Genomic DNA, 57671 nt, shown 5'->3' with positions numbered 1-57671 from the left:
AGAGTCTAACTCAGGGCCTGTAACTTCACTGGTAAAATCTGTGTCTGACGTGGTTTCTTTTCTTGATAAACTGCCGTTTAAGTCAAGACGAGGGTAGTGGCCAGAACGCGCGATGTTGATATTTTCTTTCGCAATATCCACACCGATTTTCTGTGCAATTAGATCAAGGTTTCGTGCTTCAGCCGTTTGTTGCCATTCATTTGCACTGTCAGGCATTGGGCGAGATGCACTAAATCTCTCAGTATTTAAAGATTCTAAATCTCGAGGGTATACATTGGTAATTACCCGTAGTGCTTCTTCGGCATTATATACATTGTTTTGTGCACGAATCACTGCCGTTGCTGCGTTATCATATTGTGCTTGCGCTTCATGAACGTCGGTTACCGCCGTTAAACCTACTGAATAACGTTGTTTCGTTTGTTCTAATTGACGTGCGATCGCTGTTTTTTCAGCTTCTGAGAATTCTAAATCGTCTTTTGCTTTCAATACATTAAAGTAAGCTTCTGTTACTCGAACGATAAGGTCTTGCTGCGCAACTTGATAAGCGATATCGCTGCGATGTGCTTTTTTCTTCTCGTTGTCTAAACGTAACCATGTGTCGTGATGATATAGTTCCATTTGTAGTGAAAGAGAAAGTGTTGAAGTTTCTGATTCAGCAGTAAAAATGCTACCAGCTGGCGCATACGTACCATCAGATACTGTATCACTCTCAGCAAAGTTAATGTTGCCTTGAGCGGTTAAGCTTGGAAGTAATGCTGCACGAGCAATGTTAATGCCTTCCTTTGAAGCCATGAAGTCCGCTTTTGCCTTCAATACGGTTGGATCATTTGCTTTCGCTTGTTCATAGACAGAGCGAAGGTTTTCAGCAAATGCCATAGTACTGCTAGCGGCGCAAGCAATACCAATAATTAGCGAAGTAATTGTTTTTTTCATGAGTAAGCAGTTCCTTAGATGTGCGGTTTACTCTTATTCTTATCTGCGTGTATCCTACATTAGCAAACGATTAAGCTAAATAAAATAAGTGTTTACCAGTGCATTCTAGTGTAACAAAATGTTTAAATCTATGAAAAAATTTGATATGGCACGTACAACCGGAGATGTTTATGTTTGAGCAAAAAACTAAAGTTCCTTTATTAAGGTTTGATGATACTGACGCAGAGTTAGTATCAAAACGTGTTTGTTATCATGGTTTTTTTAGCCTTGATGAGTATAAGGTTCGTCATAAGTTATTTTCTGGTGAACAGTCGCCAATTATCAAACGTGAAATTTTTGAACGTGGCGACGCGGTAGTGTTGATTCCTTATGATCCCGATAAAGACACTGTGGTGATGATCGAGCAGTTTCGGCCGGGAGCTATGCGCTTTGGTGGTACTCCTTGGTTATTAGAATTTGTTGCTGGCATGTTTAGCAAAGACGAATCTCCACAAGACGTCGCTATTCGAGAAGCTAAAGAGGAAGCCAATTTGGATGTCAGCGTAAATGAACTGACATTTGTGATGAAATATCTTTCAAGCCCCGGTGGTATGACAGAAGCAATACATCTTTATGCTGCACCTGTAGATAGCACTAATGTTGGAGGAGTTTACGGGTTAGACTGTGAAAATGAAGATATTTTGGTGCACGCAATCCCTTTTAATGAGGCTGTTGCGCTATTAAACGAAGGAAAAATTACTAATGCTGCGAGCGTAATTGGGTTACAATGGCTCCAACTACATCGTCAATCTCTCGGTAAGTAAACTGTTATGTCTGCTCAAGCAAACGCCAATGTATATCGACCTAAGTTATCCACGCTGATGAACCTGTGTGAGATTAACTATATGATGTTATTGCGCTTACTTGCAGACAAAGAAGAAGTAGGGCAGCGCCGTGACTTTTTCATCTCTGATTTCTTGTCGTATACGATAGTAGTTGACGAAGTCACTCGATACACCTCGTTAGTCACTATGTACCAGTCAAGTTTAGTGCTAGAGGATAAACTTGCGGAAATGTTTAAGCCTAAGATGGTGATACGTTTATATCATGACGCCAGATTGGCAGAAGTGATTAGTAATCAAGACATCAACCGTGTTAAACCAAGGTACGATTATCCTAACCCTAAAATGCATTTACCCGACGAAAAACAGCAAATTAATCAGTTTTTGAAAGAATGGCTGCAACTGAGTTTACAGTTAGGCCAAGTGCATGTACCGCTGTCATCTCAATAGGTTATTGGCGTTATGAAAATCGCACAGTTGTCTGACTGTCATTTGTTTGCAGATGTTAGCGCAACCCATTTTGGCGCACCTGTTTATGAAAACCTCGTAGCTGTGCTACAGGCAATCCATGCAGATGACGACATAGACGTAATTATCTTCACTGGCGATCTTACACAAGATCATACGAAAGCATCTTATCTAAACTTTGTCGATGCGGTTAAAACATCAAAAATTGATAAACCTTTCTATTATCTTGCGGGCAACCACGATGATTGGCAACTGCTGACCGATTGTCTGCCCTGTGAAATTTTCACTGCGTCAAAGTTGATTGAATCGGGTACCTGGCAAGTCTTATTGTGTGATTCGAAAAGTGACACGCCTGCAGGCTTTGTTAATCACACTGAATATACGCAGTGGCGACAAGCGATAAAACCGACCAAGTTCCAATTAGTTTTTATGCATCATCACCCCATTGATGTAAATTATTTCATTGACCGACATGGACTCAATGACAAAGCTACATTTTGGCAACAGGTAAAAGGCTTTCCCACGATTCAAGCCATCGCATGCGGTCATATTCACAATGCGCTCGAAATTGTTGATGATTCCGGTGAAGTGACGCTTTACACTTGCCCTGCAACGTCCATGCAGTTTAATAAATCACATGATGATGTAAGCGCAGCTTCAACTATACCCGGTTATCGCACGTTTGATTTAATGGAAAATGGTCAAATTCATAGCCAAGTTTTTTACGTAAATAATAAACATGAGTAATATTTTATACATTCATGGGTTCAATTCCTCGCCGCTATCGTATAAAGCCGAGCGAATGCGCCAGTATTTGGCTGAGCATTTACCCCATGTAAATTTTATTTGTCCACAAGTGGCATCTTCTCCTTCACCAGCGATCGCGCAATTAGAAGCGATCGTTGAAAAATACCTTGGCGAACCGCTATTTTTGATTGGCTCGTCACTTGGTGGTTATTTATCAACCTTTTTGGCACAAAAGTACCAATTAAACGCGTGCTTGGTGAATCCTGCCATACGCCCTTATGAGTTACTTTCAGATTACATTGGCTGGCAAGAAAACCCTTACACCAATGAGAAATATCAAGTAGAAGAAGTTCACATGACACAGCTGAAAGCCATCGAACAGCAAAAAATTGACGAAAACCGCTATTTGGTGATGGTACAAACGGGTGATGAAGTGTTAGATTATCGTCAAGCGGTTGATAAATTTCAGAACAGCCAACTTATTGTACAACAAGGTGGTGACCACAGTTTTGTACAATTCGAAGAAATGTTACCTGTTATTACTCGCTTTTTTCAATTGCAATAATGTCTCATAAACTACAGTTATTAGAATAAGAATATGACCGAACAATATAATTCTGAATCGATTGAAGTACTTAGTGGCCTCGAGCCGGTTAGACGCCGTCCGGGCATGTACACTGACACCAATAGGCCAAACCACTTAGGCCAAGAGGTAATTGATAACTCAGTTGACGAAGCATTAGCTGGCTTTGCACAAAATATCACGGTTATTCTCGATAAAGATCAATCGCTCGAAGTGCTTGATGATGGTCGAGGCATGCCGACAGATATTCACCCAGAAGAAGGCGTGACAGGGGTTGAACTCATATTCAGCAAATTACATGCTGGTGGTAAGTTTTCAAATAAAAACTACCAGTTCTCTGGTGGTTTGCATGGTGTAGGTATTTCTGTTGTAAACGCTCTTTCAACGCGAGTTGAGGTAACGGTAAAGCGTGACAGTAAAGTTTACGAGATGGCATTTGAAAATGGTGAGAAGGTACAAGAACTCACTGAAACTGGCACGGTTGGCAGAAGAAATACCGGGACAAGAGTAAAGTTTTGGCCAGACGAGAGTTATTTCGATTCAGCTAAGTTCTCAACATTGCGCTTGACGCATTTATTGAAAGCCAAAGCGGTACTTTGTCCGGGCCTGAATATTAAGTTTCACGACAAGAATGAAGGTAAAAAGTATCAGTGGTGCTATGAAGACGGTTTACGAGACTACTTAAAAGAGTCGGTAAAAGACAATATCAGTTTACCGGAAGAACCTTTTATTGGTACGTTCACTTCGCAAAATGAAGCTGCTGACTGGGCGGTTACTTGGTTGCCTGAAGGTGGTGAAAGTATCAGTGAGAGCTATGTGAACCTGATCCCAACTATTCAGGGCGGAACGCACGTTAATGGCTTACGTCAGGGCTTGTTGGAGTCAATGCGCGAGTTTTGTGAATTTCGTAATCTAGTTCCACGGGGGGTTAAATTAACGCCTGACGATATTTGGGATAAGTGTTCTTTTATCTTATCTGTAAAATTAGAAGACCCACAATTTGCTGGGCAAACCAAAGAAAGACTCTCATCACGTCAATGTGCAGCATTTGTTACCGGTGTGGTCAAAGACTCCTTCAGCTTGTGGCTTAACGAGCATACTGAAATAGCAGAAGCATTAGCTGAGTTTTGTATTTCAAACGCACAACGCCGCTTAAGAGCAAGTAAAAAGGTTGTACGTAAAAAGGTTACTCAAGGGCCAGCACTGCCAGGTAAGCTAACGGATTGTGGTAGCCAGGAACCTGAACGCACAGAAATATTCCTCGTTGAGGGTGACTCAGCGGGCGGAAGTGCCAAACAGGCGCGCGATCGAGAATTTCAGGCGGTAATGCCATTAAGAGGTAAAATTCTTAATACATGGGAAGTAGAATCGGGACAAATTCTAGCGTCTCAAGAAGTACATGATATCTCTGTCGCACTAGGGATTGATCCTGACAGTGAAGATTTATCGGGATTACGTTATGGAAAAGTGTGTATTCTCGCCGATGCTGATTCGGATGGATTACATATTGCCACGCTATTATGTGCACTGTTTACGCAACATTTTCTACCATTAGTACAGTCTGGGCACGTGTACGTGGCCATGCCACCTTTGTATCGTATTGATGTAGGTAAAGAAGTGTTTTATGCATTAGACGAAAGCGAAAAAGATGGCGTGCTTGACCGTATTGAAGCGGAGAAAAAGCGTGGCAAGGTAAACGTTCAGCGCTTTAAAGGTCTGGGTGAAATGAACCCGATGCAACTTCGTGAAACCACCATGGATCCAAATACTCGTCGTTTGGTGCAGCTAACGGTAGATGAACACTCAGAAACCATGGAAATGATGGATATGCTGCTCTCTAAAAAGCGTAGTGGCGATCGCAAAGAATGGTTGCAAGCCAAAGGGGATATGGTTCAGTTATAAAGCCAATTCTAGAGCAAAAGCGTGATGATAAAAGGTGCATTATTTGCACCTTTTTTAATACCTATTTTCTACCACCACTCAATACCTCAATTAGTTAAATCGCATGAGCCTACCAGCCAAAATTTCCACCCTGTGTTGCATCAATTTATGTCTGAAGCGCACAAAAAATCCTTATTTTTCAGCGTAAAGCTATAGACCTAGCGCAAAAAATGCACAATAATCTGGATAAATAACTCTTTGATGAAACGGATCTTTTATGATTTACATCCTTGGTAAAATCGCCTTTGTCTTGTTACTTGCATATGCATTGTTACTGTTCTTAAAAGTTGCGTTGCAAAAAGAAGTAGCAAAACCTAATTCGGTAATCAAACTAGGTAATATGCCTATTCTACGACCTGTTCCAATTGCGACGGTCAACCAAAAAGGGTTTCTTAACAAACTATTGGTACTCATATTTAGTGTGAGAAAATGGCGTGTTGAAGAAGCTTTCATATTTGAATTCAATGGTAAGCGTTACGCGATAAGTGCAGGGTTTATTTTTGATGGCGCTTCAATACCTAAAATACTCTGGGCGATTATTTCACCTGTTGGGTTATTACTTGTGCCTGGCTTAATTCACGACTATGGCTACCGATATAATGGCATTTACGTATTAGATGAAGATGGCAACCCAGTGTGGGACGATTCACTTACAACACAAAAAGAATGGGACCAGCTATTTAGCCAAATAGGCAATGAAGTTAATCGAATGCCTATATTGAATGCACTAGCTGGCGCAGGGTTATGGCTAGGCGGGTTTAAAGCTTGGAATACTTGGCGAGATAAGAAAGAACCACAAGAGCCTTTTAAATGGAATTTAGATGATGACGCGGTTGTCATCAATGAAGATACAGAGGTTAATACCGCTGCTGAAGAAAGCGAAGTTGCGGATGGTGGTGCAGATGACATTGCTGCCAAACAACGCGAAGCAAGTGAAGACGCTGAACAAGATGATGCAAAAGCGACTATTCAGGAAGCCGGGGATGAGAGCGATTTTGAAAGTGGTACAACTAAGACTACTCAAATCGGGTATGTAAATGCGAATAATCAAAAAGTTCATGGCACGCGTAAAGTGGCTGGTACAGATAACAATCAAGTTGCTTATAAAGTTGAATGTTTAGCTTGTGGAGAAATATATGGTGCCAATGGTTCTGAGCTTTATCGAAGAAAATGTCCTAAATGCCAAGGTGGTAAAGAGGGCATAGCTTTCTAATAAATTATTGTTGTTAGAAACAAAAGTACATGGTTATGATGGCTCAGTAAGCAACGGTTACTATTTTTTTACTGAGTCATCAATGTTAACAACGTTACTCGACAAAATGTCGATCTTGTCCTTTAAATTCTGGTGTCTGGATAGAAAGCACCTTCAAGGGAGTTTTGGACGTTACGCTTACGTCATGAATGGTTTTTGGTGGAATGCGAATATAATCACCTGCAGTGACCATTAGCACTTCCTCACCTAGTCGCATTTTTGCGGTTCCTTCAAGAATGTATACCAACTCTGTGTGCTCCGCGTGATAGTGAGCCTTTACTTTTTCTTTGATGAATATCACATAGTCCGATGCGTCTTTATTGCTATTTAATGGAACGACACGGATATTGTCGTATTGCTCATTTGCTTGGGTATCGCCAAGTGGGTGCACCAACTGTTGAGATTGATGGTTTGTATCTTCATTGGCGAATAAGGGAAACGTTGCCAATCCTACTAGTAAAGCTGCCATTTTTGTCATTTTATCTTCCATCGGTAATGAACCACTCAACATCAGACCAATTTTACACCTGAAATAAAGTGGAAAAAAATTTTATATTGGTTACATTGACGGTCATTAGCGACATATTCAAGAGTTTATTATGGGTTCTGCAAGAAACGACAGAAGTATCTGTCATGCATCAGTAGGTACAAACCAACTGCCACAAGCGAAAACGTTCTACCAAGAGTTACTAGCAACATTAGAGATAGATATGGTTTGTGACTATGAGCATGCCGCTGCATTTGGTAAAGGGTACCCTGAATTTTGGGTACAGCATCCTTTCAATGGAGAAAAGGCAACGATAGGCAATGGTTGTCATTTTGGTTTTGTTGCCACAAGTACAGATCAAGTTGATGCCTTTTATCGTAAAGCGATTGAGCTGGGCGCTAAATGTAATGGTAAACCTGGCCCTCGTGCTGATTATGGCGAGCCATATTATGGGGCTTTTGTCTTGGATTTGGACGGAAATCGCATCGAAGCGAGTTTTTGGGATGAAGTAATGGCTAAATCTATTTATGGCTAATGTCACTGAATCAAACTGCATAATTATTTGCTGAACTCATCTAATATGTCATTTTGAAAGGTGATTTTTTGTCGTTGTTAGCAAGTTATTGTAATCAAATAAGAATGCCCCAATAGAGCCCGTGGGCAAAAACTGATTGGCGGTATGTCGCGTAGCAAATACTCACTTGGTTAATATTTGAACTATGATTGCGTGATTAAAAATTGCTCATGCAGCTATATTTTTCCCTGTCATCCGCGTATTATGAGCGAGAAACAACGAAGCCCAAATAGAATGATTTTCGATAAAAATTATGACTTATCATTGAATTGAATTCGTTTTATACTGTCCGCTCAAATATAAGAATAATTACTGGGAATTACATTTGTATCGAAGTTATATGAAAAACAAATATACATTGAATTCTCTTGTATTATGGTTTTTGTTGTTAATGCCCTGTTTTGTTTCGGTAGCTCAAGAGTTAACCAATGAGGGGTTTGAGGTATTTAGAAAACGTATTGAGTCGCTTCAGGGTACTGATGCGATTGAAGCGTATAATTATCTAAAAAGTTTAGAAGTTGATTCAGATAAACTATCTATAGAAAATCGCTTAGTCTTTTATCGCCTCAAATCAGAGTTGTTATTAGAACAGGGGCAATTTCAACTAAGTAAAAAAGCAGCTGATGCAGGCCTGACATTATCGCTTGATCTTAAAAATCCGACTATTCTTATTTCTGAACTTTCATATGCTAAAGGGTTTGCTGTTGAAAGCTTAGGTGATTATGAAGGAGCTAAGGAAGCATATGTAAGTGGTCTTGAAGTGGCAGAGTCGCTCAATGACGAAAAAAATATTGCCATGGGGCTCATCAACTTAGGTGCGCTGTATTATTTAACCGAACATTTCGAACGTGCGCTTATTGTGTTTAATGACGCACTCACTATTGCAAACAATCTTCAAGACAATGAATTACAAGGATATGTGAATACCGAGTTAGGCATATTGTATTCGTATCTTGGCAAAGAAGAAAAATCGATGCGTTTTTACCAGCGATCATATGAACACTATCAAGCTGCTGGAAAAATTTCTTATGCGTACAACAGTTTACGTAGTATTGCAGTAAATCATGCTCAGAATGAACGCTATGATGAAGCAATAAAGCTATACAACGAGATCATTGCTCATGCTGACAAATTGGGCAACATTGAGCTTATGGTGTTGGTTTACTCCGGAATGGCGTGGGCGCAGCTTAAAAAGGAAGATGCAGATCCTGAATCGGCATATCAGTATATCTCGATTGCCAGCGAATATGCGGAGGTGTCAGAACAGCATGAAACTCCCGTTTCACATGCAATTGATCGTGCTTATATCATGATGGAAATGGAGCGATATCAAGAAGCGCTCGAGAGCATCACCGAAGCTGAAAAGCACATTAACGATAAAAAGCGTTTTATCAATACATTATCTCGAATAAACACCCTGTATTTGAAAAAAGAGATCTACTTTACGCTGGGCGAGTATGAAAAGGCGTATCAAGTACAGTCTGAATACCTTGATTACCACTTGTCTATTGAAAAACGTTCAAATTTTGAAGCGGTTGAAGAACTGAGAATGCGCTATGAAAGTGAGCAAGCAGATTTAGAAAAAAAGATTTTGGAACAAAAAGAATCACTACAATCGCTGCGACTTGTAGATGCTAAGAGTCAAGTAAAAAGTCGTCAGCTGTTTATTGCGCTGGTCGCTGTTTTCTCCCTAATTCTCGCCTGGTTTTTGATAAAAATTCTTAGAGGGCAAAGCCAATTACTGAGCTTAAGTCGCACCGATAGCCTAACAGGGGTCGCTAATCGACGAAGACTCATGCAACTTGGAATGAAATATTTTATTCAAGCGAAGCAGCAACAAAAAAACTTTAGTTTACTCATGCTAGATGTGGATGATTTTAAAGTTATTAATGATGATCTTGGTCACAAGTATGGCGATCGTGTATTAAAAGGCATTGCTCAAATTGGTGCACAAGTATTAAGAAAAGATGATAAGTTTGGCCGGTTTGGAGGTGAAGAATTTATTGCGTTACTACCACAAACTAGTCAAACACAAGCGCAAGAAGTCGCGCAGCGTATCGTCGATGTTATTAAACAACATCCGTGGAAGCTAAAAAATGTAGATGTGAGCGTCAGTATTGGTGTGGCAACATTAGATGGTGATAATTTCGCAACACTTGAAGACATGATCAAACAGGCTGACGTTTTATTATATCGAGCTAAGCGATCGGGGAAGAATAAAGTATGCTGCGTTGCTTAGTTAAGTTTACCTTTCTTGTACTGATGTTGACATATCTTCAACCAGTACTTGCGTACGGGCAAAATGAAGAACAATCATCTGACAATGAGTCATCTTTGGCCAATGATAATGGTGAGGCGTCACCATTAGAGAGCGATGTATTAATACTTGATGCAAAAATTGTCGCTTTAGTCGAATTAAGTGAACAAGACCCTCAACGTGCTCAGTCTATTTATGACAATTTGATGCAACTTAGTGATAACTTTAATGCTGCTGAACAGTATTTAATGTTTCTTGTCAGGGCGAATTTAGATGATAAACCAGGCCAAGAAAACAAGGTGATTAACTGGTTGAATCAAGCGGTTGCACTAAAAGAACAGATCGCCGAGAACCAACTTAATACCCCTATTTTTAATAGCGCATATCTAAAATTGTCTGAAACGTATGCACGCGTGGGTAAGTTTAAAGAAGCCTTTGAAAATAAAGAAACATATATATGGAACTTTTTTGGTGATGTTCAGCGTACGCGCGACGAACACTTGTCGTCACTAAATGATAAATATGCGACCGATATAAAGCTGAAAGAAAATGAATTGCTGTTAAATCAAAGCGAAATGCGGGCGTTACGAATAAAAGAAATTGAAAATGAAAAACGTACACAGCAACGAAACCTTATTGTCTTGCTGGTAACCGCGGTAGTTTTCGTATTGTTATTGGTAAGACAGATCAATGTTCGTCGAAGATTAAAGCAACTAGCAAAAACTGATAGCCTAACAGGGTTGTTTAACCGACGAACGCTATTTGAAAAAGGGAATGAGCTTACTTCACAGTCTACAGAAAATGGTGGCCAAATTAGTGCGTTATTATTTGATATTGACCATTTTAAACAAATTAATGATGAGTATGGTCACGACGCAGGCGACAAAATTATCATAGCTGTCGGCCAATTAGGGATTGAAACCATGCGGTCTCGTGATGTTCTTGCACGCCTAGGGGGCGAAGAATTTGCAGCTGTGCTACCAGACAGTAGTTTAGAAGAGGCAAAAGCTATTGCTGAACGATTGCGTGAAAAAGTAGAGTCATTTCAATTGGAATACGATGAAGCCATATTGAAAGTTACTGTTAGTGTAGGCGTCGCCAATATACGTCAAGTTTCAGGTGGGTTCGACAATATGTTAAATGCATCGGACGAAGCCATGTATGAAGCGAAAGCACTCGGGAGAAACAAGGTATGTTGTTATCAATTAAGCACAGAAGCATAAGAATCTTAGAATAATTTAACTGTCTAGTTTCTTCCCAAGTCAATATCAGCTAAGCTAACCAAATAAGATTTCGCAGGTGCCTTTTTTCAAAAATGGCAGCAAGACGAATCATAAAGTGAGCAACTTGCGCAAAAAACAGCAACCTTTCTTTAAGCTGGTATTTTGCATCGTTGTTATAATCACTTTTGAAGCAATTTAACAATAATTATTAGATCGTCGAATTGAGCAATAAATTACCGCTCGCATTTTTTGGAAAATATTTTCATGTCTGAATCACTCGAATACAGCCTTGATGGCATTGAACAACGCCCATTGAGACAATTCACTGAAGAAGCATATTTAAACTACTCTATGTACGTCATCATGGACCGGGCATTGCCGCACATAGGTGATGGCTTAAAACCCGTTCAACGACGCATTGTATATGCTATGTCAGAACTTGGCTTGTCGGCACTTGCAAAATACAAAAAATCGGCGAGAACCGTGGGAGATGTGTTAGGTAAGTTTCATCCGCATGGTGACTCCGCATGTTATGAAGCAATGGTGCTTATGGCACAGCCATTTTCCTATCGTTACCCTTTGGTTGACGGTCAAGGTAACTGGGGTGCGCCTGACGACCCTAAATCATTTGCTGCAATGCGTTATACCGAAGCGCGCTTAAGCCGCTTTAGTGAAGTTTTATTAGCAGAACTGGGCCAAGGCACAGTAGATTGGGTTCCTAACTTTGATGGTACGATGAAGGAGCCAAAAACTCTGCCTGCTAGATTGCCGCACATCTTATTAAACGGTATTACTGGTATTGCGGTTGGTATGGCAACGGATATCCCACCACACAATGTGCGCGAAGTTGCCAATGCCTGTGTACACCTGATTGAATCACCAAAGGCTGAACTTGGTGAGTTGCTAGAGTATGTACAAGGACCTGATTACCCAACTGATGCTGAAATCATTACGCCAAAGAGCGAAATAACGAAAATCTACGAAACTGGCCGTGGCAGTATTAAAATGCGCGCTGTGTATGAGCTGGAGCAAGGTGAAATTGTGATCACTTCACTTCCTCATCAGGCGTCAGGAGCCAAGATTCTCGAGCAAATAGCGGCACAAATGACGGCGAAAAAGCTACCTATGGTAGTAGATTTGCGTGATGAGTCGGATCATGAAAACCCTATTCGATTAGTCGTTGTACCACGTTCTAACCGAGTTGATGTTGAACAGTTGATGCAACATCTTTTCGCGACGACAGACTTAGAAAAGAACTATCGTGTTAACTTAAACATGATTGGTTTGGATAACAAACCAGCCGTTAAGAATTTACGTGATGTATTGGTTGAATGGCTCGAATTCAGACGTGAAACCGTACGTAGGCGTTTGCAGTATCGCCTTGATAAAGTGTTGGCTCGACTGCATATTTTAGATGGTTTATTAGTTGCTTACCTCAATATTGATGAGGTCATCGAAATTATTCGCACCTATGACGACCCTAAAGCAGAGCTGATGAATCGCTTCAACTTGTCTGAAATTCAGGCAAATGCGATTTTAGAAATCAAACTACGCCAACTTGCCAAGCTTGAAGAAATTAAAATTAGAGCAGAGCAAGATGAGCTAAACAAAGAGCGCGAGACGCTCGAAAAAACTCTCGGTTCAAAAGCTCGCATGAATACCTTGATCAAGAAGGAAATCTTAGCAGCAGCGCAAGAGTATGGTGATGATCGTCGCTCTACTATTATTGAACGCGGTGAAGCAAAAGCATTGTCTGAAAAAGATCTGGTACCAAGCGAAGCCGTAACGGTTGTGGTTTCAGAAAAAGGTTGGGCACGTTGTGCAAAAGGGCACGATATAGATCCACAAGCATTGAGTTATAAGGCTGGAGATAGTTACCTTTCGTCTGCACGCGGGCGTAGTAACCGGCCTGTTGTGTTTATCGATTCTGCTGGGCGAGCCTATACGACAGATGCGCATTCACTGCCAACCGCACGAAGTCAAGGAGAGCCATTAACTGGACGATTTAATCTTGGTGCAGGTGAAGCTTTCGAGAAAACGCTAATGGCAGATGATGAGGCAAGATTCTTATTGGCCAGTGATGCAGGCTACGGGTTTGTTGGTAAGTTTGCCGATATGATTAGCCGCAATAAGAATGGTAAGGCATTGCTGAGCTTGCCTGCGAATGCAAAAGTCATTACACCATGCCCTGTGAAAGATTTTTCCTCAGATTTAGTGTTATCTATTACGAGCGAAGGTCGCATGTTGGTATTCCCTGTGAAAGACTTACCTGAGCTTAGTAAGGGTAAAGGTAACAAGATTATCAATATTGCGTCAGCAAGAGCGAAAGCGCGTGAAGAGTACGTAACTTTGATGCAAGTTATCTCGCCTGATAATGCTGTAACACTGCATGCTGGAAAGCGTAAGCTTACGCTTAAAGTGTCCGATGTGGAGCATTATCGTGGTGAACGTGGCAGACGAGGCAATAAGTTGCCAAGAGGATTGCAGCGTGTTGACCGAATTGAGGTTGAATCTAAGGTGAGCGACGAGGTTATCATCGCTGACGACGCTACGGAACAACCCACAACCGACTCATAATAAAGCACAATTTATTTGTTTGAAAAGGGGCGTGTTCGTCCCTTTTTCTTATTTAAACATTTCTAATAAATTGGTATAGGACGCGATTTATGCAACAAAATTTTCTATCAAGTGAATGGCAAATACTACAAAAACAGAGTGATCAATTTGAGACATGGTCACTTATTCTTAGATTAGTAGCGATTGTCTTGTTATTTACGAGCTTATTGACTCAAGTTCCATGGCTTTGTGGGCTTGTGTTCTTGTTACTATGGCTTCAAGACGCCATATGGAAGACATTTCAGGCACGAACGGAAAATCGGCTTATTGAGATTGAACGTGCGATTGCTGATGATCTTCCGCTGACGCCGTACCAATTCAATTACCCGTTTAGCATACAACCAAGAAGTTCAGTAATTCTCATTGGTGAGTATTTGAAACAAGCATTGCGACCTACGAATGCGCTGTTACATATGTTGGTGATTGGCATTTTCCTTTGTGGGCAATTCATTTGAATTAGACTTTAAGCGCTGACGTTACATTAACCTAGCAATGGTAACTTTATTTATATGGCGTTAATTGATGGTAATTGGGACTCAGTAATAGCGTGTATCAATTGGACAAGTTGTTCTATTTTTATGTTTGATAGCTGGCGATAATCAAAGTAAGGACAAACAACAAGTTGCTTGTTTTTGTTTATTGCAAAGTCTGGTGATACCCAAAGACAATTTTCAGTAAGCCCTTGATTGATAGCGTAGGTTTTACCCATTACGATATTCAAATTGTCGGCTGATAGCGAATCTATGGTAATAGGTGAATAAATAAGGGATTGATTGCTATCTGCCGTAAGCATTTTTGTATCTCGAAACGTTTGCCAATGTGCTATGTCGTTCGGATAGAGAGCGCCTAATAGCTTAGCGTAGACATTAAATATCTTACGCCAGTGATTACTGGTTTGTACGCCGATCGTGTGAATTTCATTCTCTACAACAGGAACAACACAATCATAGGTATTGTAAGGAGTCAGTGGAATGTTGTTAGCGAGAAATACATTGAGCTTGGCATTTGGGTTCCCAAGTCCAGCAATTTGATGTGTCATTGTCATGGATTACTACAGGTTTATAAAATTTGGTGAACTTGTCATTTAGTTAATAAAAAACCCGGTGTCTACCGGGTTTTTTTCTCGTTGTTTTAGTTAGCTTTAAAACTCATCCAGCATGTACTCTAGCGAGTCTTCGTATGCCCTCAATTCTTTTTCTAGCTGGAATTTTTCTTTCAGTTGTTCTATTTCACGCCATTTTCGTTTTTTGTTATTGCTTGAACTAGTTTTTGGCTGGTTGCCAAGTGAGCCCAAGAGTTCTTCTAGTTTATCCATGGTATGCTCCTTTTTTCTACAACTGCATGTTCTTGATATCACACTTTGTAAAAGAATAGAATCCCTTTATGAATGTTTTTTTACACAAAAATGAAGCTTTAAAAAAAGAAGATTAGCGAGATTTAAGGCGTGTAGCGCTATCGCAGTTATTTACGATAGCGCGTTACTTATGGCATCAATTGAGCAATGTAGTTAACTGTTGTTCTAATTTGATTTGATCAACCGTAAAGTTGCGAATACCCTCTGCCAGTTTTTCTGTTGCCATTGCGTCTTCATTCAATTCCCAGCGGAATTGTGCTTCAGACAGTGGCTGTGGCTGTGCATCCGTGTTGCTTACTGGAGAAAGTTTTTGCACAACTGGCGCGTCAGATTGAGCTAACTCGTCCATTAACTGAGGACTAATTGTTAAACGGTCACAACCCGCAAGCTCTAAAATTTCGCCTTTGTTTCTAAAACTAGCACCCATAACTACTGTGTTGTAACCGTTGGCTTTGTAATAGTTATAAATATTGGTAACCGAAACTACGCCAGGATCTTCACTCGCTTCATAGCTGTCTTTTCCTGTAGATTTCTTGTACCAATCTAAAATACGGCCAACGAATGGTGAAATTAAGTATACGCCAGCTTCCGCACAAGCCTGTGCTTGAGCAAAGCTAAAGAGAAGCGTTAAATTACAATTAATACCTTCTTTTTCTAGCTGTTCTGCAGCTTTAATACCTTCCCACGTTGACGCTAGCTTAATCAAAATACGCTCATTTGCAATGCCTGCTTCGTTGTACATTGCGATAAGTTTTTTTGCTTTGGCGATAGATGCGTCTTTATCAAACGATAATCTTGAATCTACTTCTGTAGAGATGCGGCCAGGGACGATTTTTAAAATTTCTAATCCTACTAGCACTGACAGCTTATCGGCTGCATCAGTCACTTGTTGCTGACGATCATCTGATTGCTGTTTTGCCCACGCAACAGCTTCAGCAAGTAAAGGCTTGTAGGCGTCAAGTGATGCGGCTTTTAATAAAAGTGATGGATTGGTAGTTGCATCTTGCGGTTGGAACTTAGCAATTGCTTCCACGTCACCCGTATCAGCGACGACTGTCGTCATTTGTTTTAATTGATCAAGTTGGTTAGCCATGACATCTGCCTTCCTTTAGTGAGTATAAATATATCTGAAATAGTAACGATTAAGCGTTGAAGAAATATGACAGGCTGAATAGCCATATACTTTCGATTTAGGACTTACTCGTGTATTGAGTGCTATATAAATAACAAATTCTGGTAATTAAGCAAGTAACAATAATGGATTTTTTAGATCTAATAAGTGTTGGTTAATACCTAATATTTATATGGCTCAGATGTTGGTACCTATATTTGGTGTCATCATCTAGCATAATTTTATGATATAGTGCCGCAGATTTTAGTTTTTAGTGGAGCACTAATGTTACTTGTTGTCTCACCCGCAAAAAATTTAGACTTTGAAACGCCGTTATCAACTTCCCAATATTCACAGCCAGAATTGCTTGAACATAGCCAAGCGCTTATTGATATATGCAGAACCTTAACGCCCGCAGACATTGCGTCGTTAATGAGCATAAGTGATAAACTCGCTGGCCTAAATGCGGCGCGTTTTGGCGAATGGTCTCAGCCGTTTACTACTGAAAATGCGCGCCCGGCAGTTTTAGCGTTTAATGGCGATGTTTATACGGGCTTAGATGCGACAAGCCTAAACGACGACGATTTAACTTATGCTCAACAGCACATGCGCATATTGTCAGGGTTGTATGGATTGCTTAAGCCACTGGACCTGATGCAGGCTTATCGACTGGAAATGGGGATAAAGCTTGGCAATGAACGCGGTAGTAATCTTTACCAGTTCTGGGGCGAAATTATTACGGATAAGCTTAATGAAGCCATTGCCGCACAAGGCGACAATGTATTGGTAAATCTAGCGTCCAATGAATATTTTAAATCAGTGAAGAAAAAGGCGCTTCAAGCGGATGTGATAACTCCGGCATTTAAAGATTGGAAAAATGGCCAATATAAAATGATCAGCTTCTTTGCTAAGAAAGCCAGAGGGTTGATGGCGCGTTATATTATTGAAAACAGAATCAATAGCGCAGAAGAATTAAAGGGATTTGATGTTGATGGCTATCAATATAATAGTGAGTTATCTAAAGGTAATGACTGGGTATTTACACGAAAAATAACCGATACTATCTAAAATTGATAAGTTAACCCCGCATACAAATATCGGCCATTAAAGCCAAATGGCGCTGAGCGGCGTGAGTATTTAAACACTCCGTCGCTTTGTACTATCACGTTTCCTTCATCATCAATAACAGTGCCTGCATGTGAGTTTCCTATACGGTTTCTGTCGGGTGTCACATTAAAAACATTATTACTGCCGGTAAAAAACAGCCAGCGATCATTGAGTTGATATTCAAAGCGAAGATCGGTAAGCAGTTTTGGAGTATATGTTTGAGTATCGCCATCGGTTATGGTGTAACTGCCATAGCGATTAAAGGCCAAGTTTAAAAGCCAGTTTTGTTGCACATATTCTATATTGAGATTATGTCGGCTGTCTGGTTGCCAGGCCTCGATAATTGATAAATCTTGTTGCGCAAACACTTGCTCTTGAGGAAGCGACGCCAAAATACTATTTTGTGGTGAAAAAACATCGGTAACTTTTGTATTGGTGTAGTTTGCTGCAAACGTAATATCGAGTTGGCCGTTTGCAAGTGCTGTAAACCATGTCGCAACGATATCGATGCCTTCTGTGGTCGTGTTTACGCCATTTAGAAAAAATTGCGCTTTGTCGATACTTTCATCTGCAAATATTTGTTGAAGTTCTGGTGAAGCATCAGCGTTAATTTTATTACTTAAAACAATGCGGTTATCGATGTCAATTTGGTAATAATCAACTGACATCATAAAGTTTTCATATGGTGTATATACCACGCCAACACTTAGGTTGTCTGATTCTTCTTCAGTCAGTGTAGGAATACCGATTAACTTAGCAATGCTACTATCATTTCGATAAGTTCCTACTTGCTGTGGTGAGAGTCTTTGCGCTTCATTCACGAGAAACTGGGTACTGGTATTGTTGAAGTAAAGTTGTTGCATTGACGGCGCTCTGAAACCTGTGTTCAAGGCACTTCTAATAGCGATGTCGTTAGTGATACTCCAATTGGCAGCAAGTTTGATACTGTAGGTGTTATCAAACCCATCGTAGTCGTCAAACCTTACGGCTGATGTCGCATATAAATTCTCGATTATCTCGCTTTCTGCTTCTAGATAAAAAGACCTTACGTTCCTGCGTTCGTCTACCGCAGAATCTGGCGATATCCCGGGAAATCCTTGAATGCCTCCTAATGAATCCTCGGTGGTAGTTCCTGCACTAATATCCGTATCGTAGTCGTAATAGCTGTACTGCTCTCCCGGCGTGATTTGGTACCTGTCTTGACGAAATTCAGCACCAAACGAGAGCGAGACGTTTTCAAAATGGTATCTCGCATCTAAATTTAGCGTAGATAAAGATAAATTTAGCCCGTAAGCATCAGCATTTCGGGGGATGTTACGTCGTATATCTTCAGGCGATAATTTATTCTGAATGCTGAGCCAGTTAGCGTATGATGGATTAACTGAGTTAATTGTTCGGTAGTCGATGGCGTTCTCACCATAGGTATACGATAGATCATACCAGTAATCACTTTGGTTATCAGAACGAAGACCTATATTGATAGAGCCGTCCGTAATACTGGTTTCTATGTGAGGTAAGTAACCCGCAGGGATCAAGGCATCACCGTCAGCTAGTTGCGGGTTAGCCTCTAAGTGACCATGATGTCTAAAAAACGCGGCAGATTCATTGTCGCGTTGCGATGCTATTAAAAAGCCATATAGGTTGACTGAACCAAGTGGATATTCCGTATTGATTACGGAAGCATATTGGCGGTATTCAGGTTGACCAATCTTGAAGGTGTGCCTGTTAGCTGATATTTCTCTTGGATCGGTTGTTTGATATACATCGTCACTGACAGCCTGACAGGTATTGTATTGACAGCTGCCATGTAAGCCTGAGCGATTGGTTGCGTTTTGCTCTTCGATTTCTAATGTAAAATTAATAAAGCCCTTATCAAATAGCGACATGCCTTGATTAAAAGACAATTCGACACTTTCGCCATCGCCTTTATCATACTTGCCGAGCATCGAAGTTAAATGGGCGGTATCATCATTACTATGTAATACAATGTTTATGACACCAGCAATGGCATCAGAGCCATATTGTGCAGCGGCACCGTCACGAAGGATTTCAATATGCTTTATCGCATCAATCGGAATCGTATTAATATCAGCGCCAGCAGTGCCCCTGCCAACAGAAGTATTAATATGGATTAAACTTGCTTGATGACGGCGCTTACCGTTGACAAGAATAAGTGTTTGGTCAGGACCTAATCCTCTTAATGTTGCGGGTCTTAGCACGTCGGTACCATCACTAATCACTGAACTAGAAAAGTTAAATGATGGTGCAATGCTTTGTAGCATTTTCCCCAGCTCTGCTTGACCTGTTCGTTTGAGCATGTTGGCTTCAAGAATGTCAACGGGAACGGACAGATCGGTAAGTGATCGAACTGAAGATGAACGTCCAATGATGGCAATTTTTTCGACAAGAGTCTCTGCCGTCGTGTTGGCTGCAACGTTTGTTTCGTGTGTTTTAACTGTTATTTTGTTTGAACTCGCCAAAGTTTGAGGCAGAGACGGTGCAATCGTGACATGGTTGTCATGGCTCACTGTTACTATTAAGCCCGTTTCTCTCAACAGTTTTCTCAGTGCAAATCCAAAAGTGTAATAACCGACAACAGGTTGTGTTTTGATATTGATTAGTTGAGCAGGGGAGAAAAATAAGGTCTTATTTGATTGTTGAGCCAAAAGTAGCAGTGATTGATCAGCTGTTAACGCAGGAATTTCAAACTTGGTTAGTTCGTTTGCGTGAGCGCATGACAAGGTAAACCACAGAAAAATACCTAATATGACATGTTTTATTTGACGATAGCTAATCATAGTTATTGTTATTTTTAGCTTGCCACAAGTATGGGACACCCATAGCAGCAAATTTGCTCCCTCTTTTTAGTTATTATAGGAGTAATTTTTGATTATAAGGAGTTAAATGTGTAATAGAAATAGTTAATTATAATAATTATAACGATTCTTGCTTTGTTAGTTCGATAGAATGAACAGATGTGTGTCGATAATCAATTGCAAGGTTATTTTTAAGGTTCATCAACAAGCCATCAACATCATCAATTTTGAAATAGCCAGATACCGACATCGATAGTAATTTCGGGTCGCTTACTTCAAATTGTGTGTGGCTGTAACGACTAACCTCTTCCAAAACGTGCAAAAGTGGCTCGTGATTAAATATTAATGCGCCAGCTTGCCACGCTAAATCCATTTCAAGTTCCAGTCGGCTCGCTGCATTATTTGATAATTGAATGCTGTTTAGAATGACAGACTTTTTACCGGCAGTGACAACCGCTGATTGATCGACTAATAGACGCTCCGTATTAATAGGTAGAAAGTCGCCGTTAACAACTTTTTGCCTTTCGCCAATCAATACGCGCCCTTCGGTAACGATAAGTTCCATGTCCTGTGCGTTAGATTGTTCGATATTAAATATTGTACCAAGTGCCGTGAATGACTTTTCACCAGATAATACAACGAAGGGACGATTCTTATCTTTGGCTACGTCAAACATTGCTTCGCCTTTTATGAGCTCAATAAGTCGACGGTCGTCAGAGTAACTAACTTCAATAATTGTATCGGTATTAAGGCTAATTTCGCTCCCATCGGGCAAAGACACCTTTGATTGCTCACCAATCAAAGTTTGATAGCGTAGCGATTCATTAGTATTAAGACTTTCTATTAACAGACTGTTTCGTAAAGTAATGACACATGCGATTACAAACAGTACAGATAAAGCGGAGATAATGATAGGGCGAAAGCGATTAGATTTACGCAAAAACGTGGATTGCTCAACGACAGGAAAGATCCCTGACAACTCTTTTATGCTATCGGCATTGTTAAGTTGCTTGGCTTGATCAGCAAACGCTCTGTGGTGTTGTTCGTTTTGGTTGATCCATGCAACAAGTTGTTGTTTCTCAGCGGAAGTAAGCCCTGAATTCATACGATGAACCCATGCCATGGCTTGTTCTTCAAGTCCTTGTTCTTCTAACGCTTCTTGCATTGATACACTCTAATAAGTTGTTTAGCGTAAATTAATCCATTGAGTGTTTGCTGTGTAATAAAACCAAGCAAACACTGTTATTCTCGTCTATGTATGCTATTTAATCAACATGTTATCTGAAAAAATGAATTCAGCGCTATTTAACTTGGTGATTGTTTTAGCTCTTATTGCGTTTGGCTTGCTTTTTAGCTTTAGCTTTTTTCTGCGCCTTTGACTTCTTCACTTTGGGTTTTTTCAATGGCACACGGGCTTCTTTATATTGTGGTCGCAATGAGTCGATAACGCGTCTTTGCATGCGTTCTCCCATATAACGTTCTATTTTGCCAATCACTAACATGTCGTGGGCTTCCACGAGTGATATTGCTGTTCCTTTATTGCCTGCGCGACCCGTTCTGCCGATACGATGCAAGTAGATATCAGCCTTACGAGGCATGTCAAAGTTTATTACGTGAGAAATATTGTCTATGTCTAATCCTCGCGCAGCGACATCAGTGGCCACCAGAACTTTCACATCGTCATTTTTTAGGCGAGCCACAGATGAATTTCGCTTGTCTTGCGGCATCTGCCCTTCTAACCAAGCACAATTAATCTCTGCACTTGTTAACTTACCTGACAAAATTTGTACTGTTTCACGTTTGTTAGCGAATACAACCGCTTTTGTGACGTCTTCTTGCTTTAAAATATGGGTTAGCAAATCAAATTTATGTTTCTTGTCATCTGCCAGATGGATCCATTGATGTATTTTGCCTTTCTCTTTTCTGGAAGGATTGGCTTCTAAAAAAACAGGTTCATCTAGGATGTCTTTAGCAAATTTTAATACACCCGAGCCTTCAAGCGTGGCCGAAAACAACATTGTTTGTTTACGCCATCGTGCTTCACCAATGATTCGGTTAATCGTATCTGCAAATCCCATATCTAGCATGCGGTCTGCTTCGTCTAGTATGAGTATTTCGATTTCTCTAGGATCAAACTGCTCGTTTTCTATGTATTCTAATAACCTGCCTGGCGTAGCAATAAGCATATCGGTAGTGCTGGTAAGTATTTCTTTATGGCTACCGTAATTTACACCGCCTGTAATGACACCTGTCTTAATATTGGTTAGCGCGGTGAGTTTTTCTGTTTGCTCACTAATTTGCAGTGCTAACTCTCTTGTTGGCGACAGAATTAATACACGTGGAAATCCCGGCTTAGTGCGAGGGTAATCTAATAAATGTTGAGCAGCAGGTAAAATAAATGCAGCCGTTTTCCCTGTCCCTGTGGGGGCAGAAGCTAATATGTCTTTGCCTGTCATCGCTTCTGGTAACACCAGAGACTGAATTGATGTGGGTTTCTTAAAGCCTGCTTTATCTGCACCGCCTACCAGTGCTGAATCTAGCTCAAATTGCTCAAACATAATTGAAATTTACCTGAAATATTAATGGCGCTAATTATAGAGGTTTACTATTTGCATAGCGAAAGTTATTTGTTTCTGTTCCAAATGATGGTACATCGATTAAGTATATTATGAAGTATTGGTCTTACACTTCAAAGTTTACGCTAGAGCAGATTATCCGTTACCTGCATCCGCGAGTAGTGCATCTATCTCATCATTTAATTGCTTGCACCAAGTGGCAATTCGTTGATCTGACAGATCGTACTGGTTGTCTTCATCTAATGCTAAGCCAACGAAATGCTTGCCGTCTTCAGTCAATGCTTTAGAGGCTGCAAACTCATAGCCTTCGTTTGGCCAAAAGCCAATGACATAACCGCCCTGTGCGATAACTTGTTCATGTAGCATGCCAAGTGCATCCTGGAACCATTCGGTATAGCCAATTTGATCGCCCATACCATATAGCGCGACAATTTTTCCATCTAAGTCTATATCTGCAATGTCGTCCCACTGGCTTTCCCAATCTTCTTGCAGCTCACCATAGTCCCATGTTGATATGCCGAAAATTAGCATGTCAAACGACAAGCACTCCGCCAGAGCCATGTCTTTTAGGTTCATGAGTGTAATGTTGTTTTCGGGAAATTGTGCTTGGATCTTTTCCGCTGCTATTTCGGTATAGCAAGTGGTTGAGCCGTAAACAAGGCCTATGTTCATTGAAATACTAACTACCAATATTAAAATTGCGTGCCGATAAGTGGCGCGTATTTTACCAGAAGTCACGCCAAAATCGAAACATATCCTGACTTTATGTGCTGACTGGGCTGATATAAGCGAGTTGAATACACTTGGATACGGCTTATGCGTTGCAATTTATTATCAATCACTGTAATTTTAGCGACAGAATTTCGGTCGTAATTAGTATCAGGCTATTTGGAAAACGCTATGCGTAATAATTTATTTCTTGGGTTTATCTTATTTTTTGTCGTGTCATTAGGGGTAAGCCATGCATTCAATACTAAAAGTGCTTTGCCAGAACCAAATGCACAAGCGCAAACCAGCGCAGAGTTTGTCGAATTAAGGGCGAACTTTGCGACTACTTTGCAACTACAAGTGATTAGTATTGATCCTTCACCGATCGAAGGTTTAGTTGAAGTGTTGACCAACCAAGGGTTGTTTTACGCTAGTAAAGACGGTCGAATTTTGGTTCATGGTAGAGTATTTGGCATTGGTGAGGGTGTTGTAAACTATACCGAAGAAAGTTTAGCAAAAGTACGTGTTAAGGGGATGAAACGGTTTGCAGATAATATGATCGTTTTTCCTGCTAAAGAAGAAAAACACGTGGTAACTGTATTTACGGACATTACCTGTGGTTATTGTCGTAAGATGCACAGTGAGATCGATGAATATAATGCCAAGGGCATTACAGTGCGTTATATGGCATATCCTCGTTCAGGAATTCGCGACGCCAAAGGTGAGTATTCTCAAGGGTTTAAAGATTTACAATCGATTTGGTGTCACGAAAATCCGGCAGAAGCACTAACAAGAGCCAAATTAGGGGCACAAGTTGCGCAACGAATTTGTGACTCGCAAATTGAAGACGAGTTTAATTTTGGTCGTCAGGTTGGTGTGAGTGGTACGCCTGCCATTATGCTCGAAAGTGGAGATATGTTGCCAGGTTATCAAAATCCAGATCAACTAAGCTATATGCTTGATCAAATGAAGTTAGGCATCTAAACACTTTTCATGGAAAAAATTATTAAACGTCGGGCAGTAGTGCCCGATGGTCACTTGTCTAATATTTCTCACCCAAAGTTACGTCAAATATATGCGTCTCGTAACGTTGCTAGCGACGACGAGCTACTATTAACACTCGGTCAACTGTTACCGATTGAGTTGATGGCGGGCATTCCTGCCGCTTGTGATGTGTTGTTTGAGCATGTCACAGTGAATAATAAAATAACGATTGTTGGTGATTTCGATGCTGATGGTGCAACGAGCACCAGTTTAATGATGTCGGCGCTAACTATGTTCGGCGTCCAACATCATGATTTTTTAGTGCCGAATCGATTTGAATATGGCTATGGGCTTACGCCTGAAATTGTGGATATTGCCGCTAAGCAAGGCACCAATTTAATTATCACCGTAGACAATGGCATAAGTTGTTTTGCTGGCGTTGAAAGAGCTAAAGCATTAGGTATAAGTGTCGTTGTTACAGATCATCATTTACCCAGTGATAAACTGCCACCAGCTGATGCGATTATTAACCCTAATCAGCATGAATGTTTATTTCCAAGCAAAGCAATAGCTGGTGTGGGTGTTGCTTTTTATTTCATGATGGGATTTAGAAAGTATCTACGAGACAAAGGCTGGTTCGAACAGCGCAACATCCCTGAGCCTAATTTAGCACAACTCCTTGATTTGGTTGCGTTGGGTACTGTAGCTGATGTTGTGTCTCTTGACCGCAATAACCGAATTTTAGTTGAGCAAGGTCTTAAACGTATTCGAGCAGGCGTCACTCGACCGGGAATTCAAGCACTCATTGAAGTTGCATGTAAGAATCAGCAACGAATGATAGCCAGCGATTTTGGTTTTGCGCTTGGCCCACGAATTAATGCGGCCGGTCGGTTAGATGATATGGCTTATGGCATTCAGTGTTTATTGGCTGAAGACCTTATGGCTGCTCGTGTGATGGCAGCAGAGCTCGATGGCTTAAATAAATCTCGCCGAGAGATTGAGCAGGGTATGCAAAATGAGGCTGAAATCATTCTCAAACAACTAAAGTTTGATAGTAACAAATTGCCTTTCTCAATTGCACTGTTTCATCCGGAGTGGCATCAAGGGGTGATTGGCATTGTTGCCGGTCGTATCAAAGAGAAATTTCATCGGCCAACTATCGTGTTTGCTGCAGTGGAAAATAGTGACGAAGTCAAAGGTTCTGCGCGTTCGATACCTGGTTTACATATTCGAGATTTGTTGGAAGCTATACATTGTAAACACCCTGAATTAATTAAAAAATTTGGCGGTCATGCTATGGCGGCCGGATTGTCGATACATCGTGAAAATTTTGATGCCTTTCAACAAGCATTCGAAATAGAAGCCAAACGATTGTTGGATGAGGAAAAACTGACAGGTGTCATTTTGTCAGATGGTTCATTGGAGGCGAGTGAAATGACTTTAGCGTTTGCCGAAGTGGTGCGACAAGGTGGCCCGTGGGGACAAAACTTCCCTGAACCAATCTTTGATGACAGGTTTGAGCTGTTACAACAGCGCATTGTCGGTGAAAAACACCTGAAACTGGTCGTGCAAAAAGATCAGATGGCATTTGATGCGATTGCTTTTAACGTTGATATCCAACAATGGCCTAATGCCAATGCAACACATGTAAAGTTAGCCTATAGGCTTGATATTAATGAGTTTAGAGGCAAACAATCATTGCAATTAATGGTGGAACACATCACAGCGTGCCAATAGAAATTTCGCGATATATTCGCGAATTTTAATATTGCGTCAATATCTAATGCCACTCTTGGTTAACATAGAAGAAAAATCTCTAATACACTGCGCAGCAAACGTTTATTTGGCTTCACAGATAAGTTACAATGCGCCACTATTTTATCGTGTTTTGAAGAAGAACAGCCATTACCATGTTTGAAGTGAATCCTGTACTCAATAAAATTAAAGAAATCAAAGAACGTACTGAGTTACTTCGGGGGTATCTTTGACTACGAACTGAAGTCTGAACGACTTGTTGAAGTAGTGAGAGAACTTGAGTTACCTGATGTTTGGAACGAACCTGAACGCGCACAATCGCTAGGTAAAGAGCGAGCATCGTTAGAAATCGTTGTTGAAACGATAGATAGTTTAGTTGCTGGTTGTGAAGATGTTGAAGGCTTGGTTGAATTAGCCGTTGAAGAAAATGACGAAGAAACCTTTTCTGATGCCGAGCAAGAAACTAAAGCGCTAGAGGAAAGCATTGAAAAACTGGAATTTCGTCGTATGTTCTCGGGAGAACAAGACAGTGCAGATTGCTACTTAGATATCCAATCAGGTTCTGGTGGCACTGAAGCGCAAGACTGGGCTGAAATGCTCATGCGCATGTACCTTCGTTGGGGTGAAGCCCATGGCTTCAAAACTGAAGTGATTGAAGTTTCAGATGGTGATGTTGCTGGTATCAAAGGTTGTACTATTAAGTATTCAGGTGAATATGCGTATGGTTGGTTAAGAACAGAAACTGGCGTGCATCGTTTGGTACGTAAATCGCCATTTGATTCGAGTGGTCGCCGTCATACGTCGTTTGCATCTGCATTTATTTATCCTGAAATTGACGATAACATTGAGATTGACATTAATCCGGCAGATTTGAGAGTTGATACCTTTAGAGCGTCAGGTGCAGGTGGCCAGCACGTTAACAAAACGGATTCAGCGATTCGAATTACTCATATCCCAACTGGAGCAGTTGTGGCGTGTCAATCGGATCGTTCGCAACATAAAAACCGCGCGACCGCGATGAAATTGTTGAAAGCTAAGCTTTATGAAATGGAAATTCAAAAGCAAAACGAAGATAAGCAGGTATTGGAAGAAGGTAAGTCGGATATTGGCTGGGGAAGCCAGATTCGCTCTTACGTATTAGATGACAGTCGAATTAAAGATTTACGAACTGGTGTTGAAAATCGCAATACTCAGGCAGTACTTGATGGTGACTTAGATAAGTTTATCGAAGCAAGTTTGAAGTCTGGGCTTTAGTACATAAAGAATTAAGTAAAACCAATAGTGTAAAAAAAAGCGTGGGGTGTGCCCACTTTCAGTAGTAATCGTTTAACAATCAAAGGGTATGGTACCCGTTAATTGAGATATAAAATGACAGACCAAGCGAAACAAGACGAAAACAAATTGATTGCCGAACGTCGCGGCAAATTAGCGCAAATTCGAGAAAACTGCCCGGCTAATGGCCACCCAAACAAGTTTGATCGAAAACACTATGCGGCTGATTTACAAGCTGCACACGGTGAGAAAGATAAAGAATCGCTTGAAGCTGAAAGTGAAGTATACAGCGTTGCTGGTCGTGTAATGGCAAAACGTGGGCCATTCCTGGTATTGCAAGATATGACGGGGCGCATTCAAGCATACGCTGCAAAGGACGTTCAAAAAGATATTAAAGCCAAGTGGGGTGTATTAGATATTGGTGACATCGTTGGTGTTACAGGTACGCTACACAAGTCTGGCAAAGGCGATTTATACGTAAATATGGACGAATACCAGCTATTAACTAAATCGCTGCGCCCGTTACCTGAAAAATTCCATGGTTTATCTGATCAAGAAACGAAATATCGTCAGCGTTATGTTGACCTTATCATCAACGAAGAGACGCGTAATACTTTTAAAATACGCTCAAAAATTGTAGATGGTATTCGTAAGTTCTTAACAGAAAGAGACTTTATGGAAGTTGAAACGCCAATGCTCCAAACTATTCCTGGCGGTGCAACGGCTAAACCATTCGCAACATATCACAACGCGCTTGATATCGAAATGTTCATGCGTATAGCGCCAGAGTTATACTTGAAGCGTTTAGTTGTTGGTGGTTTTGAGCGTGTATTTGAAATTAACCGTAATTTCCGTAACGAAGGCTTATCAACGCGTCATAACCCGGAATTCACGATGATTGAATTCTACCAAGCCTATGCAGATTACAATGATCTGATGGACTTAACTGAAGACATGTTACGTACATTGGCGCAAGACGTTATGGGAACACCAGTTATTCGTAACACCGTTCGTGACAATAATGGTGAAGTTATCGAAGAGAAGTTCTACGATTTTGGTCAACCGTTTACACGTTTATCTATGGTGGATGCTATCTTAAAGTATGCACCTGAATTGGATGAAAAAGTGCTACGTAATCCAGAAGAAAACTTTGAAGCCATTAAAGCAATAGCTAAACAAGTTGGTGTAAAAGAAGGCGAAGCTGCGAAAGTTTGGGGACCAGGTAAATACATTTGCGAGATTTTCGAAGAAGTCGCAGAGCATCAGCTTGATCAGCCAACATTCATCACTGAATACCCATGGGAAGTTTCGCCATTAGCACGTCGTAATGATGATAACCCATTCATCACTGACCGCTTTGAGTTCTTTGTAGGTGGCCGTGAGTTAGCGAATGGTTTCTCCGAGTTAAATGATGCCGAAGATCAAGCTGAGCGTTTCCGCAAGCAAGTGGAAGAGAAAGACGCGGGTGATGACGAAGCGATGCACTTTGACGAAGACTACATCAATGCACTTGAATATGGTTTACCACCAACTGCTGGTGAAGGTATTGGTATCGACCGTCTTGTGATGTTATTCACGGATTCGCCAACGATTAAAGACGTTATTTTATTCCCGCATATGCGCCCGCTAGCGGAATAGTCTCCAGCTAAATTGAGAATGTTCTTCTCAATTTGAAAAATAATAAGCCAACGAGCATTAACTGCTTGTTGGCTTTTTTATTAGTAGCATTCGTACTTAATTAGTGTGTTAGTAGGCTGTACAAAAAGTTAAAAAACGATACAAAAGGATCATAAACAAATTCAATCCATTGGCTAGAATAGTGAAAGTCTGATTTAAATGTTGTTGTCTGCGACAAAAAATACTTAACCGGATATTTTGATGCAACGAGCCGTTAAAAGGAAGAAAAGTCATGAATTTATATCTAATAAGGCTAATAGCGCTTGTGAGCATATTCGCAATTAATAGTGCTGAAGCGGTCGAAGAAATTCGAATTGATTACATACCAGCTAAAGATAACAAAGAATCCTTAATAAAATCACAAATCGAAAAATCAGGTGTTGTTTCATCTGTAGTGACGTTTCTAAATGATTCCTTTCTCATTAATATAAAACTTAGTATCAAGTTCGGCTCTGATGATGGCCCTTTGTTTGACAGTGAAAAAAATGAAATCGCGATTCCTTTTTCCTTCATAGACGAAATTGAAAAACGATTTAAAAAGGCCAATTATGTAGAAACTGGTGTAAGCGTAGAAGATGCTGTTGCAGACGCATTGATGCATACACTATTTCATGAATTTGCCCATGCAATAATCTTCATGTATGACATCCCCATAGTAGGCAAAGAAGAGGATGCGGCTGACGCACTGGCGACGGTGTTACTGATTGAGTATTTTGAAGATGGGCAAGAAATTGCGATTAGCGCGGCAGACTTATTTGACTTAGAAAGCGAAGATCTAAACGTATTAGAGGACGAAAACTTTTGGGGAGAGCATAGTTTAGACTTGCAACGATATTACAACACGATATGCCATGTGTACGGCAGCGATCCCGAAACATACAGCATTTATCTGGAGCAATCGTATTTTTCTGAAGACAGAGCAGAGTTATGTATTTTTGAGTATGAAAAAGTAGCCCGCAGTTGGCTTAAATTGCTAAAACCATACATGAAAGATCGCAATTAGTGTTTTTGAATAACCGATAGTACGCGTTTGATAAACCTTTCATATTTTAAGGAGTAGTAGGGGGAATTGAGGCGTAATGAACTATAGCGTTAATCGTCATGCATCGTTCAACATAATCTTGAAATGCTACATTTTCTGCTAAACGCAGTAATCGAAACAATTGAATGCAATGTGGTTCCAATTAGCTATTTTAATGCAAAGTAGAAATTGTTCTTTAAAGTAGAATCATGCATGATTAGGAAATGTAGTGCATATCTTAAGCACTCTGCGGAATTTGTCCGATATCTAGGGAGATTTAATCTGTATGCTTGAACTAAGTACGTATTTACCAGAACTCATCACTGTTTCTATCATTGCCGTTTTCATGGCGATTAGTCCTGGAGCAGATTTTGTTATGATCACGCGAAACAGTATTTCGTATAGTCGTAAAGCTGGGTTGTATTCTGCACTTGGTGTGAGCGCTGCAGTATGGATCCATGTCGCGTATTCTATCGCTGGATTAGCGGTGATAATTGCTAATTCAATCTTACTCTTTTCGATTATTAAATATTGTGGTGCGGCGTATCTAATTTACATGGGCTGGAAAACGTTTCGAGCGCAAACAAATCTAGACATTGAACAAGTGAGTGGTGACTTGAGCAGCTTATCTGCATTTAAAAACGGTTTTGTTACCAATGCTTTGAACCCTAAAACAACTATATTCTTTTTAAGTATTTTTACGCAAGTTGTCGATCAAACTACACCTATTACTATGCAAATCCTATACGGTGCGGTTATTTCGTTAGCGCATTTGCTGTGGTTTAGTGCGGTAGCAATGTTTTTGACACAGCCAAGACTCTTGAAGGCGTTTCAAAATTCAAAGCAATTGATTGAAAAAATAGTAGGCGTTGTGCTTGTCGGTTTTGGAGTAAAGATAGCAGCACATAGCAATTAGCAATGCGAAGAGGAAGTTCTTGTTAATTGATATTAACTGCTAAGAAGGCCAACGAGCTCGCATTGGCCTCTTAAGTCGATTGATAGTTGCTTGTTTCCACGTTGCGTTATGCTTCAACAATCCCCCAAATAAACGCGGCGACGCCTGTCAATGCGATCATCATGATATAAATGAGTCCAATAATGTTGTATTTAATGAAGGTAAATATATAGCCTTGTTTATAAACCTTTTTTTGCATCATAAACAGGTAAACTGGCATCCATATCAATATGCACATGGCAACCGTGGAAAAAGCTTCTGCAAGCCCTGGGTAATTAGCATCTACTGCGTCATGGCTGACATCGAGTATTTCAACGAGTAATATCGCAAAGAAAATAAAGCTGTGACTGTGAAGAGCAACAGTTAAGTGTTCCATATAAAGTCGCTTGGAAAACAGGTAAAATATCTTTAATAACAAAGCAAATAACGGCAATATCACAAACATTAACGGTGGTAATTTGGCTATAGCGTAGTCAATCAACTTCGTTGGATTTTCCGCCATATGCTTTTCAATTTTCGCTTCAACCTCATTTGCTTTCTTATTGATTAATTCGTTCATGTCTTCGCTTAGAAACGCGAAATTCAGTGTCTTGTCTTCAGTGTTGCCAATGGAAAATGTAGGGTCGTTATATTCAATTACTAAACCTTGTTGGGCTTGTGCCAGTTTCTCTGACAGCTGTGCGAGTTCTTCCAAATTTTCAGGCGTGAGTTGTTCCTTATCTTTGTAACGATTTAACTGTATGTCTAAAGCACGTTTAGCAACGCGATATCGGGATGATGACTTACTGGATTTCAAATCATCCTCTAAAGATTGTAGTTTGTCTTGTATGTCTAGCAGTGGGACCTTTTCATCATTAGATGCTGTTGTGATCTCTTCTTTTAGCTCAGTCATAAAAGTATTGTATTCGTTCAATGCTGAATGTTCTTTTTCAAAATCTCCCGTGGCGCTATCGGTAAAAAACTTCAGTGATATGAAAAATACAATACTAATAAATAGGTATAACCGTAGTGGTGGAACGTAATGCACTCGTTTACCGGCAATATATTGATTAGTAAGAAAGCCAGGTCGAAAGAATAGTGGGAACATTGTCCGGCTCGCACGAGAGTCGAAACTAAAAATATCATCGAGCAAATGGAGAATAACGCTCCAGAAGTATTTCAGGGACGATTCTAAAGATTGGCCACATTGGCTGCAAAAGGCACCTTCAACTCGTGCATGGCAGTTTTCGCAAAACTTAATATTGGTATTGTCTTGCACAGCGAGTGACTTTATCTGTTCTGCTGGTAGCTGTTCTGTTGAATTGTTACTAGTTAGAGAGGTACTTTGAACAGGTTGTTGTTCCATGCGAAGCTCGCTTTATACAGAAAATTAACATTGCACATAAATACTAACATGACGAAAGTCCATGGTGTAACTGCATTTTTTGATTTTATTTCATTAAATTAGAAATATTTTCGTAACTGGGGTGATGATTGATTGAACTTCTGTTAAATTTAAAGCATTGTAGTTTCGCTGCTACACGAAAGCCACACATAGGAGAATTATAATGGCATTTGAAGTCACGTTTGAATTAAAAGAGTCAGACTTAGATCATTTTCGCGAAGTCATGAGAAAGGCACAATCTGGTGCAAAGCAATTAAGTGAAAGTGCAATTCTGTCTAATGCAAAAGCATTAAGCGATACTGTAGCTGAAGACTTGCCAGCATTCGTAAGTGAGCGTATTCAAAAATTACGTACATTAGTGGCAATGATTGAAGATAGTGAATGGAAAATCCCAGACGAAGAACGTTCAGATGTACTAAGTGCGTTGGCGTATTTTAGCGATCCTGAAGATTTAGTCCCTGATCACATCCCTGTTTTGGGCTTCTTAGACGATGCCATCATGATTGAGCTTGTTGCGGAAGAGCTAAAAGATGACATTGAAGCGTTTCTTGAGTTTTGTGCATATCGCGAACGTGAAGAAGCAAGGCATGGTAGTGATACTACGGTAACGCGTGAAGAATGGCTTGGCGCTAAGCGTCGTGAACTGCATAGCCGTATGAGAAATCGTCGTGGAAAACGTCGTGGTGGTGGTTCCTCATTCCGTTCTATATTTTAATCAAGCTTAAAAACTTGTGTTTTTGTTAAAACCCCGCTCAGTGCGGGGTTTTTATTTTGCAACATTTTAACAATGTTTTGTTCTTGAGTTTGCCGACTCAGCATGGCATAACATACGTTAACAATGCATTAACCAGTGTTTTTTTGTTGTACAGAGTGTGTGCGCAATGTGTTGGTTAGTTGTACTACTGTAGGCAATAAGTAAGGAATAATAATAATGTTAAAAATTGAAGGCTTGTCGAAAACTTATGACAACGGAGTAAAAGCATTAAATAATGTTACGCTCGATATACCAAAAGGTATGTTTGGCTTATTAGGACCAAATGGAGCGGGTAAATCTTCGTTGATGAGAACCATTGCAACACTGCAAGAAGCAGACGCTGGCCGCATAACATTTGACGGTGTTGACGTGTTTTCAGATCCGCAGGCACTCAGACAACGGTTAGGGTATTTGCCTCAGGACTTTGGTGTTTATCCTCGAATTAGTGCCTACGATTTACTTGAACATATGGCAGTGTTAAAAGGGCTGAAAAACAAAGGCGAAAGAAAAGAAGTTGTTGAAGGTTTGTTAGCGCACACCAATCTGTTTCAACACCGTAAAAAGGCTGTGAGTGGTTTTTCGGGAGGGATGCGACAACGTTTCGGTATTGCACAAGCATTATTAGGCGACCCTGACTTATTGGTTGTCGATGAGCCAACTGCGGGACTAGATCCTGAAGAGCGTAACCGATTCCATAACTTGCTAGTTAGCTTAGGCGAAGAAAAAGTTATTATATTATCAACACATATTGTTGATGACGTATCTGAACTTTGTCCCAATATGGCCGTATTAGCTTCAGGACAAATCTTACTTGAAGGCAATCCTATAGAGCTTACAAAACAACTAAATGGTCAAATTTGGCGTAAAACAGTTTCTCAAGTTGAGGCCGCAGATATTGAAACAGAAATGCAAGTTATTTCAAAACGACTATTTGCTGGTAAAACTATAGTTCATGTTATTGCAGAACAGGCGCCTACGGGTTTTGACACCACACCTGCAAATCTAGAAGACGTATATTTTTCTACGCTTCATAATCATCGTAAAGTAGCATAGGAGCGTCGCATGTTTCTTAAAATGCTAACTTTTGAATGGCGTTATTTTGTGCGTCAGCCTTCGTTCTATGTGACGGGGTTAATCTTCTTTTTACTTACCTTTTTTGCCACAGTCAGCGAAAATGTCCAAATTGGTGGCGGTGGTAATGTACTGTACAACGGCCCATTTTCAATTGCGCAAACGTTAATCATTATGAGCATTTTTGCCATGTTCTTAGTGGTTAACTTTGTCGCTAATACCGCGACTCGTAATGAAGCAACACAAATGGCAGAGTTGCTTTACTGCAAACCTATTAACCCAGTGAGTTACCAGTTAGGGAGATTTTTTGGCTCCTTTGCTGTTGTTGCTGCGGTATTTGCCATGGTGCCACTAGGTATCTTATTAGGGACACTAATCGGCGGCATCACAGGCTGGGTTGACCCTGAGCGTTTAGGGCCGACGAACTTGGCTCATTACTTCACTGCATATTTTTATTTATCACTGCCAACACTTTTCGTACTTTCTTGTTTGTTCTACGCGGTAGCTATTCGTTTTCGCAGCATGATGGCTGTGTACCTTGTCGCCGTAGGTGTATTCATTGTTTATATTGTGTCTGGTCAATTTTTATCAGAACCTGAGTACCGTACTATAGCTGCTCTAGCAGATCCGTTTGCCGCGAATACCTTTGGCGAAGTAACGCGCTACTGGACGATGCACGACAAAAACAACGCCGAAATTGAATTGGTGGGTGTTCTTGTGCAGAACCGCTTAATTTGGTTGGCCGCGTCGATTGTGATTTTAGCTGTATTTGGGCGATTTACGTCAAAAGTTACATTACGCGCTAGTCAAAAGCTGAAGAAAAACAAAGATCAGACGGAATCTTCTATAGCCGATAAATTAAATAATCGTATTGATACCAAAAGCAGTGGCGTTACCACGTTAGCGCACATTGCACTGCGTGTTCGTTTTGAAATTCGTCAGGTTATATTCAGCGCGCCATTTTTAGTGTTAGGTGCATTTACTATATTTTCATTGGTAGCACCTCTCATTGATCCGCCGGGAATGTTTGGTACGCCAAACTGGCCGATTACACAATCTATGGTAGGTTTAATTGTCGGCTCGACAGGCCTGTTAATGTTAATCGTATTAACGTATTACAGCGCTGAAATTGTATGGCGTGAGCGTAATTCTGGCATGGGAGATATTGTTGACTCGATGCCTGTACACAACCTTACTTTTTGGTTGTCAAAGATAGTAGCGATTAGTTTGGTAATTGCATTACTGTTTCTGTTTGGTACTGGCGTAACCGTGATTAACCAATTAGTTAAAGGCTACGACAACCTCGAATTATCACAGTATTTGGTTCGCCTAGGATATGTTAATTTTGTCCCGCTAATTATGACGGCTATTTTGGCTTTCTTTTTACAGGTGGTCAGTCCGAACAAATTTATCGGTATGATATTGTTTGTGCTCTATATTATTTCGACCATAGTGCTGAGCAACTTTGGTTTTAGCCACAATATGTTCCAGTTTTCTGGTTCCCCTCAAGTGCTGTATTCAGATATCAATGGTTATGGCCAGTTTCTTAACAGTCATTCTTGGTACATGCTGTATTGGCTTGGTGCTACCGTAATTTTAGCTTCGCTAACTTATGCTTTATGGCATCGTGGACCAGTACAGCCACTAAAAGCCAGAATTAAGAAAGTGCCTTATTACTTAGGTTTACCTGGTAAAATAAGTGTGGCCGCGGGCTTGGCTGTATTCATATTTGCTGGCAGCTATATTCACTACAACACGCGTATTTTAAACGAGTACGTAGTTGAAGATGATGCGTTAGAACTACGCGCTGACTATGAAAAAACATACGTGCAACATGCACAAGATGAAATCCCTACGATTGTAAAAACGCATGCGAAAGTAGATATTTTTCCATCTGAACGTCGTATCAACGCTGTGGCTGATATCACCATTAAAAATACCTCTGATAAAGCAATAGAACGATTTATGGTGGCTAAACCTCAGTTTACACAACAATGGAATGTTGTCATTGAAGGCGGGAAACTAGGCGAAACTGATGACAAGTTTGACGTTGCGTGGTTTGAATTTTCTGAACCATTGCAGCCTGGTGAGTCTCGACAAGGGGAGTTGTTAGTAGAGCGAGCTCATCAAGGATTTACAGATGGAAATAATGACCTTGCAGTTAATTACAATGGTACCTTTGTTAACAACTACAGCTTGTTTCCTGCATTTGGTTACCAGGAAGGTGTGCAACTGCAAGATCGCCACGAGCGTAGAAAGCGTGATCTTGAGCCTGTTAAGCGTGCTAATAAATTAGAAGAAGCGCAATTTTATAATGAAAGCTTCTTTGGCAAAGGGATTGGCTTTATTGACTTCGAAGCAACAATTTCGACGTCAGAAGATCAATTCGCTATAGCACCGGGGTATCTACAAAGCGAAACCGTGGAAAATGGTCGCCGCACATTCCATTACAAAATGGATGCTCCGATGGTGAACTTCTATTCTATCATGTCGGCGAAATTGTCAGCCAAGAAGGAAGCTTATAAAGGTATCGATATCGAAATCTACTATCACGAAGGCCATCATATGAATGTGGAACGTATGATAGAAAGTGTGAAAGATTCAATTGATTACTTTACCGAGAATTTTGGTCCTTATCAGCATAAGCAAATGCGAATCATAGAATTCCCAGGATATCGTAGCTTTGCACAGAGTTTTGCGAATACGGTGCCATATTCTGAGAGAATTGGTTTCATCACTGACTTACGCGACCCTGAAAATATTGATCCTGTGTACTATGTCACGGCGCATGAAGTTGCTCATCAGTGGTGGGGACATCAAGTTGGCGCGGCAAATGTTCAAGGAAGTGCCATTATTTCTGAAAGTCTATCGCAATATAGCGCTTTGATGGTCATGGAAAAGAAATATGGACCTGAGAAGATCAGAAAATTCCTGAAGTATGAATTAGACAGTTATTTGCGTGGTCGAAGCGTAGAATTGTTGGAAGAAATGCCACTGATGCGCAGCGAGAATCAGTCGTACATTCATTATCGTAAAGGCTCAGTCGTAATGATGTCGTTGAAAGATCGTTTGGGTGAAAAACGTTTGAATAACAGCTTAAGAAACTTCTTATCAGCGTATAAGTATCAAAGTGCACCTTATCCAACGACAAAAGACCTACTGGCGTATATTACGGCAGATGCAAACGAGCAGGAATACGATTTCGTTAGCGGTGTTTTTGAACATATTACTTTGTATGACTTAAAAACTGAGAGTGTTGAAGTGGTTGATCGTGAAGATGGCATGTTCGATATCAACATTGTTATTCAAGCGGCACTCAAACGTGCTGATGGGCAAGGTATGGAGACGGAACATGAGTTTGAAGATATGGTTGATATAGGTGCGTTTAGCGACGATCCTGAGGACTTGTCTTCTGATAACTTTGTACAATACCTAAGTAAACACTTAATTAAGTCAGGTAAGAATACGATTACATTAACGCTTAAAGAACGTCCTAAATATGTGGGCGTGGATCCTTTCGTTAAACTTGTAGATCGTGACAGTGCCGATAATATTTATCGCCTGTAAACAATCAAGCTAAAGGTATAGTAAAAAGCCAGTTGATAGCGACATCAGCTGGCTTTTTCAATATAGGGTTTTTCAAGATAGGATTTTACGAAATAGTATATTGAACAACAATGAAACTTATACCAAGTGAAATAAATATTTGACTAGTTCAGAGCTATGTCAGGGAAGTTAGACCAAAGCAAATTGATGCTGTTGTAGTCATTCTCGGTTTTGTCTCCTGAGTCACTCTACCTCCTGCATCCATGCAGTCGTCCATCAAAGAAATTTGTGAAGTTATCACTTTCCTGACAAGCTCCCAAGGGCGAGTTTAAAAGGCTTATATGCTGCGTTATTTATTTTGATAAGGTTCCTACATGGATGTAGGCCATTAGGGCAACGCAGGACGCAGTTGCCGAGAACTACCATTAACTGCAATCAATGCTTTGCCTCTAAGCCTTTTAATTCTCGCTGAATGATCAAATATTTAATTCAATTGGTATTAGTGATTGATGCTAACGAGTGACGTACATCATCATGACAAAAAACGCGATGATGATTGCATTGAACGCTAGAATATAAATAAACCCACGAATGCCCTCTTTAACAGAGAAGCCTTTTGCGTCTAAGTAGAACCACCAAATCGCGCACATTATAATTGGCAATAAGAAAAACAATCGAATCATATCAAAGCTTTATTGTTATCGTGAGTTTATTTCATCATAGGTGAATTCACCGTGTGATGCTACGCTGGTGTTAAAATAAATCCGCACCCAATTAAATTGCTTAAGTATTTGCAGCCCTTAATTCTTGATCATGCCGGTCAATCAATTGGGTTAATGGCTTACGAATTGCGTACAAAAAGCACAGACTAGGTATAACCATCAAAGAAGTCATTATAAAAAATAGTGCCCAATTGCCGTCTAGCCAATCAACTACAATGCCTGAATAAGAACCGACCATAACACGGCCAAATGTACCTAGGGATGCCATTAGCGCGTACTGGCTCGCAGTGAATGTTTTATTGCACAGCACTGACAACAGGGCGACAAACGCGACCGAACCCCATGCCGACGTAAAGCCATCAACAAATACGGTAAAACCAAAGAGCAGCTTGTTAGGGCCTACCACAGCCATTGCTGCAAATAAGAGATTACTTGCCGACATCGCTATGCCACCAATGAAAAGTCCTTTTAATATGCCGTATCTAATCGTAAATACGCTGCCAATCAGCGAAAAGACAATCGTTGTTGCCCAGTTAATTAGCTTTGAGTAGTACGCGATATCTTCATTGGAAAAACCGACTTCACGGTAAAAGACTATCGACATTCTTCCCAAATAAGCTTCACCAATTTTAAATAGAAACACGAACAGTAAGATTGATATTGCGAGTTTAAAGCCATTGCGATCAAAAAACTCTTGAATCGGTGCTACTGATGTAGCGATTAACCAAGCCGCCAACCGATGAATGGTCGAGGGCGTACTTTGAATCATGTTGGAGGCATGAGTTGACGAGCGTCCTGCTAAATCACTATTCATCGCTCTAAGCTGCTGGTAAAACATCGCCATTAAAATAACGATGATGAGGGTAATTGCGGTAAATCGGTATTCGTCAGCGATCAGAGTCGTTGGCCAGTACGGATAACCAATATTGGCGTAGATGATAAAGAGAAAAATTATGGGCAAGATGAACAGCACACCATAAGGTCTTATTCCTTGTGATGGCATTAGTTGTTGATATTTCTCTTGTATTCCGTGAATTATTTGATCACGGCCGTTACTTTTGGGTTCTTTAGCGATCAGTGTGTTAAACATAAGCGCTGTCATAATAAATGCCAGTACCCAATAGACATCTGGCCATGCCCAGTTAGGACTGTCAACTAGTATGAATGGCACGCTCCCCAGCCCTGCGAACCCTGTCCACCAGCCAGCGGTGGCCATTGCAGAGCCAGCAGCCATATAGCCGCTGTCTTTATCACTTAATGAATCTATGCGGAACGCATCAATTGCAATGTCTTGAGTCGCGCCAGCGATGGTAATGAACAGCGCAAAGAGCGCCATAACAGACAGTTGTTGTTGAACATTAAGGTAGCTTAAGGCAATGGTTGCGGCAATAATGACAAGTTGTGTAATGAATATCCAACTCTTACGCTGGCCAAGTGCGCTGTTTAAATACCAAATCTTAATTCTGTCGGTAAGGGGAGACCAAAGAAAATTAATGGAATATGCAGCAAATATGAGACCGAATAATCCAATACTAGATCGGCTTAAGCCTTCGTCTTTAAGCCAGCCGCTCATCGCTGAACCCGTCATCACCCAAGGAAAACCACTTGCAATGCCAAAAATGAAGATTGTGACAAGTTGTTTATTCTTAAAATAGCTAATTATTTCTTTGAAAGAATGGGGTTGGGCCATAAAACAGCAATAATATTTATAAAGTGCAGATAGTTGCAGAGACTAGCAGAGGTAAGCCTGTTCGCAAAGCACTAATTATACCAATCCGCATAAAGAATTGCCCTCATAGAATGACATGGGCAACATTAGAACAAACGAAATAAGTGTAGATATAGTTGATCTCGGCTTTGGCATCCTGCGTCGCTCTACCTCCTGCATCCTTGCAGTCGTACATTAAGTTTATTTTATGCAGTCATCATATTGCCCATGCATTTCCAAAGGACGAGTTTTAAAGGCTTATATGCTGCGTTATTGATTTTAACAAGGTTCCCACATGGATGTGGGACATTAGGGCAACGCAGGACGCAGTTGCCGAGAACAACCATTCTTTGCAATCAATGCCTTGCCTCTAAACCTTTAAATTCTCGCTAAGAGAGCAATTTCTTACACGGGTTGGTATTATTGACAAAATATGTATTCATTCAAGTTATGGGATGGGGCGCCAGCCAATGCAATCAATAGGGTAACTGCCTATGCCGTCGAAAAAATCTAAGCAGGTGGTAATCTCACTCTTAAGGAATAAGTTGTTATCCAAGGCCTGTGCTCCATGCAAACTCAACTGGTGAACCACGTGCCAGAATACACGCTCACGAGCACTGCCTGGCGTGTCGTCTTCTACATTGAGAAGTGTCCATTCTTCCATGGTTTGATTAATAAAAAAATCTAACTCTGTGTAATGCAGGGTGTGTTCGAAAACAGCTGATATATAGTTGTCTATTTGTACAATTTTCTCATTGATAAACTGCTCAATTATCATTCTGATTCCTCAAGCCTTCAAGGGATTTATTCGTTACTAAATTTCTCCACAAGATCGTTTTATAATGCAATTAACAAACGTTAGCCACTCATCATGCGTCAGAAGAAATCAATATTGAATCCTGTATCGAATGATTAGATTTAATTTGCCGGGTATTGTTGCGCACTTATTATTGTATGTTCTCGTTTCTACCTTATTTATCGTAGAAAAAAAAGGCAATGTCAAAGCGTTGAGCGTAATTAAATGTAAATAATTAGTGGTTGACCAGAAAGTATCTTAGATATCAGTCTACTAGCGGGGCTGTTTTTACAGAAAAATAAAGGGCAACGTTAGAGTTGCCCTTTCTTCAGAACATTCAGATAGTAGTTAAAACTCTTCTGGCAAAAGTGATGCTTTAATCAGTTTGATTTGCTCAACAGGCACATCTTCCCAGCCTAGTTCTTCGTTGTAATTTGTGGCGACATTTGCCATGGCCATCATGACTTCTTCTCCTTCAACAATGCTGCCAAATACGGTATATCCCCAGCGGCGGCCGGGATTTAGGTCGGCATTATCAGCAGCATTAAAGAAAAACTGACGGTTTGCTGTGTGCGGTTGGCTTTCTTTTGCCATGGCAATAGTGCCTAAGTCGTTCTTTAATCCGTTACCAGATTCATTAACAATATCATCGTTGACTTTCTTAGGTGCATAGCTCGTGTCATAGCCTCCACCTTGTACGATAAAGTTCTTAATGATGCGATGAAATACCGTGTTGTCGTATTCACCCTTAACCACATACGTTAAAAAGTTGTCGACGGTAATCGGCGCTTTTACCCGGTCAAGTTCCACAACAATGACGCCCATCGACGTTTCAAACTTAACGCGAGGGAATAGGTTGTCAGGGTCAATTGCTGGTTCTTTCGCCGCGAGACTTAGAGAGAAAAGACAGAGAATTGCAAAGAGTCGTTTCATGTTAATTATTCACAAATTGTTGTACTTCTTGATCATTAACAATATTGCCAATGATTTTCGTGAGTAGTTGGTTGAAATCGCGTTCCAAAACTGCAATGTCAGCTGTCAGTGGGCCTTCGTTATTGCCTCTCACTGTAAAGGTTTTGGTGAGTGTTTGCGCTCCATTCTCGACCTTGGCCGTTAACACTATGTTGGCATTAGCTTGATATTTCAGCGTTTCTTGTTTTACGACAAACAGTGCCTTGTTAATTACCACTTCAATCGATTTCGCACTTGCGGCATTGATCGTCATCCCACCACGTTCAAAACTGCTGTTAAGCGCGCGTTCTAAAATGTTGGGTAAGTGTTGTTGTGTTGAGATAAGCTTGGCTGCTTGTTCAGGCTTTTCAATTTGAATTAAATGATGTGCTGTTCGTAAATCTATCACTGAAGTTGCGACAGATTGCTGAGCATATCCATTACTTTGTACTATGGGTAATTCAGGGCTAATGACAACCTGATTAGGGGCGCTACTACACGCTTGCACTAAGACTAAAAGTGATACTGCTACAAGATGCTTTATTCTCATTTTTTTATCGCCGATAAAATCACAAATTTGCTATTACTGGCAATTGTCTCGCAATTGCCGAATAGCCGCTGAAGTTTGATATGATAGCCAAGTTGCCGATTGCCAACAATACGCAGTTCTCCGTTTTTACGTAGAACACGAAAACTGTCTTTGAACATTTGCCATGCAATATGATCTGTCACTGCATTTTGTTGATGGAAGGGGGGATTACAAAGTATTAAATCTGCGGTTTGACTTTCGAGAGAAGTAAGACAATCATCGGCAATAAATCTAGCGTGTTCAACGGCTTCCGGAAAATTTTGCGCTACGTTCATTTGCGCAGATTTTACCGCCATAAATGATTCGTCAACAAAAGTAACTTGGCTGTTGGCATTTTGAGCCAGTACAGTAAGCCCAACGACGCCATTTCCACAACCTAAATCAATCACCGACTGTTGTGAATTAACTGTCGGCAAATGTACAATAAAAAATCGACCGCCAATATCGAGTTTTTCGCGTGCAAACACATTCGACAAGTTAGAAATGGTAAACTTTGGTGAGTCTAGTTGCCAAGATAATACGTTGTTACTTGGTTTTTTAGTGTGCTTATTGTTTAGCTGGCAAAATACCAACCGTGCTTTTTTTACTGCGAGAGAGGTGGTGGTGGTGCCAAGGAACTGCTCAAAAATTGCTAGAGTATTCTTTTGAATCTGTTTAGCTTTATCTGCCGCAATAAATATAACGTTATCGCTGTATTTTGCACTTATCCTTGCCAACAAATCCGTCATATATTGCTTAGACTTAGGGATTTTAAACAGGATGATGTCAACCTCATCCGGCAGTTCATCGAGGCTAGTCAATTGATTTAGGTGCGTTGAGTCAAGGTTATTTAATTGGTAGTTATTCAATGTACCTTGTTGACTAACATACGAGTCATTGAACTGATAAACGTTGTTATCAGGAAAATTTATTGCTAACGCGCCGAAGCTATCATTAATGATGAGTATCTTTGTTTCTTGATTAACAAGGTTGTTATCTCGCACATAATTAATCAAGTATTCATCTGCTGCATCCCATGCCTGCAAACTTCGGTTGATCTGTGCTGTAGGAAAGCGTTCAAGATGCAATGGCTTATGTTGTTGCGCTTGAAGTAAAAAAAATGGACTCAGCATGTCTAAAAATCAATAAAATAACGCTTAAAATTGGCCGCTATTGTGTCAAAATATCGAGATGGCAACCAGCGCTTTCTTATTTTTGGGGGAAGCTGGTATAAATTCAACCAGATAAGAAGCACTGACACGATATGAAAATATCCTTAGCTAATGCCAACATTGATTATATTGCTGGTTTTGTATCGTTTGAAGAAAGCTATCAATTGGCGGACGTTTTGGAGCGAGAAATACACTGGCATCAGGACTATATCGCAATGTACGGTAAGCAGATTGCTGTACCTAGGTTGCAAGCGTGGTTTGGCGATAATCAACAAACTTATAGTTATTCAGGAATTCAACTCAAACCAAACTCGTTTACAACTACGCTAGCCGTGCTCAATGAGCGCGTGTCGCAGCACTGCGGGGTCACCTTCAATTCGGTATTGGCTAATTATTATCGTGATGAAAATGACAGTGTTAGTTGGCATAGTGATGATGAAAGTGAATTGGGAAAAAATCCTGTTATCGCCTCGTTATCGCTTGGACAAACTAGAATATTCAAGTTGAAGCATAAAGTCACTGGAGAAAAGTATGAAATACCACTACAATCTGGCGACCTTTTAGTGATGTCTGGCGAAATGCAGCATTTTTGGCAGCACGCCATTTTAAAAGAAACGACAAAATTACAAGCAAGAATCAATCTAACTTTTCGGCAAATTAAATAATTTTTTATTTTCGCAGCCAGAGCAAAATGTTAGCTGGATTTTCGAAAATTAGACTTCTAGATGGGTGGTAATTCCACCGTCTCGGTCTACAGTTAATAAGGTCGTTGTAGGTATTTTTAATAAGGGAAAAGTATGACAATCGAATCGATAATCGAAGAAAAATTACTTACTGAATTTTCACCGTTACACCTTGATGTTATTAACGAAAGTCACCAACATAACGTGCCGAAAGGGAGCGAATCTCACTTTAAAGTGATCATCGTTTCAAATGCGTTTGATGGAGAAAGATTAATCAAACGTCATCGTGCTGTTAATGCTGTTTTAGCGACAGAATTAGCAGAGCATATTCACGCTTTAGCCTTGCATACATACACTGAAAAAGAGTGGCATGAGTACTATGCCGACAATACACCACTTTCACCAAAATGTTTGGGAGGAAGCAAGGCTACCGCCTAATGCTTTAACTTAACGAGTTGTTAAAAATAGTAGACAACTCGTTTGCGAGATTCCTTGGTTAATTTGGCTGGTAAGGTTTCTATTTTCCTCAAATTTTGCTATTTCTAGCGCCCAATAATAAAAATACTCTTGTCGTTTGGAATTGAAATGTCACATTCTGGCTTGCAAAAAGTCACTTCTTGGATAGATCTGTTTACCGAGTTCACAGGCAAAGCTATCGCATGGCTTACATTAGCAATGGTGTTGGTGAGCTTTATTATCGTAGTGCTACGTTATGGCGCTGGTGTCGGCTGGATTGGGCTACAGGAATCGGTGCTTTACTTTCATGCTGTCGTATTCATGTTAGGTGCCGCATACACCCTCAAAGCTGATGGTCATGTACGAGTCGATATTTTTTATCAAAACTTCAACGCAATTCAAAAGGCTAAAGTTAACTTATTTGGCACAATTTTTTTCCTGATCCCTGTGTGCGTAGCCATATTTATGTTGAGTTATGATTATGTACTCACGTCTTGGCAAATTTTGGAAAAATCGGTCGAAGCAGGTGGTTTGCCGCTAGTATACCTAAATAAATCATTGATTTTACTGCTCTGTTTTTCGCTAGGCTTACAGGGGATTGCCGAGATCTTGCGCAATCTTGATACTTTGTTATCAGCAAAACATAAGGAGGCGAACTAATGGAATATTTAGCGCTTCTCATGTTTTTGGTGGTGTGTATTGTGCTGCTTTTGGGGTATCCGGTGGCACTATCATTGGCGGGAACTGCATTAATTTTCGCTGGAATTGGTAGTGTGACAGGGGTTTTTGAATCCGCGTTTTTGTCTGCATTACCTAACCGCCTATACGGTATTGCGAATAACCAAACCTTATTGGCTGTACCATTGTTTGTCTTTATGGGCGCGATGCTCGAACGCTCAAAAATTGCAGAAAACCTACTTAATGCAATGGCGCTGTTATTTGGGCGCTTTAATGGTGGTTTGGCAATTTCTGTTACGCTGGTTGGTATGTTATTGGCAGCAAGTACCGGCATCGTAGGGGCAACGGTAGTTACCATGGGACTACTATCGCTACCCACTATGCTAAAACGTGGCTATGACCAAAAGCTTGCGACAGGGGTGATTTGTGCAACGGGTACGCTAGGTCAAATAATCCCTCCATCTATTGCGCTAGTTTTACTAGGTGATGTACTGTCGAGCGCTTATCAAAAAGCACAACTCAAAATGGGCATATTTAATCCAGAAACGGTTTCTGTAGGAGACTTATTTGCTGGTGCGGTTATACCGGGCATGGTGTTGGTTGGTATGTACATTTTGTATTGCCTTTTTATGGCAATTGTTAAGCCTGAATCGGTACCTAGCCTAACCGATGAAGACATTGCTGAAATCAAGAATGGTCAATCCACAGTGGTATTAATGCTTACCGCGCTTTTACCACCGTTAGCATTAATCTTTGTAGTACTGGGCTCTATTCTCTTTGGTTACGCTACGCCGACTGAGGCAGCTGGCGTTGGTGCGATGGGGGCTACAATTCTTGCTGTATTCCAAAAGCAATTAACTGCCGAGAACATTAAACACGTGTCTCGAAGCACAGTAAAAATAACCTCGATGGTGTTCTTGATCCTAATCGGTGCGAGTTTGTTTTCTTTAGTCTTTAGAGGTTTTGGCGGTGAAGAGTTAGTACATGGCTTATTTGAGCAAATGCCTGGTGGGGTAGTTGGTGCGACTATTATTGTCATGGCAGTAATCTTTTTGCTTGGCTTTATTCTAGATTTTATCGAGATCACATTTGTTGTCGTGCCTATTGTTGCACCGATATTGCTAGCGATGGGGCTTGATCCTGTTTGGTTGGGCATCATGATTGCCATCAACCTGCAGACTTCGTTCTTAACTCCACCATTTGGGTTTGCACTATTTTATCTACGTGGCGTTGCAGACAAGTCTGTTAAAACTTCCGCTATTTATCGCGGGGTAATACCTTTTATCTTAATGCAATTACTGTTACTTTTAGCGCTCGCTCAATGGCCTGAGCTAGTAACTTGGTTACCAAGTGTGATTTACTCGTAACAACACGGAACAAATAGAATGAAAAAAATAAAGTTAGTATTGGCAAGTCTATTCTTGGTCGTAGCTGGTGGATTAACTGCATGTGGTGACAAGTCGACAAGTTCTGACAGCGCCACAGCGGCTGTTCAGAAAAAGTTTCAATGGAAGCTCGTAACATCGTGGCCAAAGAACTTTCCAGGGCTAGGAATGGCACCAGAACGCTTTGCCGAGTATGTAAACGAGATGAGTGGTGGTCGACTGACTATCAAAGTCTACGGCGCTGGTGAATTGGTCCCTGGTTTTGAGGTGTTTGATGCGGTATCGCAAGGTACTGTGCAAATGGGGCATAGTGGCTCTTATTATTGGAAAGGCAAGATCCCGTCTTCGCCGATTTTTGGCGCTATTCCATTTGGCATGACAGCAACTGAACTGAATGCATGGCTTCATTTTGGTGGCGGATTGGAATTATGGCGCGAAATGTACAAACCATTTGGTGTAATTCCGATGGCTGGTGGTAATTCTGGTGCACAATTTGCGGGTTGGTTTAAAAAAGAAATTAATACCATTGACGACTTGAAAGGCCTGAAAATGCGTATTCCTGGGTTGGCAGGCGAGGTATTGCAACGTGCTGGCGCGGTTCCCGTTACACTAACTGGTGGCGAGATTTTTAGCTCGCTACAAAGTGGTGCTATCGATGCAACTGAATGGGTAGGTCCATACAATGATTTGGCTTTTGGCTTTTACCAAGCGGCTGAATATTATTATTCGTCAATCTGGCATGAACCGGGCACAGGGTTAGAGTTTCTAATTAACGAAAAGGCCTTTAAGCAATTGCCGCTAGACTTACAGAAAATAGTTGAAGTAGCAGCCCGCGCAGTAAATGAATCTACTTTAGATGACTATAATGCCAAGAATAATGCGGCGTTAAAAACATTGATGGATAAACACAATGTTAAAATGAGAACATTGCCAACTCCTGTTATAAAAGAATTAAAACGTATCACTGATGAAGTTATTGCAGAGCAGGTTGCGGCCGATGAAGGTTTTGCCAAAGTTTGGAAATCTTACAGTGAGTTTTTAGCATCGATTCGTGACTACCACGACCTGACTATCAAGACTTATTATCAAAACAGATAATCTTTACAAGCGCATGTAGAAAATACTTACTACATGCGCAACTCGTCGTACCTCATAATTTATTCTTCGGAGTAAACTATGCGGCAATTTTTTAGAAATCATAGAAAAGGCGTCAATATGGTTATTCAACCAAAAATTAGAGGTTTTATTTGCACCAACGCTCACCCAGTTGGCTGTGAAGCACACGTAAATGAACAAATAGCTTATGTTAAATCTCAACCACAGGCAGAAAACAAGCCAAAGAATGTGCTCGTTATTGGGGCGTCAACGGGATATGGTTTAGCTTCGCGCATTACTGCAGCATTTGGCTGTGGAGCAAATACACTGGGTATCTTTTTTGAGAAAGAGCCGACAGAAAAGAAAACTGCGAGTGCTGGTTGGTACAATACTGCAGCCTTCCAAAAAGCGGCTGACGAAGCAGGCTTGTGGTCAAAAAATATTAATGGCGATGCGTTTTCACATGAAATTAAGCAAAAAGCCATTGATGCCATTAAAGAAGGGCTTGGGCAAGTCGATTTAGTGATTTACAGCTTGGCTTCACCGCGACGCACAGATCCAGATACAGGTGAAGTTTATTCATCAACATTAAAGCCAATTGGTGAAAGTGTAACAACTAAAAACCTTAATACCTCAAAGCGTATTATTGATTCTGTGTCTGTTGAAGCGGCAACTGAAGAAGAAATCCAAGGCACAATTGATGTTATGGGTGGTGCTGACTGGGAATTGTGGATTAACGCGTTAAGTGAAGCGGGTGTTTTAGCTGAAGGCTTCAAAACTACAGCTTACACTTATATTGGTAAAAAACTGACATGGCCAATTTACGGACATGCGACTATCGGTCGTGCAAAAGAAGATCTAGACCGTGCTGCCAAAGCAATCACTGATAAAATGTCAGCTATTGATGGCAAAGCTTATGTTACCTCTTTAAATGCCGTTGTGACACAAGCAAGCTCGGCAATTCCTATCATGCCTTTGTACATCTCGGCAATGTTCAAAGTGATGAAAGCAGACGGAACTTACGAAGGGTGTATTGAGCAAATTCAAGGGCTATTTCGTGAAAACTTGTTTGGTGAATCGCCTCGTTTTGATGAAGCAGGTCGCTTTAGCCAAAACTATCTTGAACTTGAAGATAAAGTACAAGATCGCGTGCAAGAAATATGGGATACCGTTGACTCAGATACCATTGATGAGCTGACGGACTATGTTGGTTATCATAATGAGTTTCTAAAACTATTTGGTTTTGGCATGGATTCTGTTGATTATGATGCAGATGTAAGTCCTCTAGCTGAGATAAATAATCTCGTCTAGTTTTTGTACAAAAATTCAAACTTTAAAAGGCCATAGTTTTTAAAACTTTGGCCTTTTTTTTAATTGCTAACTTCTAAAATTGTTGCTTTAGATTAAAAATTCACCAAAGTGCAGAGAATTGTAAAGAAAAGTATCAAACCCTAATGGCGCATTTGTGAATTTTTGTGCTAAAATTCGGGGCAGTAAAATTTAACTTAAGAGCCGGTAGTTGTACTTTTTTGGAGTTATCTAGAAAAGCTACAGTCTGCTGAAATACACTGAAATCAACCAATTTAATATTCGTACGTTGTAAGCCTTTGATGTTTATACGGTAATTTCGTGCGGTAAAAATTGACTGATTTACTCCCGTCAAAGTAGTGCAAGTGTTTATGATTACAATAAAAAAAGGTCTGGATGTTCCTGTTGAAGGTGCTCCCCAGCAAGTAATCCATGATGGTCCGACCATCAAAACTGTTGCGACACTAGGTGAAGAGTTTGTGGGTATGCGCCCTACTATGCGTGTCAAAGTAGGAGACCGAGTAAAAAAAGGTCAGGTGCTTTTTGAAGATAAAAAGAACCCAGGCGTTAAATTCACTGCTCAAGCTGCAGGTGTAGTAACTGAGATTAACCGCGGTGAAAAACGTGTTTTGCAATCTGTAGTCATCGAAATCGATGGTGACGAGCAAGAAACGTTTAAGAGCTATGCTAAAGACGACATAGCTAAGTTGTCGAGAGAAGACGTTGTTTCAAATCTTGTTGAATCAGGATTATGGACAGCGCTTAGAACTCGCCCATTTAGCAAGATCCCTGCAATTGATTCAACTCCGGTTGCGATTTTTGTCAGTGCATTGGATACCAATCCATTAGCAGCCAACCCAGAAGTTATCATTAATGAACAGGCTGATGCGTTTAAAGCTGGTTTGTCTATTTTGTCAAAACTAACTGATGGTCAAGTATTCTTGTCTAAAGCGCCTAGCAGCAACATTCCTTCTGAAGGTAATGTGTCTGTAAATGAGTTTGCAGGTAAGCACCCAGCTGGTTTGGTAGGTACGCAAATTCACTTTTTACGCCCTGCAAGTGCAGACAAAGTAGTGTGGCACCTCGGCTATCAAGAGGTTATTGCCTATGGTCAGTTATTCTTGACGGGCGAAATTAACAGTGAACGTGTTGTTTCTTTAGCAGGTCCTGCTGCGAAGAACCCTCGCCTTGTTAAGACAATTTTGGGTGCAAGCACGCAAGAATTGACAAACGGTGAAACAACAGACGGTGAGATCCGTATTGTTTCAGGCTCTTTGCTTTTAGGTCAAGATGCCAAAGGTGTTCACGGTTATTTAGGCCGATACCATGTTCAGGTGTCTATTTTGCGTGAAGGTCGTGAAAAAGAGTTCATTGGGTACATGTATCCAGGTCCTAATAAGTTCTCTGTGACACGTGCCTATATGTCACATTTCTTCCCAAGTAAATTATTCGGTATGACAACTACTACTAATGGTAGTGCTCGTGCGATGGTGCCAATAGGTAACTATGAACGTGTTATGCCGTTAGATATTTTACCGACGCTATTATTGCGCGACTTATGTGCAGGCGATACCGATAGTGCTCAACAACTTGGTGCATTAGAGCTAGACGAAGAAGATTTAGCACTATGTACGTTTGTTTGTCCGGGTAAAACCGACTACGGTGTATTGCTTCGTGATTGCCTAACCACAATTGAGAAGGAAGGTTAGACATGAGCTTGAAAAAGTTTATTGAAGATATCGAACCGCATTTTGAAAAGGGCGGTAAACATGAAAAGTGGTTTGCTTTGTATGAAGCAATAGCCACTGGTTTATTCACACCAGGATACGTAACCAAAGGTAAAACGCACATTCGTGATAGTATTGACCTTAAGCGTATCATGATCACAGTGTGGTTAGCGGTATTCCCAGCAATGTTCTGGGGCATGTATAACATTGGTTTCCAAGCTGTAGAAGCTATGGCAGCGGGTTATGCATTACCTGATACTTGGCAAGTAGCACTATTTAGCACCTTCGGTGGTGAGCTTTCGGCTGACTCTGGTTGGTTTGCCATGATGGCTTATGGGGCGTGTTTCTTCCTTCCTATTTACGCAACAACATTTATTGTTGGTGGTTTCTGGGAAGTGCTATTTGCAGCAGTTCGTAAGCATGAAGTAAACGAAGGATTCTTCGTTACCTCTATTTTATTCGCACTAATCCTTCCAGCAACCATTCCTTTATGGCAAGTAGCCATCGGTATTACCTTCGGTGTTGTGATTGCTAAAGAAATCTTTGGTGGAACAGGGAAAAACTTCCTAAACCCAGCATTGGCAGGTCGTGCATTCTTGTTCTTTGCATATCCTGCGGAAATTTCTGGTGACGCAGTTTGGGTTGCTGCTGACGGTTTCTCTGGCGCAACAGCTTTAAGTGCTGCTAACCAAGGATTAATTGATTACAGCATAAACGCTGCTTGGTGGGATGCATTCTGGGGTTATCTTCCTGGCTCAGTAGGTGAAGTATCTACTGCAATGATTTTACTTGGTGGTGCGTACATCCTTTATAAAGGCATTGCATCATGGCGAATCGTACTAAGTGTATTCTTAGGTATGGTAGTAACGTCATTCTTATTTAACGCCATCGGCAGTGAAACTAACCAGATGTTTGCTATGCCTTGGTATTGGCACTTAGTACTAGGTGGCTTTGCGTTCGGTATGATGTTCATGGCAACTGACCCTGTAACAATGTCGTTTACTAATACTGGTAAGTACTGGTTTGGTGCACTTGTAGGTGTCATGGTTGTACTTGTGCGTGTTGTTAACCCAGCCTTCCCTGAAGGTATGATGTTAGCAATTTTATTTGCGAACTTATTTGCTCCACTGTTTGACTACTTTGTAGTTAAAGCAAACGTAAAACGGAGGCTTGCACGCAATGTCTAGTAATAGAGAATCATTTGGCAAAACGGTAGGTTTTGTATTGGCAGTTTGTATTGTTTGTGCAACGATCGTTTCATTCTCAGCAGTACAACTTAAGCCGCTTCAGGTAAAAAACAAATTACTTGATCAGCAAACTAAGATATTAGAAGCATCAGGCTTACTTGAAAAAGCAGGTAATAATATTGTACCTACTTTTGAAAAGCATGTTGAAGCTCGTATGATTGACTTAAATTCTGGTGAATTTGTTGACGGTGACGTTGTTAATTTTGACGAACGTCGTAATTCTCGAGATATGAACCTGTCAGTTAAGCCTGAAAGTGATATTGCAGGTATCAACCGTCGATCAAATACTGCTGTTGTTTACTTAGTTCGCAATGATGCTGGCCAATTAGATACAGTTGTATTTCCAATTGTTGGTGCTGGTCTTTGGGATCTAATGTACGGTTATGTAGGTCTTGAAAAAGATCTAAATACTGTGCGCAGCGTTATTTACTCTGATCATAAGGAAACTCCGGGTCTAGGCGCAGAAGTTCTTAATCCGAAATGGAAAGCGTTGTGGCCTGGCAAAAAAATGTATGACGAAAACAACAATGTTGCAATCAAGATTGTTAAAGGTGGCGCTAAAGCGGGTGACATTCATGGAGTTGACGGCTTATCAGGTGCTACATTAACAAGTGTTGGTGTTGAAAATACATTAGTGTTTTGGTTAGGTGAGGAAGGATATAAGCCTTTCATCAATAAGTTTCGCAAAGGAGGACTTGAATAATGTCTTCAGAAGCAAATAAGGTTTTAACCAAACCAATTGTTGATAATAACCCTATTGCGTTACAAGTACTGGGTATTTGTTCTGCACTTGCGGTTACTAGCTCTATGGCGAATGCGCTAGTTATGACTCTAGCCGTTATTTTCGTAACCGGTTTCTCGAACTTGTTTATATCAGTTATTCGTAACATGATCCCGTCAAGTGTGCGTATTATCGTGCAAATGGCGATTATTGCGTCATTAGTAATTGTTGTTGACCAAGTGTTGAAAGCATTTTCATACCAACTTTCTAAAGAGCTTGCAGTATTTGTCGGACTAATTATTACTAACTGTATTGTAATGGGCCGTGCTGAAGCTTTTGCGATGAAAGAGAAACCAGGTGTTAGTTTCTTAGATGGTATCGGTAACGGTTTAGGTTACGGTTTTATTCTATTAACAGTTGCGTTTTTCCGTGAGTTATTTGGTTTTGGTACGCTATTCGGTGTTGAGATACTACCTTTAATCCAAAATGGTGGCTGGTATCAAGCGAACGGTTTATTAGTACTTCCGTTTAGCTCGTTCTTCGTAATCGGTTTAATCATCTGGGCTATTCGCCAGTGGAAACCTGAGCAAGTAGAGAAGGATTAATACGATGGAACATTATTTATCAATTTTCATTAAAGCAATCTTCATTGAAAATATCGCGTTAACATTTTTCTTAGGTATGTGTACATTTTTGGCTGTATCTAAGAAAGTTGATACTGCGATTGGTCTTGGCGTAGCTGTAGTTGTTGTACTTGGCCTTGCCGTACCGGTTAACCAAATTATTTATCAAAATATTTTGGCACCAGGTGCGTTAGATAGCGTATTAGGCATCACTGACCCAACGCAATCAATCGATTTGAGTTTCTTGTCGTTCATTACCTTTATCGGTGTAATTGCTGCATTAGTTCAAATTCTAGAGATGGTTTTAGATAAGTACTTCCCAGCGTTATATCAAGCGCTTGGTATATTCTTACCGCTCATTACAGTTAACTGTGCGATTTTTGGTGCCGTATCTTTTATGGTAGCTAAGAATCTGACGTTGGGTGAAAGTGTTGTTTACGGACTAGGTTCGGGCATAGGTTGGGCGTTGGCTATCGTTTTGCTCGCGGGTTTACGCGAGAAAATGAAGTACTCAGATGTACCAGCTGGCCTTAAAGGTTTGGGTATTACGTTTATCACGTCTGGATTGATGGCTTTTGGCTTTCTTTCATTCGGTGGTATTTCGTTGTAATAAGATTAACGTAGAAGGTAAATTCGGTTTGCCTTCTCAAGATAAGTGCTAAGGAAAAGTCGATGGAAATTATTCTCGGCGTATCGATGTTTACAGCTATAGTTATTGCACTTGTTTTGGTAATTTTATTTGCCAAATCCAAGTTAGTATCTTCTGGTGATGTAATCATCTCTATTAACGGTGACCCTGACAAATCGGTTACGGCTGCAGCCGGCGGCAAGCTTTTAGGCGTGTTGGCTGATCAGGGTATTTTTGTACCATCTGCCTGTGGTGGTGGTGGTACGTGTGGTCAGTGTCGTGTACACGTACATTCAGGTGGTGGTGATATTCTACCTACTGAATTAGGTCACATTACTAAACGTGAAGCAAGGGAAGGCTGCCGCCTATCTTGTCAGGTAGCGGTTAAGCAAGACATGGATATTGAACTTGAAGACGAAATCTTCGGTGTTCAACAGTGGGAATGTACTGTTATCTCTAACGATAATAAAGCGACTTTCATTAAGGAATTGAAACTCGCAATTCCTGATGGTGAGTCTGTACCGTTCCGTGCGGGTGGCTATATTCAAATTGAAGCACCAGCCCACCATGTAAAATATAAAGACTTCGATATTCCTGCAGAATATCGCGGTGACTGGGAGCGTTTTGGCTTCTTCGATATTGAGTCTAAAGTAGATACTGACACACTACGTGCGTATTCTATGGCGAACTATCCAGAAGAAGAAGGCATCATCATGCTTAACGTGCGTATTGCTACGCCGCCGCCAAACAATCTTTCATTACCAGCAGGTAAAATGTCTTCATATATTTGGAGCTTGAAAGAAGGCGATAAAGTAACAATTTCTGGTCCATTCGGTGAGTTCTTCGCGAAAGACACTGATGCAGAAATGGTATTTATCGGTGGTGGTGCAGGTATGGCACCTATGCGTTCTCACATTTTTGATCAGCTTAAGCGACTTAACTCTAAGCGTAAGATCTCTTTCTGGTACGGTGCACGTTCATTACGTGAAATGTTCTATGAAGACGATTTCAATGGCTTGGCTGCTGAAAATGACAATTTTGATTGGCATGTTGCATTGTCAGATCCGCAACCAGAAGATAACTGGGATGGTATGACTGGCTTCATCCACAATGTATTGTATGAGAACTACTTGCGTGATCATGAAGCGCCAGAAGATTGTGAATACTACATGTGTGGACCACCTATGATGAACGCTGCTGTTATTGGTATGCTGAAAGACTTAGGTGTTGAAGACGAAAACATCTTACTGGATGACTTCGGCGGATAATCACTCCGTATAGGATATTAAAGGTGGCTTAATTGCCACCTTTTTCTTTTAGGAATAACTAGAGATAGTTTGTTTATCTAAAGCGTTTTGACCAAAGCATTGAAGCTATTTAGATAAGCAATAAAATTTTGAGAGAACTTTATGAAAGTAAACAAGTATATCACTATTGCCGTAATGGCAGTTGCAACTGTATTTTTAGCTGGGTGCTTTCCAAATAATGAAAGCAATCCATATGAAAAATTTAAGTTGCAAGGGCGGACAATGGGAACCACGTATAACATAACCATTGTTACTGAAAAAGGCTCGCTAGATACAACCGCACTACAAGCAGAAATCGATCAGCTGTTAGTTGATGTAAACCAATCGATGTCTACTTATATCGATGACTCTGAGCTTTCGCGTTTTAATCAATATCGTGGTCAAGATCCAGTGCAAGTATCGCCAGAGCTGGCATTGGTAGTGACTGAAGCAATTCGCTTAGGTAAGCTTTCGCAAGGTAAGTTGGACGTTACAGCAGGTAAGTTGATTAACTTATGGGGCTTTGGACCTGACAAACGACCAGACGTAGTGCCTAGCGAAGAGGATATTGCCTTAGCGAGAAGTCAATCGGGCATTGATAAGCTAGAGATCAATGGTGAAAAACTTACCAAGTTGGTACCTGAATTATATGTAGATTTATCAACTATTGCCAAAGGTTACGGTGTTGATGTAGTAGCTGATCTAATTGAGAAGAAAGGCATAAATAACTACATCGTCGAAATAGGCGGAGAAATGCGTTTGAAAGGCAAAAAGGAAACTGGCGAGCTGTGGCATGTTGCCGTTGAAAAGCCAGTATCAAATGAGCGCGCTATTTACCAATTTATTGTACCTTTGGACAATGCGGTTGCGACTTCAGGGGATTACCGCAACTACTTTGAGGACAATGGCAAACGTTACTCGCATATAATTGACCCACACACAGCACAGCCAATTGATCATAAGTTAGTTTCGGTTACTGTCATCCATCCTTCATCAATGACAGCAGATGGCCTATCTACCGCAATGATGGTGATGGGGGAGAAAAAAGCACTAGCCTTTGCTGAAGAAAATGATATTGCTGCTTTGCTTATTTATAAATCTGAAAATGGCTTTATTGAGCAAAGCACGGTAAAATTCATGCAATATATGAAGTAGCTGATTGCTTTTGGGCGCAATCGATTGCTTGAAGTTATAAAAGTTGGGGCGGTACTATGACATTATTTTTTGTCACATTGGGATTTTTTCTGGTTGTTTTTGCTGCAATGGCAGTAGGTTATATATTCCAGCAAAAAACGTTGGCTGGTAGCTGTGGTGGTTTAGGCTCTATTGGTATTGATAAAGCATGTAATTGTGACAACCCATGCGAAAAACGCCAAGAGCGTGAACGTAAAGCTGCGATGAAAGAACAGCAACAAATCGACATTAAAAATTTATAATAAAACGCGACCATGAGGGTCGCGTTTTTGTTTAGCAACGCTTCTCTAGATCGCTAATCAATTTATCTATCTTCTGTAACTCTCGAAACTTTCTCAGCTTTCAACTGTACTTTTACTTGTTATTTTTACTGTGTTTTTGTACAGTTGTGTTACTTGTTGGCTGTCACAGTGTTTTTTGTAGGTGTCGCTATGCCTATAGGCAAACCAAAACAGAGAAAAATTATTCACATCGACATGGACTGCTTCTATGCCGCAGTGGAAATGCGTGATAACCCTGCTTATCGCAATAAGCCAATTGCCGTAGGCGGTGATGGGCCGCGAAGTGTGTTATGTACCTGTAATTACGCCGCTCGTGCATTTGGAGTAAGATCTGCTATGCCTGCGATGACAGCTAAATCCCTGTGCCCAGAGTTGTTGATTGTGAATGGTCGAATGTCGGTTTACCAAGACGTGTCACGACAAGTTCATGAAATATTCAGACGCTATAC

Annotated in this window: 51 protein-coding genes (2 of these 51 running past the window's edge); 36 read left to right on the top strand and 15 right to left on the bottom strand. The window is 40.7% G+C overall.

Annotated elements, in window-relative coordinates; all coding sequences use genetic code 11:
• A protein-coding gene (gene tolC, locus ACSLUK_RS09795) for an outer membrane channel protein TolC (protein ID WP_448548386.1) crosses the window boundary here: on the bottom strand, positions 1 to 933 show its 5' portion. Its footprint begins 429 nt before the window's first position; the window shows 933 of its 1362 coding nt (coding positions 1–933); its start codon is at positions 931 to 933; its stop codon lies off the left edge, out of view.
• A 170-nt stretch (positions 934 to 1103) separates the two neighbouring features.
• On the opposite strand from tolC, the gene ACSLUK_RS09790 reads away from it, so the two are divergent.
• The 6 genes from ACSLUK_RS09790 to ACSLUK_RS09765 all read left to right on the top strand — a co-directional run bounded on the left by ACSLUK_RS09790 (position 1104) and on the right by ACSLUK_RS09765 (position 6706).
• Entirely contained in the window at positions 1104 to 1736 is a 633-nt protein-coding gene (locus tag ACSLUK_RS09790; RefSeq protein WP_448548385.1) for an NUDIX domain-containing protein, read from the top strand.
• A gap of 6 nt (positions 1737 to 1742) precedes the next feature.
• The gene (locus tag ACSLUK_RS09785; RefSeq protein WP_448548384.1) at positions 1743 to 2204 is read left to right on the top strand and encodes a DUF1249 domain-containing protein; all 462 of its coding nucleotides are present in this window, start codon (positions 1743 to 1745) and stop codon (positions 2202 to 2204) included.
• A 12-nt stretch (positions 2205 to 2216) separates the two neighbouring features.
• A complete protein-coding gene (locus tag ACSLUK_RS09780) occupies positions 2217 to 2969 on the top strand; it encodes a metallophosphoesterase (RefSeq protein ID WP_448548383.1) in 753 nt (250 codons plus the stop codon).
• Positions 2962 to 3534, top strand: coding sequence for a YqiA/YcfP family alpha/beta fold hydrolase (locus tag ACSLUK_RS09775; protein ID WP_448548382.1), 573 nt, complete (start codon positions 2962 to 2964; stop codon positions 3532 to 3534). The genes ACSLUK_RS09780 and ACSLUK_RS09775 overlap by 8 nt, the downstream gene beginning before the upstream one ends.
• A gap of 33 nt (positions 3535 to 3567) precedes the next feature.
• On the top strand, positions 3568 to 5454 hold the full coding sequence (gene parE, locus ACSLUK_RS09770; RefSeq protein ID WP_448548381.1) for a DNA topoisomerase IV subunit B: 1887 nt from the start codon (positions 3568 to 3570) through the stop codon (positions 5452 to 5454).
• 256 nt (positions 5455 to 5710) lie between these two features.
• Positions 5711 to 6706, top strand: coding sequence for a DUF1353 domain-containing protein (locus ACSLUK_RS09765; RefSeq protein WP_448548380.1), 996 nt, complete (start codon positions 5711 to 5713; stop codon positions 6704 to 6706).
• A 94-nt stretch (positions 6707 to 6800) separates the two neighbouring features.
• Here the strand turns inward: ACSLUK_RS09765 and ACSLUK_RS09760 are convergent, their stop codons facing one another.
• Positions 6801 to 7223 carry a cupin domain-containing protein gene (locus ACSLUK_RS09760; protein WP_448548379.1) on the bottom strand — a complete coding sequence of 141 codons (423 nt, stop codon included), beginning with the start codon at positions 7221 to 7223 and terminating at the stop codon, positions 6801 to 6803.
• Between the two features lie 121 nt (positions 7224 to 7344).
• On the opposite strand from ACSLUK_RS09760, the gene ACSLUK_RS09755 reads away from it, so the two are divergent.
• The 5 genes from ACSLUK_RS09755 (at position 7345) to ACSLUK_RS09735 (ending at position 14357) form a co-directional block, all read left to right on the top strand.
• Positions 7345 to 7767 carry a VOC family protein gene (locus ACSLUK_RS09755; RefSeq protein ID WP_448548378.1) on the top strand — a complete coding sequence of 141 codons (423 nt, stop codon included), beginning with the start codon at positions 7345 to 7347 and terminating at the stop codon, positions 7765 to 7767.
• Between the two features lie 379 nt (positions 7768 to 8146).
• Entirely contained in the window at positions 8147 to 10045 is a 1899-nt protein-coding gene (locus ACSLUK_RS09750) for a tetratricopeptide repeat-containing diguanylate cyclase (protein WP_448548377.1), read from the top strand.
• Positions 10030 to 11286: a GGDEF domain-containing protein gene (locus tag ACSLUK_RS09745; protein WP_448548376.1), complete on the top strand. Its 1257-nt coding sequence runs from the start codon at positions 10030 to 10032 to the stop codon at positions 11284 to 11286. Before ACSLUK_RS09750 ends, ACSLUK_RS09745 begins: the two co-directional genes overlap by 16 nt.
• Positions 11287 to 11550: 264 nt before the next feature.
• Positions 11551 to 13863, top strand: coding sequence for a DNA topoisomerase IV subunit A (parC, locus tag ACSLUK_RS09740; RefSeq protein WP_448548375.1), 2313 nt, complete (start codon positions 11551 to 11553; stop codon positions 13861 to 13863).
• Positions 13864 to 13952: 89 nt separating this feature from the next.
• On the top strand, positions 13953 to 14357 hold the full coding sequence (locus ACSLUK_RS09735) for a hypothetical protein (RefSeq protein ID WP_448548374.1): 405 nt from the start codon (positions 13953 to 13955) through the stop codon (positions 14355 to 14357).
• Positions 14358 to 14407: 50 nt separating this feature from the next.
• Here ACSLUK_RS09735 and ACSLUK_RS09730 read toward each other — a convergent pair whose 3' ends face one another.
• From ACSLUK_RS09730 to tal, 3 genes are all read right to left on the bottom strand, one after another.
• Positions 14408 to 14947 carry a DUF6942 family protein gene (locus ACSLUK_RS09730; protein ID WP_448548373.1) on the bottom strand — a complete coding sequence of 180 codons (540 nt, stop codon included), beginning with the start codon at positions 14945 to 14947 and terminating at the stop codon, positions 14408 to 14410.
• A gap of 96 nt (positions 14948 to 15043) precedes the next feature.
• On the bottom strand, positions 15044 to 15217 hold the full coding sequence (locus ACSLUK_RS09725; RefSeq protein WP_448548372.1) for a DUF3545 family protein: 174 nt from the start codon (positions 15215 to 15217) through the stop codon (positions 15044 to 15046).
• Between the two features lie 175 nt (positions 15218 to 15392).
• Positions 15393 to 16349 (bottom strand): transaldolase, encoded by a 957-nt coding sequence (gene tal / locus ACSLUK_RS09720; RefSeq protein ID WP_448548371.1) that lies wholly within the window; start codon positions 16347 to 16349, stop codon positions 15393 to 15395.
• A 303-nt stretch (positions 16350 to 16652) separates the two neighbouring features.
• Here tal and yaaA point away from each other — a divergent pair, with 303 nt between their 5' ends.
• Positions 16653 to 17435: a peroxide stress protein YaaA gene (gene yaaA, locus ACSLUK_RS09715; protein WP_448548370.1), complete on the top strand. Its 783-nt coding sequence runs from the start codon at positions 16653 to 16655 to the stop codon at positions 17433 to 17435.
• Here the strand turns inward: yaaA and ACSLUK_RS09710 are convergent.
• From ACSLUK_RS09710 to fldB, 4 genes are all read right to left on the bottom strand, one after another.
• Positions 17432 to 20272, bottom strand: a complete 2841-nt coding sequence (locus tag ACSLUK_RS09710; RefSeq protein WP_448548369.1) for a TonB-dependent receptor domain-containing protein — start codon at positions 20270 to 20272, stop codon at positions 17432 to 17434. The two genes, yaaA and ACSLUK_RS09710, sit on opposite strands and share 4 nt — an antisense overlap.
• 136 nt (positions 20273 to 20408) lie before the next feature.
• A complete protein-coding gene (locus ACSLUK_RS09705; RefSeq protein WP_448548368.1) occupies positions 20409 to 21455 on the bottom strand; it encodes a FecR family protein in 1047 nt (348 codons plus the stop codon).
• Positions 21456 to 21612: 157 nt separating this feature from the next.
• On the bottom strand, positions 21613 to 22848 hold the full coding sequence (srmB, locus tag ACSLUK_RS09700; RefSeq protein WP_448548366.1) for an ATP-dependent RNA helicase SrmB: 1236 nt from the start codon (positions 22846 to 22848) through the stop codon (positions 21613 to 21615).
• Positions 22849 to 23001: 153 nt separating this feature from the next.
• Positions 23002 to 23538, bottom strand: coding sequence for a flavodoxin FldB (fldB, locus tag ACSLUK_RS09695; protein WP_448548365.1), 537 nt, complete (start codon positions 23536 to 23538; stop codon positions 23002 to 23004).
• Between the two features lie 228 nt (positions 23539 to 23766).
• On the opposite strand from fldB, the gene dsbC reads away from it, so the two are divergent.
• The 6 genes from dsbC (at position 23767) to ACSLUK_RS09665 (ending at position 31199) form a co-directional block, all read left to right on the top strand.
• Positions 23767 to 24558, top strand: a complete 792-nt coding sequence (dsbC, locus tag ACSLUK_RS09690) for a bifunctional protein-disulfide isomerase/oxidoreductase DsbC (protein ID WP_448548364.1) — start codon at positions 23767 to 23769, stop codon at positions 24556 to 24558.
• Between the two features lie 9 nt (positions 24559 to 24567).
• Positions 24568 to 26295 (top strand): single-stranded-DNA-specific exonuclease RecJ, encoded by a 1728-nt coding sequence (gene recJ, locus ACSLUK_RS09685; RefSeq protein ID WP_448548363.1) that lies wholly within the window; start codon positions 24568 to 24570, stop codon positions 26293 to 26295.
• Between the two features lie 173 nt (positions 26296 to 26468).
• A protein-coding gene (gene prfB / locus ACSLUK_RS09680) for a peptide chain release factor 2 (RefSeq protein WP_448548362.1) occupies positions 26469 to 27567 on the top strand; the annotation gives its coding sequence in 2 pieces (ribosomal slippage) (positions 26469 to 26543 and positions 26545 to 27567; 1098 coding nt in all).
• Between the two features lie 114 nt (positions 27568 to 27681).
• Positions 27682 to 29223 carry a lysine--tRNA ligase gene (gene lysS, locus ACSLUK_RS09675; RefSeq protein WP_448548361.1) on the top strand — a complete coding sequence of 514 codons (1542 nt, stop codon included), beginning with the start codon at positions 27682 to 27684 and terminating at the stop codon, positions 29221 to 29223.
• Positions 29224 to 29494: 271 nt separating this feature from the next.
• The gene (locus tag ACSLUK_RS09670; RefSeq protein WP_448548360.1) at positions 29495 to 30265 is read left to right on the top strand and encodes a DUF4344 domain-containing metallopeptidase; all 771 of its coding nucleotides are present in this window, start codon (positions 29495 to 29497) and stop codon (positions 30263 to 30265) included.
• 304 nt (positions 30266 to 30569) lie between these two features.
• Complete coding sequence (locus tag ACSLUK_RS09665; RefSeq protein ID WP_448548359.1) at positions 30570 to 31199, top strand: LysE family translocator; 630 nt, start codon at positions 30570 to 30572, stop codon at positions 31197 to 31199.
• A gap of 106 nt (positions 31200 to 31305) precedes the next feature.
• Here ACSLUK_RS09665 and ACSLUK_RS09660 read toward each other — a convergent pair whose 3' ends face one another.
• Entirely contained in the window at positions 31306 to 32583 is a 1278-nt protein-coding gene (locus ACSLUK_RS09660; protein ID WP_448548358.1) for a DUF3667 domain-containing protein, read from the bottom strand.
• A gap of 202 nt (positions 32584 to 32785) precedes the next feature.
• On the opposite strand from ACSLUK_RS09660, the gene ACSLUK_RS09655 reads away from it, so the two are divergent.
• From ACSLUK_RS09655 to ACSLUK_RS09645, 3 genes are all read left to right on the top strand, one after another.
• A complete protein-coding gene (locus tag ACSLUK_RS09655) occupies positions 32786 to 33337 on the top strand; it encodes a YkvA family protein (RefSeq protein ID WP_448548357.1) in 552 nt (183 codons plus the stop codon).
• A gap of 216 nt (positions 33338 to 33553) precedes the next feature.
• On the top strand, positions 33554 to 34429 hold the full coding sequence (locus ACSLUK_RS09650) for an ABC transporter ATP-binding protein (RefSeq protein WP_448548356.1): 876 nt from the start codon (positions 33554 to 33556) through the stop codon (positions 34427 to 34429).
• Between the two features lie 9 nt (positions 34430 to 34438).
• Positions 34439 to 38014, top strand: coding sequence for an ABC transporter permease/M1 family aminopeptidase (locus ACSLUK_RS09645; RefSeq protein WP_448548355.1), 3576 nt, complete (start codon positions 34439 to 34441; stop codon positions 38012 to 38014).
• A 762-nt stretch (positions 38015 to 38776) separates the two neighbouring features.
• Here ACSLUK_RS09645 and ACSLUK_RS09640 read toward each other — a convergent pair.
• The 5 genes from ACSLUK_RS09640 to ACSLUK_RS09620 form a co-directional block, all read right to left on the bottom strand.
• The gene (locus ACSLUK_RS09640; RefSeq protein WP_448548354.1) at positions 38777 to 40405 is read right to left on the bottom strand and encodes an AmpG family muropeptide MFS transporter; all 1629 of its coding nucleotides are present in this window, start codon (positions 40403 to 40405) and stop codon (positions 38777 to 38779) included.
• Between the two features lie 466 nt (positions 40406 to 40871).
• The gene (locus ACSLUK_RS09635; RefSeq protein WP_448548353.1) at positions 40872 to 41201 is read right to left on the bottom strand and encodes a hypothetical protein; all 330 of its coding nucleotides are present in this window, start codon (positions 41199 to 41201) and stop codon (positions 40872 to 40874) included.
• Between the two features lie 366 nt (positions 41202 to 41567).
• Entirely contained in the window at positions 41568 to 42152 is a 585-nt protein-coding gene (locus tag ACSLUK_RS09630) for a peptidylprolyl isomerase (protein ID WP_448548352.1), read from the bottom strand.
• A gap of 1 nt (position 42153) precedes the next feature.
• Positions 42154 to 42720 (bottom strand): YajG family lipoprotein, encoded by a 567-nt coding sequence (locus ACSLUK_RS09625; protein WP_448548350.1) that lies wholly within the window; start codon positions 42718 to 42720, stop codon positions 42154 to 42156.
• Positions 42717 to 43871 carry a methyltransferase gene (locus tag ACSLUK_RS09620; protein ID WP_448548349.1) on the bottom strand — a complete coding sequence of 385 codons (1155 nt, stop codon included), beginning with the start codon at positions 43869 to 43871 and terminating at the stop codon, positions 42717 to 42719. The genes ACSLUK_RS09625 and ACSLUK_RS09620 overlap by 4 nt, the downstream gene beginning before the upstream one ends.
• A 131-nt stretch (positions 43872 to 44002) precedes the next feature.
• On the opposite strand from ACSLUK_RS09620, the gene ACSLUK_RS09615 reads away from it, so the two are divergent.
• The 15 genes from ACSLUK_RS09615 to dinB form a co-directional block, all read left to right on the top strand.
• Positions 44003 to 44575 (top strand): alpha-ketoglutarate-dependent dioxygenase AlkB family protein, encoded by a 573-nt coding sequence (locus ACSLUK_RS09615; RefSeq protein WP_448548347.1) that lies wholly within the window; start codon positions 44003 to 44005, stop codon positions 44573 to 44575.
• A 132-nt stretch (positions 44576 to 44707) separates the two neighbouring features.
• Positions 44708 to 45031 (top strand): transcriptional regulator BolA, encoded by a 324-nt coding sequence (bolA, locus tag ACSLUK_RS09610; RefSeq protein ID WP_448548346.1) that lies wholly within the window; start codon positions 44708 to 44710, stop codon positions 45029 to 45031.
• Positions 45032 to 45178: 147 nt separating this feature from the next.
• Positions 45179 to 45709, top strand: coding sequence for a TRAP transporter small permease subunit (locus ACSLUK_RS09605; RefSeq protein ID WP_448548345.1), 531 nt, complete (start codon positions 45179 to 45181; stop codon positions 45707 to 45709).
• Complete coding sequence (locus ACSLUK_RS09600; protein ID WP_448548344.1) at positions 45709 to 47094, top strand: TRAP transporter large permease; 1386 nt, start codon at positions 45709 to 45711, stop codon at positions 47092 to 47094. The genes ACSLUK_RS09605 and ACSLUK_RS09600 overlap by 1 nt, the downstream gene beginning before the upstream one ends.
• Before the next feature lie 18 nt (positions 47095 to 47112).
• Entirely contained in the window at positions 47113 to 48210 is a 1098-nt protein-coding gene (locus ACSLUK_RS09595; protein WP_448548343.1) for a TRAP transporter substrate-binding protein, read from the top strand.
• 117 nt (positions 48211 to 48327) lie between these two features.
• Positions 48328 to 49518, top strand: a complete 1191-nt coding sequence (fabV, locus tag ACSLUK_RS09590; RefSeq protein ID WP_448548464.1) for an enoyl-ACP reductase FabV — start codon at positions 48328 to 48330, stop codon at positions 49516 to 49518.
• 368 nt (positions 49519 to 49886) lie between these two features.
• Positions 49887 to 51224, top strand: coding sequence for a Na(+)-translocating NADH-quinone reductase subunit A (locus ACSLUK_RS09585; RefSeq protein WP_448548342.1), 1338 nt, complete (start codon positions 49887 to 49889; stop codon positions 51222 to 51224).
• 2 nt (positions 51225 to 51226) lie between these two features.
• Positions 51227 to 52429, top strand: coding sequence for an NADH:ubiquinone reductase (Na(+)-transporting) subunit B (locus tag ACSLUK_RS09580; RefSeq protein WP_448548341.1), 1203 nt, complete (start codon positions 51227 to 51229; stop codon positions 52427 to 52429).
• Positions 52422 to 53192: a Na(+)-translocating NADH-quinone reductase subunit C gene (locus ACSLUK_RS09575; RefSeq protein WP_448548340.1), complete on the top strand. Its 771-nt coding sequence runs from the start codon at positions 52422 to 52424 to the stop codon at positions 53190 to 53192. The genes ACSLUK_RS09580 and ACSLUK_RS09575 overlap by 8 nt, the downstream gene beginning before the upstream one ends.
• A complete protein-coding gene (locus ACSLUK_RS09570; RefSeq protein ID WP_448548339.1) occupies positions 53192 to 53815 on the top strand; it encodes an NADH:ubiquinone reductase (Na(+)-transporting) subunit D in 624 nt (207 codons plus the stop codon). Before ACSLUK_RS09575 ends, ACSLUK_RS09570 begins: the two co-directional genes overlap by 1 nt.
• A 4-nt stretch (positions 53816 to 53819) precedes the next feature.
• Entirely contained in the window at positions 53820 to 54443 is a 624-nt protein-coding gene (nqrE, locus tag ACSLUK_RS09565) for an NADH:ubiquinone reductase (Na(+)-transporting) subunit E (RefSeq protein ID WP_448548338.1), read from the top strand.
• Positions 54444 to 54505: 62 nt separating this feature from the next.
• Entirely contained in the window at positions 54506 to 55729 is a 1224-nt protein-coding gene (gene nqrF / locus ACSLUK_RS09560; RefSeq protein WP_448548337.1) for an NADH:ubiquinone reductase (Na(+)-transporting) subunit F, read from the top strand.
• Between the two features lie 141 nt (positions 55730 to 55870).
• Positions 55871 to 56902 (top strand): FAD:protein FMN transferase, encoded by a 1032-nt coding sequence (locus ACSLUK_RS09555; protein WP_448548336.1) that lies wholly within the window; start codon positions 55871 to 55873, stop codon positions 56900 to 56902.
• Positions 56903 to 56958: 56 nt separating this feature from the next.
• Positions 56959 to 57183, top strand: coding sequence for a (Na+)-NQR maturation NqrM (gene nqrM / locus ACSLUK_RS09550; protein ID WP_448548335.1), 225 nt, complete (start codon positions 56959 to 56961; stop codon positions 57181 to 57183).
• A 189-nt stretch (positions 57184 to 57372) separates the two neighbouring features.
• Positions 57373 to 57671 carry the 5' portion of a DNA polymerase IV gene (dinB, locus tag ACSLUK_RS09545; RefSeq protein WP_448548334.1) on the top strand. 781 nt of this gene lie beyond the right edge of the window, so only the first 299 of its 1080 coding nucleotides appear in the window; the start codon lies at positions 57373 to 57375; its stop codon lies beyond the right edge, outside the window.

It is taken from the genome of Thalassotalea fusca (assembly GCF_053485835.1).
This window is presented reverse-complemented; position numbering and strand designations above follow the sequence as displayed.

Coding starts and splice junctions, on each gene's coding strand:
- ACSLUK_RS09790 (WP_448548385.1), top strand. CDS start 1,104: ATGTTTGAGCAAAAAACTAAAGTTCCTTTATTAAGGTTTGATGATACT.
- ACSLUK_RS09785 (WP_448548384.1), top strand. CDS start 1,743: ATGTCTGCTCAAGCAAACGCCAATGTATATCGACCTAAGTTATCCACG.
- ACSLUK_RS09780 (WP_448548383.1), top strand. CDS start 2,217: ATGAAAATCGCACAGTTGTCTGACTGTCATTTGTTTGCAGATGTTAGC.
- ACSLUK_RS09775 (WP_448548382.1), top strand. CDS start 2,962: ATGAGTAATATTTTATACATTCATGGGTTCAATTCCTCGCCGCTATCG.
- parE (WP_448548381.1), top strand. CDS start 3,568: ATGACCGAACAATATAATTCTGAATCGATTGAAGTACTTAGTGGCCTC.
- ACSLUK_RS09765 (WP_448548380.1), top strand. CDS start 5,711: ATGATTTACATCCTTGGTAAAATCGCCTTTGTCTTGTTACTTGCATAT.
- ACSLUK_RS09760 (WP_448548379.1), bottom strand. CDS start 7,223: ATGACAAAAATGGCAGCTTTACTAGTAGGATTGGCAACGTTTCCCTTA.
- ACSLUK_RS09755 (WP_448548378.1), top strand. CDS start 7,345: ATGGGTTCTGCAAGAAACGACAGAAGTATCTGTCATGCATCAGTAGGT.
- ACSLUK_RS09750 (WP_448548377.1), top strand. CDS start 8,147: ATGAAAAACAAATATACATTGAATTCTCTTGTATTATGGTTTTTGTTG.
- ACSLUK_RS09745 (WP_448548376.1), top strand. CDS start 10,030: ATGCTGCGTTGCTTAGTTAAGTTTACCTTTCTTGTACTGATGTTGACA.
- parC (WP_448548375.1), top strand. CDS start 11,551: ATGTCTGAATCACTCGAATACAGCCTTGATGGCATTGAACAACGCCCA.
- ACSLUK_RS09735 (WP_448548374.1), top strand. CDS start 13,953: ATGCAACAAAATTTTCTATCAAGTGAATGGCAAATACTACAAAAACAG.
- ACSLUK_RS09730 (WP_448548373.1), bottom strand. CDS start 14,947: ATGACAATGACACATCAAATTGCTGGACTTGGGAACCCAAATGCCAAG.
- ACSLUK_RS09725 (WP_448548372.1), bottom strand. CDS start 15,217: ATGGATAAACTAGAAGAACTCTTGGGCTCACTTGGCAACCAGCCAAAA.
- tal (WP_448548371.1), bottom strand. CDS start 16,349: ATGGCTAACCAACTTGATCAATTAAAACAAATGACGACAGTCGTCGCT.
- yaaA (WP_448548370.1), top strand. CDS start 16,653: ATGTTACTTGTTGTCTCACCCGCAAAAAATTTAGACTTTGAAACGCCG.
- ACSLUK_RS09710 (WP_448548369.1), bottom strand. CDS start 20,272: ATGATTAGCTATCGTCAAATAAAACATGTCATATTAGGTATTTTTCTG.
- ACSLUK_RS09705 (WP_448548368.1), bottom strand. CDS start 21,455: ATGCAAGAAGCGTTAGAAGAACAAGGACTTGAAGAACAAGCCATGGCA.
- srmB (WP_448548366.1), bottom strand. CDS start 22,848: ATGTTTGAGCAATTTGAGCTAGATTCAGCACTGGTAGGCGGTGCAGAT.
- fldB (WP_448548365.1), bottom strand. CDS start 23,538: ATGAACATAGGCCTTGTTTACGGCTCAACCACTTGCTATACCGAAATA.
- dsbC (WP_448548364.1), top strand. CDS start 23,767: ATGCGTAATAATTTATTTCTTGGGTTTATCTTATTTTTTGTCGTGTCA.
- recJ (WP_448548363.1), top strand. CDS start 24,568: ATGGAAAAAATTATTAAACGTCGGGCAGTAGTGCCCGATGGTCACTTG.
- lysS (WP_448548361.1), top strand. CDS start 27,682: ATGACAGACCAAGCGAAACAAGACGAAAACAAATTGATTGCCGAACGT.
- ACSLUK_RS09670 (WP_448548360.1), top strand. CDS start 29,495: ATGAATTTATATCTAATAAGGCTAATAGCGCTTGTGAGCATATTCGCA.
- ACSLUK_RS09665 (WP_448548359.1), top strand. CDS start 30,570: ATGCTTGAACTAAGTACGTATTTACCAGAACTCATCACTGTTTCTATC.
- ACSLUK_RS09660 (WP_448548358.1), bottom strand. CDS start 32,583: ATGGAACAACAACCTGTTCAAAGTACCTCTCTAACTAGTAACAATTCA.
- ACSLUK_RS09655 (WP_448548357.1), top strand. CDS start 32,786: ATGGCATTTGAAGTCACGTTTGAATTAAAAGAGTCAGACTTAGATCAT.
- ACSLUK_RS09650 (WP_448548356.1), top strand. CDS start 33,554: ATGTTAAAAATTGAAGGCTTGTCGAAAACTTATGACAACGGAGTAAAA.
- ACSLUK_RS09645 (WP_448548355.1), top strand. CDS start 34,439: ATGTTTCTTAAAATGCTAACTTTTGAATGGCGTTATTTTGTGCGTCAG.
- ACSLUK_RS09640 (WP_448548354.1), bottom strand. CDS start 40,405: ATGGCCCAACCCCATTCTTTCAAAGAAATAATTAGCTATTTTAAGAAT.
- ACSLUK_RS09635 (WP_448548353.1), bottom strand. CDS start 41,201: ATGATAATTGAGCAGTTTATCAATGAGAAAATTGTACAAATAGACAAC.
- ACSLUK_RS09630 (WP_448548352.1), bottom strand. CDS start 42,152: ATGAAACGACTCTTTGCAATTCTCTGTCTTTTCTCTCTAAGTCTCGCG.
- ACSLUK_RS09625 (WP_448548350.1), bottom strand. CDS start 42,720: ATGAGAATAAAGCATCTTGTAGCAGTATCACTTTTAGTCTTAGTGCAA.
- ACSLUK_RS09620 (WP_448548349.1), bottom strand. CDS start 43,871: ATGCTGAGTCCATTTTTTTTACTTCAAGCGCAACAACATAAGCCATTG.
- ACSLUK_RS09615 (WP_448548347.1), top strand. CDS start 44,003: ATGAAAATATCCTTAGCTAATGCCAACATTGATTATATTGCTGGTTTT.
- bolA (WP_448548346.1), top strand. CDS start 44,708: ATGACAATCGAATCGATAATCGAAGAAAAATTACTTACTGAATTTTCA.
- ACSLUK_RS09605 (WP_448548345.1), top strand. CDS start 45,179: ATGTCACATTCTGGCTTGCAAAAAGTCACTTCTTGGATAGATCTGTTT.
- ACSLUK_RS09600 (WP_448548344.1), top strand. CDS start 45,709: ATGGAATATTTAGCGCTTCTCATGTTTTTGGTGGTGTGTATTGTGCTG.
- ACSLUK_RS09595 (WP_448548343.1), top strand. CDS start 47,113: ATGAAAAAAATAAAGTTAGTATTGGCAAGTCTATTCTTGGTCGTAGCT.
- fabV (WP_448548464.1), top strand. CDS start 48,328: ATGGTTATTCAACCAAAAATTAGAGGTTTTATTTGCACCAACGCTCAC.
- ACSLUK_RS09585 (WP_448548342.1), top strand. CDS start 49,887: ATGATTACAATAAAAAAAGGTCTGGATGTTCCTGTTGAAGGTGCTCCC.
- ACSLUK_RS09580 (WP_448548341.1), top strand. CDS start 51,227: ATGAGCTTGAAAAAGTTTATTGAAGATATCGAACCGCATTTTGAAAAG.
- ACSLUK_RS09575 (WP_448548340.1), top strand. CDS start 52,422: ATGTCTAGTAATAGAGAATCATTTGGCAAAACGGTAGGTTTTGTATTG.
- ACSLUK_RS09570 (WP_448548339.1), top strand. CDS start 53,192: ATGTCTTCAGAAGCAAATAAGGTTTTAACCAAACCAATTGTTGATAAT.
- nqrE (WP_448548338.1), top strand. CDS start 53,820: ATGGAACATTATTTATCAATTTTCATTAAAGCAATCTTCATTGAAAAT.
- nqrF (WP_448548337.1), top strand. CDS start 54,506: ATGGAAATTATTCTCGGCGTATCGATGTTTACAGCTATAGTTATTGCA.
- ACSLUK_RS09555 (WP_448548336.1), top strand. CDS start 55,871: ATGAAAGTAAACAAGTATATCACTATTGCCGTAATGGCAGTTGCAACT.
- nqrM (WP_448548335.1), top strand. CDS start 56,959: ATGACATTATTTTTTGTCACATTGGGATTTTTTCTGGTTGTTTTTGCT.